The sequence below is a fragment of the Micromonospora sp. NPDC002389 genome (assembly GCF_040296095.1).
In the GTDB taxonomy this organism is placed as follows: domain Bacteria; phylum Actinomycetota; class Actinomycetes; order Mycobacteriales; family Micromonosporaceae; genus Micromonospora.
In genome coordinates, this window is the sequence record NZ_JBEOWP010000022.1 from 1 (window position 1) to 57,671 (window position 57,671).

The 57,671-nt window shown below is 71.2% G+C and carries 46 protein-coding genes and 3 pseudogenes (1 of these 49 running past the window's edge); 33 read left to right on the top strand and 16 right to left on the bottom strand.

Annotation, left to right across the window (positions count from 1 at the left end; genetic code table 11):
• The coding region (locus tag ABT008_RS28000) for a Clp protease N-terminal domain-containing protein (protein WP_350699945.1) at window positions 1–704 on the bottom strand (704 nt) is incomplete at its 3' end.
• A gap of 441 nt (window positions 705–1,145) precedes the next feature.
• On the opposite strand from ABT008_RS28000, the gene ABT008_RS28005 reads away from it, so the two are divergent.
• The 16 genes from ABT008_RS28005 to ABT008_RS28080 all read left to right on the top strand — a co-directional run bounded on the left by ABT008_RS28005 (window position 1,146) and on the right by ABT008_RS28080 (window position 21,408).
• On the top strand, window positions 1,146–2,978 hold the full coding sequence (locus ABT008_RS28005) for an AfsR/SARP family transcriptional regulator (protein WP_350699947.1): 1,833 nt from the start codon (window positions 1,146–1,148) through the stop codon (window positions 2,976–2,978).
• Between the two features lie 204 nt (window positions 2,979–3,182).
• Window positions 3,183–4,385 carry a DUF6004 family protein gene (locus ABT008_RS28010; protein ID WP_350699949.1) on the top strand — a complete coding sequence of 401 codons (1,203 nt, stop codon included), beginning with the start codon at window positions 3,183–3,185 and terminating at the stop codon, window positions 4,383–4,385.
• A 128-nt stretch (window positions 4,386–4,513) separates the two neighbouring features.
• Window positions 4,514–5,410, top strand: a complete 897-nt coding sequence (locus ABT008_RS28015; RefSeq protein WP_350699950.1) for a 50S ribosomal protein L11 methyltransferase — start codon at window positions 4,514–4,516, stop codon at window positions 5,408–5,410.
• Complete coding sequence (locus tag ABT008_RS28020; protein ID WP_350699952.1) at window positions 5,410–6,051, top strand: NHL repeat-containing protein; 642 nt, start codon at window positions 5,410–5,412, stop codon at window positions 6,049–6,051. The genes ABT008_RS28015 and ABT008_RS28020 overlap by 1 nt, the downstream gene beginning before the upstream one ends.
• Before the next feature lie 5 nt (window positions 6,052–6,056).
• Complete coding sequence (locus ABT008_RS28025; protein ID WP_350699953.1) at window positions 6,057–7,343, top strand: ABC1 kinase family protein; 1,287 nt, start codon at window positions 6,057–6,059, stop codon at window positions 7,341–7,343.
• Window positions 7,344–7,446: 103 nt separating this feature from the next.
• On the top strand, window positions 7,447–8,151 hold the full coding sequence (locus ABT008_RS28030) for a winged helix-turn-helix transcriptional regulator (RefSeq protein WP_350699955.1): 705 nt from the start codon (window positions 7,447–7,449) through the stop codon (window positions 8,149–8,151).
• A 247-nt stretch (window positions 8,152–8,398) separates the two neighbouring features.
• On the top strand, window positions 8,399–9,676 hold the full coding sequence (locus ABT008_RS28035) for an aminotransferase class V-fold PLP-dependent enzyme (protein ID WP_350699957.1): 1,278 nt from the start codon (window positions 8,399–8,401) through the stop codon (window positions 9,674–9,676).
• A gap of 22 nt (window positions 9,677–9,698) precedes the next feature.
• Window positions 9,699–10,838 carry a trans-sulfuration enzyme family protein gene (locus ABT008_RS28040; protein WP_350699959.1) on the top strand — a complete coding sequence of 380 codons (1,140 nt, stop codon included), beginning with the start codon at window positions 9,699–9,701 and terminating at the stop codon, window positions 10,836–10,838.
• Window positions 10,839–10,876: 38 nt separating this feature from the next.
• On the top strand, window positions 10,877–11,779 hold the full coding sequence (locus ABT008_RS28045) for a homocysteine S-methyltransferase family protein (RefSeq protein ID WP_350699960.1): 903 nt from the start codon (window positions 10,877–10,879) through the stop codon (window positions 11,777–11,779).
• Window positions 11,780–11,842: 63 nt separating this feature from the next.
• A complete protein-coding gene (locus ABT008_RS28050; protein WP_350699961.1) occupies window positions 11,843–12,496 on the top strand; it encodes an NHL repeat-containing protein in 654 nt (217 codons plus the stop codon).
• 368 nt (window positions 12,497–12,864) lie between these two features.
• Window positions 12,865–14,202 carry an aminotransferase class V-fold PLP-dependent enzyme gene (locus ABT008_RS28055; protein WP_350699963.1) on the top strand — a complete coding sequence of 446 codons (1,338 nt, stop codon included), beginning with the start codon at window positions 12,865–12,867 and terminating at the stop codon, window positions 14,200–14,202.
• The gene (locus ABT008_RS28060) at window positions 14,199–15,911 is read left to right on the top strand and encodes an ABC transporter substrate-binding protein (protein WP_350699965.1); all 1,713 of its coding nucleotides are present in this window, start codon (window positions 14,199–14,201) and stop codon (window positions 15,909–15,911) included. Before ABT008_RS28055 ends, ABT008_RS28060 begins: the two co-directional genes overlap by 4 nt.
• Window positions 15,908–17,128, top strand: a complete 1,221-nt coding sequence (locus ABT008_RS28065; protein ID WP_350699967.1) for a DUF885 domain-containing protein — start codon at window positions 15,908–15,910, stop codon at window positions 17,126–17,128. Before ABT008_RS28060 ends, ABT008_RS28065 begins: the two co-directional genes overlap by 4 nt.
• Window positions 17,129–17,177: 49 nt before the next feature.
• Entirely contained in the window at window positions 17,178–18,890 is a 1,713-nt protein-coding gene (locus ABT008_RS28070) for an ABC transporter substrate-binding protein (protein WP_350699969.1), read from the top strand.
• Window positions 18,887–20,614, top strand: coding sequence for an ABC transporter substrate-binding protein (locus ABT008_RS28075; protein WP_350699971.1), 1,728 nt, complete (start codon window positions 18,887–18,889; stop codon window positions 20,612–20,614). The genes ABT008_RS28070 and ABT008_RS28075 overlap by 4 nt, the downstream gene beginning before the upstream one ends.
• Entirely contained in the window at window positions 20,596–21,408 is an 813-nt protein-coding gene (locus ABT008_RS28080; protein WP_350699973.1) for a hypothetical protein, read from the top strand. Before ABT008_RS28075 ends, ABT008_RS28080 begins: the two co-directional genes overlap by 19 nt.
• On the opposite strand, the gene ABT008_RS28085 is transcribed toward ABT008_RS28080, so the two are convergent.
• The 3 genes from ABT008_RS28085 to ABT008_RS28095 form a co-directional block, all read right to left on the bottom strand.
• Complete coding sequence (locus ABT008_RS28085; RefSeq protein WP_350699975.1) at window positions 21,392–22,765, bottom strand: metallopeptidase TldD-related protein; 1,374 nt, start codon at window positions 22,763–22,765, stop codon at window positions 21,392–21,394. The genes ABT008_RS28080 and ABT008_RS28085 overlap by 17 nt on opposite strands.
• On the bottom strand, window positions 22,762–24,267 hold the full coding sequence (locus ABT008_RS28090; RefSeq protein ID WP_350699977.1) for a TldD/PmbA family protein: 1,506 nt from the start codon (window positions 24,265–24,267) through the stop codon (window positions 22,762–22,764). The genes ABT008_RS28085 and ABT008_RS28090 overlap by 4 nt, the downstream gene beginning before the upstream one ends.
• Before the next feature lie 403 nt (window positions 24,268–24,670).
• Entirely contained in the window at window positions 24,671–24,862 is a 192-nt protein-coding gene (locus tag ABT008_RS28095; RefSeq protein ID WP_350699978.1) for a hypothetical protein, read from the bottom strand.
• Between the two features lie 464 nt (window positions 24,863–25,326).
• On the opposite strand from ABT008_RS28095, the gene ABT008_RS28100 reads away from it, so the two are divergent.
• From ABT008_RS28100 to ABT008_RS28125, 6 genes are all read left to right on the top strand, one after another.
• Entirely contained in the window at window positions 25,327–26,241 is a 915-nt protein-coding gene (locus tag ABT008_RS28100; RefSeq protein WP_350699980.1) for a restriction endonuclease subunit S, read from the top strand.
• Window positions 26,238–26,438 (top strand): hypothetical protein, encoded by a 201-nt coding sequence (locus tag ABT008_RS28105; protein WP_350699981.1) that lies wholly within the window; start codon window positions 26,238–26,240, stop codon window positions 26,436–26,438. Before ABT008_RS28100 ends, ABT008_RS28105 begins: the two co-directional genes overlap by 4 nt.
• A gap of 353 nt (window positions 26,439–26,791) precedes the next feature.
• Complete coding sequence (locus ABT008_RS28110) at window positions 26,792–27,037, top strand: FitA-like ribbon-helix-helix domain-containing protein (RefSeq protein WP_131053372.1); 246 nt, start codon at window positions 26,792–26,794, stop codon at window positions 27,035–27,037.
• Complete coding sequence (locus tag ABT008_RS28115) at window positions 27,034–27,462, top strand: type II toxin-antitoxin system VapC family toxin (protein WP_350699983.1); 429 nt, start codon at window positions 27,034–27,036, stop codon at window positions 27,460–27,462. Before ABT008_RS28110 ends, ABT008_RS28115 begins: the two co-directional genes overlap by 4 nt.
• A 100-nt stretch (window positions 27,463–27,562) precedes the next feature.
• The gene (locus ABT008_RS28120; RefSeq protein WP_502890513.1) at window positions 27,563–27,778 is read left to right on the top strand and encodes a hypothetical protein; all 216 of its coding nucleotides are present in this window, start codon (window positions 27,563–27,565) and stop codon (window positions 27,776–27,778) included.
• Between the two features lie 655 nt (window positions 27,779–28,433).
• The gene (locus ABT008_RS28125) at window positions 28,434–28,874 is read left to right on the top strand and encodes a DoxX family protein (protein WP_350699985.1); all 441 of its coding nucleotides are present in this window, start codon (window positions 28,434–28,436) and stop codon (window positions 28,872–28,874) included.
• A gap of 579 nt (window positions 28,875–29,453) precedes the next feature.
• Here the strand turns inward: ABT008_RS28125 and mgrA are convergent.
• From mgrA to ABT008_RS28140, 3 genes and pseudogenes are all read right to left on the bottom strand, one after another.
• Window positions 29,454–30,443, bottom strand: a complete 990-nt coding sequence (gene mgrA, locus ABT008_RS28130; RefSeq protein ID WP_350700033.1) for an L-glyceraldehyde 3-phosphate reductase — start codon at window positions 30,441–30,443, stop codon at window positions 29,454–29,456.
• Window positions 30,444–30,614: 171 nt separating this feature from the next.
• Window positions 30,615–30,866: pseudogene (locus ABT008_RS28135) on the bottom strand (class I SAM-dependent methyltransferase); the annotation flags it as partial.
• A pseudogene (locus tag ABT008_RS28140) lies at window positions 30,863–31,465 on the bottom strand (mycothiol-dependent nitroreductase Rv2466c family protein). The pseudogenes ABT008_RS28135 and ABT008_RS28140, both read right to left, overlap by 4 nt.
• A gap of 584 nt (window positions 31,466–32,049) precedes the next feature.
• Here ABT008_RS28140 and ABT008_RS28145 point away from each other — a divergent pair.
• Entirely contained in the window at window positions 32,050–34,788 is a 2,739-nt protein-coding gene (locus ABT008_RS28145; protein ID WP_350699987.1) for a tetratricopeptide repeat protein, read from the top strand.
• 180 nt (window positions 34,789–34,968) lie between these two features.
• Window positions 34,969–35,724, top strand: a complete 756-nt coding sequence (locus ABT008_RS28150) for a HEAT repeat domain-containing protein (RefSeq protein WP_350699988.1) — start codon at window positions 34,969–34,971, stop codon at window positions 35,722–35,724.
• Between the two features lie 554 nt (window positions 35,725–36,278).
• Here the strand turns inward: ABT008_RS28150 and ABT008_RS28155 are convergent.
• Both ABT008_RS28155 and ABT008_RS28160 read right to left on the bottom strand, forming a co-directional pair.
• Window positions 36,279–37,274 carry a hypothetical protein gene (locus tag ABT008_RS28155; protein ID WP_350699990.1) on the bottom strand — a complete coding sequence of 332 codons (996 nt, stop codon included), beginning with the start codon at window positions 37,272–37,274 and terminating at the stop codon, window positions 36,279–36,281.
• A complete protein-coding gene (locus tag ABT008_RS28160; protein WP_350700035.1) occupies window positions 37,271–37,636 on the bottom strand; it encodes a PadR family transcriptional regulator in 366 nt (121 codons plus the stop codon). Before ABT008_RS28160 ends, ABT008_RS28155 begins: the two co-directional genes overlap by 4 nt.
• 461 nt (window positions 37,637–38,097) lie before the next feature.
• On the opposite strand from ABT008_RS28160, the gene ABT008_RS28165 reads away from it, so the two are divergent.
• From ABT008_RS28165 to ABT008_RS28190, 6 genes are all read left to right on the top strand, one after another.
• On the top strand, window positions 38,098–38,982 hold the full coding sequence (locus ABT008_RS28165) for an ATP-binding cassette domain-containing protein (protein WP_350699992.1): 885 nt from the start codon (window positions 38,098–38,100) through the stop codon (window positions 38,980–38,982).
• Entirely contained in the window at window positions 38,979–39,518 is a 540-nt protein-coding gene (locus ABT008_RS28170) for a hypothetical protein (RefSeq protein ID WP_350699994.1), read from the top strand. The genes ABT008_RS28165 and ABT008_RS28170 overlap by 4 nt, the downstream gene beginning before the upstream one ends.
• Before the next feature lie 3 nt (window positions 39,519–39,521).
• Complete coding sequence (locus ABT008_RS28175) at window positions 39,522–40,658, top strand: sensor histidine kinase (protein WP_350699996.1); 1,137 nt, start codon at window positions 39,522–39,524, stop codon at window positions 40,656–40,658.
• On the top strand, window positions 40,651–41,301 hold the full coding sequence (locus ABT008_RS28180) for a response regulator (protein ID WP_350699998.1): 651 nt from the start codon (window positions 40,651–40,653) through the stop codon (window positions 41,299–41,301). Before ABT008_RS28175 ends, ABT008_RS28180 begins: the two co-directional genes overlap by 8 nt.
• Before the next feature lie 155 nt (window positions 41,302–41,456).
• The gene (locus ABT008_RS28185) at window positions 41,457–41,939 is read left to right on the top strand and encodes a hypothetical protein (protein ID WP_350700000.1); all 483 of its coding nucleotides are present in this window, start codon (window positions 41,457–41,459) and stop codon (window positions 41,937–41,939) included.
• Between the two features lie 78 nt (window positions 41,940–42,017).
• The gene (locus ABT008_RS28190; protein WP_350700002.1) at window positions 42,018–45,353 is read left to right on the top strand and encodes an FG-GAP-like repeat-containing protein; all 3,336 of its coding nucleotides are present in this window, start codon (window positions 42,018–42,020) and stop codon (window positions 45,351–45,353) included.
• A gap of 470 nt (window positions 45,354–45,823) precedes the next feature.
• Here the strand turns inward: ABT008_RS28190 and ABT008_RS28195 are convergent, their stop codons facing one another.
• The 5 genes and pseudogenes from ABT008_RS28195 to ABT008_RS28215 all read right to left on the bottom strand — a co-directional run bounded on the left by ABT008_RS28195 (window position 45,824) and on the right by ABT008_RS28215 (window position 53,324).
• A complete protein-coding gene (locus ABT008_RS28195; protein ID WP_350700004.1) occupies window positions 45,824–49,552 on the bottom strand; it encodes an endonuclease/exonuclease/phosphatase family protein in 3,729 nt (1,242 codons plus the stop codon).
• 1,156 nt (window positions 49,553–50,708) lie between these two features.
• Window positions 50,709–51,173, bottom strand: a pseudogene (locus ABT008_RS30545) (isocitrate/isopropylmalate family dehydrogenase); the annotation flags it as partial.
• A complete protein-coding gene (locus ABT008_RS28205) occupies window positions 51,170–51,460 on the bottom strand; it encodes an FCD domain-containing protein (protein WP_350700007.1) in 291 nt (96 codons plus the stop codon). The pseudogene ABT008_RS30545 and the gene ABT008_RS28205, both read right to left, overlap by 4 nt.
• Window positions 51,461–51,981: 521 nt before the next feature.
• Window positions 51,982–52,701, bottom strand: coding sequence for a B3/B4 domain-containing protein (locus tag ABT008_RS28210; RefSeq protein WP_350700009.1), 720 nt, complete (start codon window positions 52,699–52,701; stop codon window positions 51,982–51,984).
• A gap of 11 nt (window positions 52,702–52,712) precedes the next feature.
• Window positions 52,713–53,324 (bottom strand): LysE family translocator, encoded by a 612-nt coding sequence (locus tag ABT008_RS28215; RefSeq protein ID WP_131056307.1) that lies wholly within the window; start codon window positions 53,322–53,324, stop codon window positions 52,713–52,715.
• Between the two features lie 58 nt (window positions 53,325–53,382).
• Between ABT008_RS28215 and pdxR the strand changes: the two genes are divergently transcribed.
• Complete coding sequence (gene pdxR, locus ABT008_RS28220; protein ID WP_502890514.1) at window positions 53,383–54,933, top strand: MocR-like pyridoxine biosynthesis transcription factor PdxR; 1,551 nt, start codon at window positions 53,383–53,385, stop codon at window positions 54,931–54,933.
• Window positions 54,934–55,563: 630 nt separating this feature from the next.
• Here the strand turns inward: pdxR and ABT008_RS28225 are convergent.
• Entirely contained in the window at window positions 55,564–55,758 is a 195-nt protein-coding gene (locus ABT008_RS28225; protein ID WP_350700013.1) for a helix-hairpin-helix domain-containing protein, read from the bottom strand.
• Window positions 55,759–55,865: 107 nt separating this feature from the next.
• On the opposite strand from ABT008_RS28225, the gene ABT008_RS28230 reads away from it, so the two are divergent.
• Both ABT008_RS28230 and ABT008_RS28235 read left to right on the top strand, forming a co-directional pair.
• Window positions 55,866–56,213: a hypothetical protein gene (locus ABT008_RS28230; protein ID WP_350700015.1), complete on the top strand. Its 348-nt coding sequence runs from the start codon at window positions 55,866–55,868 to the stop codon at window positions 56,211–56,213.
• A 207-nt stretch (window positions 56,214–56,420) separates the two neighbouring features.
• Entirely contained in the window at window positions 56,421–56,930 is a 510-nt protein-coding gene (locus ABT008_RS28235; protein ID WP_350700017.1) for a DUF4240 domain-containing protein, read from the top strand.
• 95 nt (window positions 56,931–57,025) lie between these two features.
• Here the strand turns inward: ABT008_RS28235 and ABT008_RS28240 are convergent, their stop codons facing one another.
• A protein-coding gene (locus tag ABT008_RS28240; RefSeq protein ID WP_350700019.1) for a Vgb family protein crosses the window boundary here: on the bottom strand, window positions 57,026–57,671 show its 3' portion. Its footprint extends 359 nt past the window's final position; the window shows 646 of its 1,005 coding nt (coding positions 360–1,005); its start codon lies off the right edge, out of view — the gene reads right to left on this strand; the stop codon is at window positions 57,026–57,028.

Below are 57,671 nucleotides of genomic sequence, written 5' to 3' on the forward strand. Positions count from 1 at the left end.
ACCTCGCCCTTGATGATCTTCTGGGACAGGCCCTCCACCACGGCGGTCTTACCGACGCCGGGCTCACCGATCAGGACCGGGTTGTTCTTGGTCCGACGGGAGAGCACCTGCATCACCCGCTCGATCTCCTTCTCCCGACCGATCACCGGGTCGAGCTTGCCCTCCCGGGCCGCCTGGGTCAGGTTCCGCCCGAACTGGTCGAGCACCAGGCTGGTCGACGGCGCCGCCTCGCCCGGTGCGGTGCCGGCGGCGGCCGGCTCCTTGCCCTGGTAACCGGAGAGCAGCTGGATCACCTGCTGGCGGACCCGGTTCAGGTCAGCGCCCAGCTTCACCAGCACCTGCGCGGCCACGCCCTCGCCCTCGCGGATGAGACCGAGCAGGATGTGCTCCGTACCGATGTAGTTGTGGCCGAGCTGCAGAGCCTCGCGCAGCGACAGCTCCAACACCTTCTTGGCCCGCGGCGTGAACGGGATGTGCCCGCTCGGCGCCTGCTGACCCTGGCCGATGATCTCCTCCACCTGCTGGCGAACGCCCTCCAGCGAGATCCCCAGGCTCTCCAGAGCCTTCGCCGCGACGCCTTCACCCTCATGGATCAGGCCCAACAGGATGTGTTCCGTACCGATGTAGTTGTGGTTGAGCATCCGGGCCTCTTCCTGGGCCAGGACGACAACCCGTCGCGCTCGGTCGGTGAACCGCTCGAACATGCCCTCGTGCTCCTCACGTGAGTCATCCGGCCATAAGAATGCTAAGATTTCATATAGCATCTTGTCTATCGTGCTCGAGCGATGAGGGTGCCTCGGCGAGCGACATCCCCCTCTGGGGTGCGACTTCGTCGGCGCGGGATCGCGCAGTCCGGCGCATTCCGCAACTTCTATCAATAGCTTCGCCATATGAAAAGAACTCTTGGCTGCCGGTGCTCCGCCCGGCGACCTTTGCGCACCTCCCGGGCGGTGATCACGCTGCTAGGGCGGGTCGGCGACCTGGCCTGCCGAGTTTCCTGAGCAATGGCTCAGTGTGGCCACGCGGTAACCGGATGTGCCAGTCTCGGGCTCACGCTGAGCCTAGGGGGATAGATGATGGAGAGTCGTGCCTGTTACCGGGTCGACCTGTTGGGTCCGCTGCAAGTGAGGCGGAAGGGGCATCCGGTGGAGCCCGGCCCGGCCAAGCAGCGGGCGGTGCTCTCCCTTCTGGCGTTACGCCTCGGCGACAGCGTCCCGGTGAGCGAGGTGGAGGAGGCGGTCTGGGGCGGCGTGGTCCCGCCGAGCGCCCGGTCGCTCGTGCACACGTACGTGGCCCGGCTGCGCCAGGTCCTCGAACCGGAACATCCGCCACGGCGCCGGGTACGGGTCATCGCCTCGACCGTCTCCGGGTACTCGCTGCGCGCCGAGACCGTCGAGACGGATGTCGCCCGGTTCCGGCGCTACGTCGCCGAGGCCGAGAAGCGGATCGGTGAGGGCTGCCGCGAGGAGGCGTTCCGTCTGCTCGGGCAGGCGCTGGACCTGTGGCGCAGCCCGACCCTCGGTGAGCTGCGCTCGCTGCTGCACGACAACATCGAGGTGGAGGCCCTGGGTGCGGCCTGGGTGGCGACCTCGCACAGCTACGTGGGTCTGGGGCTGCGGCTGGGACGGGCCGCGGCGGTGCTCGACACCGCCACCCGGCTGGCCCGGCTGGAACCCCTGCACGAGGCGATCCAGGCCGACTACCTGGCCGTGCTCGGCGGCAGTGGGCACCGGACCGTGGCGCTGCACCGGTACGCCGACATCACCGAGCGGCTCCGTACCGAACTGGGCGTCGATCCGGGGGAGGAGCTGCGGGCGGTGCACCGGGCGCTGGTGCGCCCGGCCGGGCGTCCACCGGTGCCCCGGCCGGCGCCGGCGGTGCCCGCCGCGCGGCGCAGGCCCGGCTGCGGGCCGATCTCCGGGCCGCTGCACTGGCGGGCCGGGGACATCGCCGAGCTGGCGGCGCTGCTGGCGAAGTACCGCGCGGTGACTGTCACCGGCGCGCCCGGCTGCGGCAAGTCGGCGGTGACGCTGCGCGCCGCCCACCAGGCCGCCCGTGTCTTCACCGGCGGGGTCCTGACAGTGGACACGCTCGACCTCAGTGACCGGCGGCAGCTGGAGCGCCGGCTGGCCCGGATGCTCGGGGGCAACGGCGCCGAGGATCCGGTCGAACTGCTGCGCGACCAGCCGACGCTCGTGGTGCTGGACAACGCCGAGCACCTGGTCGACGCGTGCGCGGTGGTCGCCGACCGGCTGTTGCTGGCGTGCCCGAACGTGGTGGTCCTGACCGGGTCGCGCCAGCCGCTCGGGCTGCCGTACGAGCGGGTCCAGCGCCTGCATCCGCTGCCGGTGCCGCAGCCGGGCGGATGGCCCTCGGTCCTGTCCAATCCGGCGGTCGCGCTGCTCGCCGAACGGGCGGCTCAGGCCCGCCCCGGGTTCCGTCTCGACCGGCGGGACGCGGAGATCGCGGTGGAGATCTGCCGCCGGCTCGACGGCCTGCCGCTGGCCCTGGAGATGGCGGCGGCGTGCCTGTCCACCGACAGCCTGGATGGGGTGCTGCGCAAGCTGGAGGGACCGCTGGACGGACTGCGCCCGCCCACCGCCGGACCGGAGCCACGCCACACGTCGCTGCGGGCGATGCTCGACCGCAGCGTCCAGCGCCTCGACGTGGTCGAGCGTTGCCTGTTCCAGCACGTCGCGTTGCTGCCGGGGGTGTTCGACCTGGCGGCCGCCCGGCGGTTCTGGTGGCCCCATCCGTCCGGCCCGACGGACGTGCGGGTGGTGCTCGCCGCCCTGGTGGACAAGGCCCTGGTGATGCCGGTCGGGACAGCCGGCGGCCGGTACCGGATGCTCGGCCTGCTGCGCCGGCTGGCGCTGGAGTACGACACCCCGGGTGCCGTGACGAGCCCCGCCGCCGAGCTTCCCCTGCCGTTGTCCCGGCCGCTGCTGCCGGCTGGGGTGGCGGCCGTGCCGGACTGACCGGCGGTCGCGATCGACGGCCCGCTCCCCGCCGGGGAGCGGGCCGTCGTGTTCCCGGGGCTTTGACACCTGACGATGCCCAGGCATTGACAGTACGCTTTAAAAACACATAGCTTGATAGTCGGCGGGACCGGTCGGGTCCGGTCCACCAGCGGCCCTCAGACCGCCGCTGACCCCTGCCGACAGACATTGGAGGTGTCTGGCTTGAGCTCCACCAGAGAGACCTACGAGTCCCTGAACCTCGAACCCAAGCCGATCCGCCCGCACATCCTCGCCGCGGCCACCGTGGTCTTCGGCGAGGACTACTACTCGGGCCGCCGCGAGACGATCAACCTGTCCGGCTTCGTGCAGCTCAACAAGTGGCCCATGCCGGGCTTCGAGCACAAGGTCGACGAGAACGGCTACGCGCAGTTCGCCACCGAGCTGATCAGCGCGCCCGAGGTGGGCATCAAGGGGTTCAGCTACGAGTTGGACGACCGCATCCAGGTGCTGTCCAACCCGTTCCTGCCCAACAGCGGGCACGTGCGGCAGATCGTGCCGGGCAAGAACTTCCCGGCCGAGTTCTACATCCGCCGCTTCGGCATCCTGGAGTCGAGCACGCTGCGGCTCGCCCACCGCAACGTCATCGACATCTACGGCGTGGTCGACAGCGTCCCGCCGTTCAAGAAGCCGCTGACCGGCCCTTACCTGGGCAAGCCGCGCGGTGACGGTCCGTTCGACGTGATGGCCGCGCCGAACGTCGTCAAGGGCACCACGCTGCCGGAGGCGTGGTACCCGGCCAACGACGAGAACCAGCCGGTCGGGATCACGCCGAACCTGTTCTTTGCGCCCAGCGCCGGCCCGTGCATGTCCATGCTGGTCGACCCGTCCATGATCATGCAGACCTCGCTTGAGGGGCAGATCGAGGTCGAGGTCAACGGCAAGACGGTGCGGGTCGACCTGGCCGGGGACTATCGCCAGGCGGCCGGCGCCGAGGTGCTGCTCTTCGGCCCGGACAAGCACGACGAGGGCCCGGGCGTGCTCGCCCAGCTGGCCCGCGTCGCCGTCGTCGGACACAGCCCTGAGCTGGGTGGCCGGGTCATGCTGCGGGCGAGCTGGCCGCGGGTCTCCGGCGGCACGCTGGGCGAGGGCAACGAGGACAGCCTCAGCCGGCTCAAGTTCCCCGGCGATCTGCACATCGACGCCGAGTTCGAGCTGGTCACGCCGCACGAGACGCTCTACGCCGCCAACTCCGTGCACGTCAACGGCAAGATGCGCGGCATGGAGGCCACCGGTACCGAACTCAAGCTGGACGGCTCGGACACCGCGCTGGTCGCCGTGGACGAGCAGCCGAAGGCCCGCCTCACCGGCGTCAACCTGGTGATGCGGGACGCGCTGGTCGGCGAGCACGCCGCAGTGAACGCCTGACCGACGGGTCCGCTTGACGGGCCTGCCGGCCAGAGGTTCTACTAGTAAAACCAATAGCAACGTACCGTCACGATGTCCCTCCCGACTGCTACGGCGGTCGGGAGGGACGCGCGCTCAGGGGGTACCGCGTGGACCAGCGGCTGCTGCTCATGCACCAGATGATGCTCGGCGACGCGCCCCGGCTGCGGGCGTACGACAGGGCGCTGGAGGAGGCCGTCACCCCCGGCGACGTGGTAGTCGACGTGGGCGCGGGGCTGCTCGCGCTCTCGCTGCTGGCGCTGCGGCACGGCGCCGAGCACGTGTACGCGGTCGAAGCCGACCCGGCCACCGCCGCGGCGGCGGCCCGCATCATCGAGGCCAACGACCTCAAGGGACGGCTCACGCTGGTCACCGGCGACGCCCGTACGGTCCGGCTGCCCCGCAAGGCGGACGTGCTGGTCTCCGAGATGATGGGCAACCTCGGCCCGGAGGAGGAGATGGCCGAGGTGCTGCACGTGATCGCCCGCCGGCACCTGCGCTCCGGCGGCCGGGTGGTGCCCCGGCGGTTGCGGACCTGGCTGGCCGCGGCCGAGTTCGCCGACGAGGGCTGGGGGCTGTGGGGCGGCGACTTCTACGGCTACCGGCTCGACCCGGTGCAGGAGCTCGTGGCCCCCGCGGCGCAGCTGCACTTCTTTCAGCGTCCGCCGAAGCTGCTGGCCGAGCCCACAGTGGTGCTCGACCAGGCGCTCGACGGCCGGTCACCGTCCCGGCAGACGCTGCGGCAGCGTCTGCCGGTCACCGCGCCGGGACGGCTGCACGCCGTGCTCGGCTTCTTCACCGCCGACTTCACCGACGACGTGGCGCTGTCGAACTTCCCGTCGTACCCCGGCTGTAACTGGGCGGTGTGGGTGTGGCCGCTGCGACACACCGACGTGGCCGAGGGCGACGAGCTGTCCGTCGCCCTGCGCCGCCCGGCCCGGCGCGACGTCCGCACGGTGACCGGCTGGCGGCTGGAGTGCGGCCTGTCCCGGCAGAGGAGGTCCTGATGCCCTTCGCGGTGGGTACCGTCCGCGACATTCCCGTCCGTGGCGCTCTCAAGCTCTGCGGTCTGACCTGGTCTGCGGAGTGCCTCTGGTTCTCCGAGGCGGTCTCCAGCCAGATCGCCTCCCTGGATCCGATCAGCGGCAAGGTGGTCCGCCGGCTCGACTGCCCCGGCGTGCGCACCGACCTGACCACTATCGGCGGGCGATTGTTGCAGGTGGCGGGCGACGACCGCGTGCTGCGGCTGGTCGATCCCGAGGACGGCGAGCTGCTCGGCGAGTTCGGCAACCCGCGCCCCGGCAACGTGCTGTGCGGGCTGGAGGCGACCCGGCACGGGCTCTGGCTGGGCTACGAGGACCTGCGCCAGGTCGACCTACGCGACCCGGAGGGTTTCGGGCTGATCGACACGTTCCCGGTCCGGCACCCGGTCGCCGGCCTGACCGTCTCCGACAGCTACCTCGTCTACTCCGACCACGACGCGGCCACCATCAACCTGTACGAAGTGGCGGCCCGCCGGGAGGTGGCCGCCTACTCGGTCGCGGGCAACCCGACCGGCATCACCTGGGACGGCCGCCGCATCTGGTACTGCGACTTCACCACCCTGCAGCTCCGGGCGATCGAGGTGCCGGGCATCACGAAGGGTTGACGTCCATGGCGACGACGCGCGCTCTGCTGGCCCGCTCGACCTGGATCGGCGCGGTCGGCGCCGCCCACCTACTGCCGGCGCTGCCGCCTGCGCTGGTCAAGGCGGTCCGAGGTGACCGGCCGGGGGCCCGCCGGCTGCTCTACCGCCGCCTCACCACGTTGCTGATGCGGCTCGGTCCGACGTTCGTCAAGGCCGGTCAGGTGCTCGGCACCCGGCGCGACGTGCTGCCGCCCGCGCTCTGCGACGAGCTGTCTGTGCTCCAGGACCGGGTCGACCCGATGACCTCCGAGCAGACCAGCCGGGCGCTGGCCGAGGCGTACGGCAGCGAGACGCCTGCGGAGTTCGCGGAGATCGACCCGACGCCGGTGGCCAGCGGCAGCGTGGCCTGCGTCTACCGTGGGCGGATGCCCGACGGCGCCGAGGTGGCGCTCAAGCTGCGCCGTCCCGGCATCGAGTCGACGATGGCCCTCGACCTTGCGCTGATGCGGCACGGCGCCCGGGTGATGGCCCGCCTGCCGATGCTGCGCGGCGTCCCGGTGCGGGAGGTGGTCGAGAACATGTGCGGGGCGGTGTTCGCCCAGCTCGACTTCGCCCGGGAGGCGGAGAACCTGCGCCGGCTCAAGGAGAACCTCGCCGTGGTGCCCCGGGTCCGGGTGCCCGCCGTACGTGACGACGTCTGCCGGCCGCGCTGCCTGGTCATGGAGTTCGTGCCCGACCTCGACGTGGACGTGGCGCGGTCGATGTCGGCGGCCGTGCGCAAGCGGTTCGCCGCCCCCGCGATGACAGCGATCTACCACATGCTCTTCGTGGACGGATTCGTCCACTGCGACATGCACCCGGGCAACCTCTACTTCACCCGGGGCGCCCAGGTGGTGGTGCTCGACGCCGGGTTCAGCGTGCAGCTCACCGAGGAGCTGCGCCGGCTGTTCGCCGAGTTCTTCATGAACATGTCGATCGGGCGCGGCCGGTACTGCGCCGAGATCGTGGTGCGCAGCGGCACCGGTCTGCGGCCGGATGCGGACGTGGAGACGTTCCTGGTCAAGATGGCCGACCTGGTGGAGCGCAGCCACAGACTGCCGGCCCGGGAGTTCAGCCTGATCGCGTTCGCCGCGGAGATGTTCGACCTGCAACGGCGCCACGGCGTGCACGCCGCGCCGGACCTCATCTTCCCGCTGCTCTCGCTGCTGGTGATCGAGGGGACGGTCCGCGACCTCGACCCCGACCTCGACTTCCAGGAGCTGGCCAAGCCGGTGCTGATGCGCGGGCTCTTCGGCCGCCGCGCCGCCGCCTGAGCGCCACCTGTGCGTTGGCCGAACGGTCCGCCGGGCCTGGCCGGTCGCCTCGACAGCGCGGCCCCACCTGCGCAAACAACGGACTAAAATATACGATAGCGGAATGGCACAGACTGGCCTCGCCGGCAAGCGCTCCTACCACCAGTACTGCGGGCTCGCGTCCGCGCTCGACGTGCTGGGTGAACGCTGGACGCTGCTGATCATCCGGGAGCTGCTGATGGGGCCCCGGCGCTACAGCGAGCTGCTCGCGGACCTGCCCGGCATCGGCACGAACCTGCTCGCCGACCGGCTCAAGTTCCTCGTCGACTCGGGCGTGCTGCGGCAGGTCGACGTGCACGGCACCGGCGGCCGGCTCTCCTACGAGCTGACCCCGACCGGGCAGGCGCTGCGGCCGATGGTGCTCGGGCTCGCGCACTGGGGCCTGGAGTTCGTCGGTGACCTGAGCGCCGAGGACACCGTCCGCCCGCACTGGGGCTTTCTTGCCGTGGAGGCGATGTTCCAGTGGGACAAGATTTCCCCGATCGACGAGAGCTACCAGTTCCAGGTCGACGACGAGGTCTTCCGCATCGACGTCGCCGGCGGGGTGCCTCGGGTGGCGAAGGGACCGTCCGACGACCCGGCGATGGTGGCGACCACGGACGCGGCCACGTTCGTCCGCATCGGAGCCGGGCGGGTCACGCCGCTGATGGCGATGGTCGGCGGCCAGCTCAAGCTGGAGGGCGACATCGACGCCGTGTTGCGCTGCTGCGAGCTGCTCGGCCTGGACGCCGGCGCGGCGCCCGCCGTCCGGGCGACCTCCGGTCACTGACCCACGCCAGGGGGTGACGGGACAGGTTCACTATATTATTCTGAACTAGCCTCGGCGTTCGTCGGGGCCCGTCGTCGTCCGGCACGCCGCACCCGTGCGGCACCTCCCGAGCACTGTGGTCCCACGGGGACGACCGGTCCGCCCTTTCGTCGCCCGAGCGCCAGACGGCGCCGCACGCGTCGCGGGGCGACCCCGCGCGGCGCGTGCGCCGGCACCGACGACCGGCCGTCAAGCGACAGGAGCCGGCATGACGGACACGGTGCGACACGCTCCGGAGGCGCTGCCCAGGGCGGTACGGGACGACTTCCCCCTGCTGGCCCGCCGGGCCGGCGACCTCGTCGCCTACCTGGACAACGCCGCCACCACGCAGAAGCCCCGCGTCGTCCTGGACGCGGTGACCGACTACTACACCGGGGCGAACAGCAACGTCGGGCGCGGCTACCACCGGCTCGGCCTGGAGTCCACCGAGTGGTACGAGCAGGCCCGCGAGAGCGCCGCGCGGGCGATCGGCGCGGCGCAGCCGGAGGAGGTGCTCTTCACCGCCGGCACCACCGCCGCCGTCAACCTGGTCGCGGACACCGCCGGGCAGCGGGTGGCCGGGCCGGGCCGGCGCGTCGTGGTGACCGGCATGGAACACAACAGCAACCTGCTGCCCTGGCGCCGGCTCTGCGACCGTACGGGCGCCACGTTGACAGTGGTGCCGGCCGGACCCGACGGGCGGGTCGGCGCCGACCGATTCGCCGCCGCGCTCGGCCCGGACACCGCGCTGGTGGCGGTCAGCCACGTCTCGAACGTGCTCGGCACCGTCAACCCCGTACCGGAGATGACCGCCGCCGCCCGCCGGGCCGGCGCGCTCGTGCTGGTCGACGGCGCCCAGGCCGTACCGCACCGGCCGGTCGACGTGCGCGAGATCGACGCCGACTTCTACTGCTTCTCCGGGCACAAGGCGTACGGGCCGATGGGTGTCGGCGTGCTGCACGGCCGCCGGGACCTGCTCGCCGGGCTGCCGCCGTACCAGGTGGGCGGTGGCACGGTGAAGGGCGTCGCGGCCGACCAGCCGGTCCGCTACCTCGACGGGCCGGCCCGGTGGGAGGCCGGCACGCCGCACGTGGCCGGCGCGGTCGGGCTGGCCGCCGCCCTGCACTACCTGCGCGACCTCGGCTGGGACGCGATCCGCCGGCACGACCGGACGCTGGTCCGGCACGCCGTGGACGTGCTCGGCGCGATCAACCGTGTGCGGGTGGTCGGTGACCCGGCCACCGACCCCAGCGGCATCGTCTCCTTCGTGGTCGAGGGCATCCACCCGTATGACGTCGGGGCGCACCTGGACCGGCACGGCGTGGCGGTGCGCTGCGGCGTGCACTGCGCCAGCACCTTCCTCGACGAGCTGGGCCTGCTCGGCACGGTCCGGCTCTCCTTCGGCGTCTACAACACCATTGCCGAGATCGACCTCGTCGGTGAGCTGCTCGCCGGCGTACGGGCGGGTCCCTGGACCACCGATCACCCCGACGTCCGGTTCCTCTGAGCAGCGCCCGGAAGGGAGCGTCATGAGGTTCGACACCCGGCTGGTGCACGTCGGCCAGCAACCCGTGTCCGGCACCGGCGCCGTGGTGCCGCCGATCCACCTCGCCACCACCTACGACCGCACCGCCCAGGACCCGCCGCGCTACTTCTACGCCCGGGGCGAGCAGCCCAACCGGGAGGCGCTGGAGGAGTGTCTCGCCGCGCTGGAGGACGCCCGGCACGCCACCGTCTACACCAGCGGGCAGGCCGCCGCCACGACCGCGCTGTCGGTGGTGCCGCCGGGCCGGCTGCTGCTCGCCTCCGACGACATGTACGGCGGCACCCACCAGCTGCTCGCCGCCGCCGCCGAGCGCGGCGTGACGGTACGGCAGGTGGACCTCGCCGACCCGGCCGAGCGGGACCGCGCGCTCGGCGAGTGCGGGCCGGAGCTGGCCATGGTGTGGCTGGAGACGCCCACCAACCCACTGCTCAAGGTCGCCGACATCGCCGCTGTGTCCGACCTCGCGCACCGGCACGGCGCCCTGGTGGTGGTGGACAACACGCTCGCCGGGCCGGTGCTGCAACGACCGCTCGCGCACGGCGCCGACATCGCGCTCTACAGCACCACCAAGTCCGTCGCCGGTCATCTCGACGTGCTCGGCGGCGCGCTCGTCTACCAGGACGAGGAGCTGCACCGGCGGTTCCTGGCGTACCGCACGGTGGCCGGCAACGCCCCCGGCGGATTCGACTGCTATCTCACCCACCGGGGCTTGAAGACGCTGTCGCTGCGCACCGCCCGACAGGTGGAGAACACCCGCGCGGTGGTGGCGGCGCTGCTGGCCGAGCCGAGCGTCGCCCGGGTCAGATATCCGGGGCTGCCGACGCATCCGCAGCATGCGGTGGCGGCCCGGCAGATGACCGCGCCCGGCGCGCTCGCCGCCTTCGAGTACCTCGGCGACCCGGCCAAGCTGCTCGACCGGGTACGCCTGTTCACCGCTGCGGTCAGCCTCGGCGGCGTCCGTTCCCTGATCGAGTGCCCGGCGCTGATGACCCACCGCCCGGTGCCGCCCGAGGTGCGCCGGCGTCTCGGGCTGACCGACCGGCTTATCCGGATCTCACCCGGCATCGAGGACCCGGCCGACCTGGTCGAGGACCTGGTCACCGCGCTGCGTGACGGCGCCTGACCCGCTGACCGGCATATTCGCTCCGCGAAGGAGGAGACATGTCCGCATTCACGACCGGCGGCGCCACGGTGGTGCTCGACGGAGGACTCGCCACCGAGTTGCAGCGCGCCGGGCTGCCCCACCAGGCCCCGTGGTGGGGCATCGCGGCGCTGCTGGCGGACAGCCGGCGGCGCGTGTTGCGCGACGTCCACGAACGGTTCCTGACCGCCGGGGCGCAGGTGCTCACCGCGAACACGCTGCGCTGCAACCTGCGGGCGCTGCGCCGCGCCGGGCTGGAGGACGCCGGCCTCGGCTGGATGGTGCACGCGGCCGTCGGCGTCGCGCTGGCCGCCCGCAACGCGGCCGGCGCGCCCGGCACCCGGATCGCCGCGTCGATGGCCCCGGTGGAGGACTGCTACCGGCCGGACCTGGTACCGGCCGACGACGAGCTGCGCGAGGAGCACCGCTGGCTGGCGGTGGAGCTGGTCCGGGCCGGGGTGGAGCTGGTGCTGGTGGAGACCATGAACACCGCCCGCGAGGCCCGGATCGCGGTGGAGCAGGTGCGCGAGGTGGGCGCCCTGGCCTGGGCCGGCTTCGTCTGCGACGACCAGGGCCGGCTGCTGTCCGGCGACTCCCTGGTGGACGCCGCGCGGGCGGTGCGCGCCGCCGGGGCCGAGGTGGTGCTGGTCAACTGCACCGGGCCGGAGGCGACCGAGCGGTGCCTGCGGGCGCTGCGCGACGCCGACGACGGCCCGATCGGCGCGTACCCGAACCTGGAGGACCGCCGCGACGGCGCGCCCGGACCGCGACCGCTGCTCGACCCCGCGGAGTTCGGCGACCTGGTCGCCCGCTGGACGGTGGAGTACCGGCTCGCCGTGGCCGGCGGGTGCTGCGGCACGTCGCCGGAGCACATCGCCGCGCTGGCGGCCCGGCTTAACGCCCCGGTGGCGGCCGTCGACTGACGCCGCCCGCAGGTACGCCGGCCCGGCGCGGGCCGGGTCAGCCAACGAAGGGAGAACGAGACGGTGAGCGGCTCCACGATCGCACCGCCCGTCGAGGTGGTGCGCAGCCTGCCCGGCCCGGCGGGATACATGTGCGGCCTGACCTGGGACGGCACCTGGCTCTGGCACTCCGACCAGGACGCCGCGCGGATCTTCGCGATCGACCCGGCGGACGGCACGGTACGCCGGTGGTTCGCGCACCCCGACGTGCGGGCCGACCTGGGGTACGCGGACGGAAAACTGTGCCAGATCGGCGGCCGGCCGAAGCGGATCCTGCTGATCGACCCGGCCACCGGCCAGACGGTCGGGTCGAAGCCGGTACGGCCCTCCAACGGCCGGGTTACCGGTATGGAGACCGGGCCCGAGGGCGTGTGGCTCTGCCTGCGCGCGCCCGCGGTGATCCAGCTGCGGGACTTCGAGACCATGACGGTGCAGCGGGAATACCCGGTCGTGGGGTCGCCCTCGGGCCTCACGTACGCCGAGGGTCATGTGCTCTACGCCGAGTTCGAGGACGGCCTGCTGCACGCGGTCGATGCGGAGTCGGGCCAATTGGTCGCCACGGTGCGGCTGCCGGGGCATCCGACCGGGCTGGCCTGGGACGGCGAGCTGGTCTGGTACTGCGACTTCGCCGACCGGCGGTTCAAGGCGGTCCGGCTGCCGGACGTGCTCGGCGGCTGACCCGGCCCGGTGGGGGCGGCAGGTCCCGGCCGCCCCCACCCGTCCGGCGTCAGGGCACCCGGTCGCGCGCGTCGAACTGGTCCTGCCGGCGGTCGCGCTCGCCGCGGGCGTCGGCCGACGGCGGCCGGCAGCGGCCGGCGCAGCCGCACGAGCAGCCGGCCGCGGAGGCCAGCTCCGTCCGCCGAGGAGCTTCGGTGTCCGGCCAACCGCCGGTGTGGCACGCAATCATCGCTTCTCCCTGCTCTGAGGTGGGGTGCGCGCCGGAGAGCCCGGCGCGGGCGGACGGGACGGGCAGCGTGACGACTATTTACTTGAGAATCATATGGTAAATTCGCTGGCGGGTGCCAGCTCCTGATAGGAGGGACGCCATGCGCGTCAGCGTGACCGACGACCCCGCGACCACGACGGCCTCCCGCACCGGCGGGCCGCCCGCACCGGCCGACCCGCTGCGCACCGCCTCCTTCGCGGAGCTGCGGTCGCTGTTCGCGATGGAGCCCAACGCGGTCCACCTCAACACCGGCACCATCGGAGTGATGCCGTACGAGGTGCTGGACGTCAACGACCGGGTGACCCGGGCGTGGAACGGAGGACTGCGCAACGTCTACCCGCCCGGCATGTACCCCGAGCACCGCGCCGCCATCGGCCGGGCGTTCGGCGTCGACCAGGACGAGATGGTGATCTGCCACAACGCCACCGAGGGCGTGGCCCGGGTCATCAACGGGCTCGACCTGCACGAGGGCGACGAGGTCATCACCACCAGCCACGAGTGCTACTCGGTGCTGTCCAACTTCAACCTGCTGCGCAACCGGCACCGGATCACGCTCACCGTGCTGACCCCGCCGGTCGGGCCGGACGTCACCGCCGAGGAGATCGTCGACATGTTCGCCCGGGCGATCACGCCGCGGACGAAGGTGCTGGCGTTCGCCGCCGTCACGCTGTTCACCGGCACCCGGATGCCGGTGCGCCAGCTCTGCGACCTGGCCCAGCAGCACGGCCTGACCACAGTGGTCGACGGCGCGCTGCTGCCCGGCCTGTTCGACACCGACCTGCGCGCGCTCGGGCCTGACTTCGTCACCTGCTCCGGCTCGAAGTTCCAGTGCGGGCCGCTCGGCACCGGGCTGCTCTACGTCCGCAACAAGGTCCACCCCGAGCACAACCCGCTGCCGCTGCCGACGTTCTGGCCGGTCATCTCCACCTGGTACCCGATGATGGGCGCCCCGCCGCCGCGCACCACCACCCGGGTGGAGAGCTACAACATGGGCGACTACCTGCAGAGCGCCGGCAGCGCCAGCATCGCCCGGGGCGCCGCCCTGGCCAAGGCGTGCGAGCTGTGGGACCGCATCGGCCGGGACCGGATCGAGCGGCACGCGGTGGCGCTCGGCGAGCACACCCGCGCCCGGATCATCGAACGGTTCGGCGTCGAGTCGCTGTACTCACCGCTCACCGACGACCGGCTGACCGCGCCGCTGGTGGCGTTCAACCCGTTCCCCGACCGGGCCGACGGCTGGAACATCACCAAGTTCGCCCGCCTCGTCGACGAGCTGGAGAGCCGGCACCGGATCTGGACCCGGTGGACCGAGTTCGACGTGGCCGGCTCACCGCACCAGCACTACGCCGCCCGGATCTGCACCCACCTCTACAACACCGCCGAGGAGGTCGACCTCGCCGTCGACGCCATCGCCGACCTGGTGCGGGAGCTGTCATGACAGTCGCCCCGTACCGGCCGGAGCCGGCCACCTCGCGGCGGCGCGGCGGCGTGCTGCGGGTGCTCGCGCCCACCGACGCCGCACCGCTGGACCCCACCTGCGCTCCGGCGTCGGCGGCCCCGTTCGTCCGGCTGCACACCCGGCAGCTCGTCACCTGGCAGACCGCCCGTGACGTCCACGACTGGCAGGCCGTCACGCCGGTGCCCGACCTCGCCCTAGAGGTCCCCTCCACCTGGAACGCAGGTCTCGGCGCCAGCCACCGCAGCTACGTGTTCCACATGCGCCCCGGTGTCCGCTGGGACACCCCCGACCGGCGTCCGGTCACCGCGCACGACGTGATCCGCGGTTTCAAGCGGATGTGCAACCCGGTCCGGCCCTCGCCGTCGCTGGCCTACTTCGCCGGCACCGTGCGCGGCCTGGCCGAGTTCGCCGCCGCGTGGTCGGCGGAGGCCACCCACCGGGCCGCGGACGCGGCGACGCTGGCCGTGTACCAGAACGCGCACGAGATCCCCGGCGTCTTCGCGCTCGACGACGAGACGCTCGTCATCGAGCTGGCCCGGCCGGCGCTGGACTTCGTGCAGATGCTCGCGCTGCCCGCGGCGTCGGCGGTGCCCGCGGAGCACGAAGCGTTCGTCCCGGGCAGCCCCGAGGCCGCCGCCCACCTGCGCGCCAACGGCCCGTACCGGGTGCGGCTACAGCGGCCCGGCGAATGGGTCGAGCTGGTCCGCAACCCGGCGTGGGAGCCGGCCGCCGACCCGTACCGGCGGGCCGAGGCCGACCGGGTGGAGCTGCGCCTGAGCGACGGCGCCGGCCGCGCCGACGCGGAGCCCGCCGACGCGCCGGCCGAGGTTCCGGTCGCGCCCGCCGTCGGCGGGCTGCCGGCCGCCGAGCCGGTCGACGGCGACTGCGCGCTTGGCTGGGTGCTCGACCCCTATCTCCTGCTCAATCTGCGCGACCCGGTCTGGGCCGACCTCCGGGTACGGCAGGCGGTGGCGCTCGCCGTGGACAAGGCGGCGGTGGCCGGCCTGTACCGGCGTCACCGCCCCGGCGTGCCGGTACGGATGGCGGGCTCGCTGATCCCGCCGGGCAACGCCGGACACGGCACGGCCGACCCGTACCCCACCCCGGGTCACGCCGGCGATTCGGCGCGGGCCCGCGACCTGCTGGCCTCGGCGGGCCACGCCGACGGCCCGCCGCTGGTCCTGATCCACCCGCAGTCCGGCTGCGGGCCCGAGGTGGCGCACGCCTGCGCGGCCGACCTGACCCGGGCGGGCCTGCCGACCCGGGCGGTCGGGCTCGCCGACGCCGCGTACGCGCAGGCACTGCGCGCGCCCGCCACGGCCGGCGGCTGGCAGCTCGCCGTGGCGGCGCGCGTGCCCGACTGGCTGGAGCACAACGGGCGGGTCTTCGCGCAGGCGATGCTGCAGGCGAACCCGGTGCCCGGCGGCGCCAACCACGGCGGCTATGCCGCACCTGAGGTGGACGCGCTGATCGAGCGGGCGCTCGACGCGCCGGAGCCGTGGCGGGCCGACGCCGCCTGGCGGGCCGCCGCGGAGCGCGCGGTCGCCGACGTGGCGGTGGTGCCGATCCTGCACCGCGCGCCGGTGGTAGCGCCGAGGCGACCGGACCGGGTCGACGGGATCCGGCTGCTGCCCCCGCAGGGGTACGCGGCGGACCTGACCGCGGCACGCCCGGAGGCGGGCGAGTGAACCCGCTGGTACGCGACTACCTGCTGCTCGGCCTGCGCCTCGGCCGGCTGGTCGACGGGCTCGTCGACTGCTACTACGGTGACTCGGCGCTGCGCGACCAGGTCGCCGCCGAACCGCCGCCCGACCCCCGCGAGCTGTCCCGTCAGGCCGGCCGGACGCTCGCTGCGGTCGGCGACAGCGACCTCGAACCGGCCCGCCGCCGGTACCTCACCGCCCAGCTCGCCGCGCTGCGCGCGGTCGCCGACCGGCTCGCCGGCACGCCGATGTCCTTCCGGGATGAGGTGCGCGCCTACTTCGACGTCGACGTGACCCGCACCCCGCCGGAGCGCTACGCGGCGGTGCACGACGAGATCGACGCGCTGCTGCCCGGGCCGGGGCCGCTCGCGGACCGGGTGGAGGAGTTCTACCGGCGCAACACCGTCCCGCCGGAGCGGCTGCACCGCTGCGTGCAGGCGGTCTCCGACGCGCTGCGCGAGCGGACCCGGGACCGGTTCGGCGTGCCGGGGAGCGAGCGCGTCGAGTACACCGTGGTCCGGGACGCGCCGTGGAACGCGTACAACCGCTACCTGGGCGGCTTCCGCTCGGCCGTGGCGCTGAACGCGGCCAGCGGCCGGTCGGTGGCCGCGCTGCCGATCATCGTTGCGCACGAGTCGTACCCCGGCCACCACACCGAGCACTGCCTGAAGGAGGCCGGCCTGGTCCGGGACGGCGGCCAGGGCGAGCACACCATCTCCCTGGTCCACACGCCCCGCTGCCTGGTCACCGAGGGCCTGGCCGAGGCGGCGGTGGACGCGGTGCTCGGCCCCGGCTGGGGGGAGTGGACCGCCGGCATCCTGGCCGGGGAGGGCGTCCACGTCGAGGGCGAGCGGGTCGAGCGGATGCGCGGCCTGATCGTGCGCCTGCTGCCGGCCCGGATCGACGCCGCCCTGCTCATGCACGACGAGGGCGGCGACCGGGCGGAGGCGCTCGCCCACCTGCGGCGGTGGATGCTGCTGCCGCCCGACCGGGCCGAGCAGATGGTCACGTTCGCCGCCGACCCGCTGTGGCGCGCGTACTTAGTCACCTACTCCGAGGGCGGCCGACTGGTCGACGCCTGGCTGGCCGCCCGCGAGCCGGGCACCAGCCTCAGCGACCGCTTCGACACGCTGCTGCGGGAGCCGCTGCTGCCGGCGCAGCTGCGGGCCGACGTGGCGGGGACCGCGCTCGCACCCATCTGAGTACCCGGCACCGGCAGCAGCGAACAGAGACGACGAAAGGTGCGTGTCGATGAACGGCGGCCAGCCCCGGTACGGGGGAATCCTGCGGCTCTACGGACCCGGCAGCATGGACCATCTCGACCCGGCCTGCGCCTACTACATGCTCGGCGGGCAGATCATCCGGCTCATCGCCCGCCAGCTCTTCACCTACCGGCCGGTCGTCGACCTGCGCGACCCGTCGGCCGTCACGCCCCTGCCCGACGTGGCCGAGGCGGTGCCCACAGTGGACAACAGCGGCATCAGCGCCGACCACACCCGCTACACGATCCGCCTTCGCCCCGGCGTGTGCTGGGACACCGACCCGCCCCGCGAGGTGACCGCCGGGGACTTCGTACGCGGCTTCAAGCGGATGGCAAACCCGGTGCTGCAGGCCGGCGGGATCGGCTACTTCACCAGCACCATCAGGGGGATGGCCGAGTACTGCGACGCGTACGCCGCCGCGATCACCTCGACCGAGCCGGCCGCCGCCGAGCTGGCCGCCTTCCAGAACAGCCACGAGATCGCCGGCGTCCGCGCGGTCGACGACCGGACGATCGTCTTCGACCTGATCCGCCCGGCGGTGGACTTCCTGCACATCCTGGCGCTGCAGTGCGCCTCCGCCGCCCCGGTCGAGTACGACGAGGTGCTGCCGGACAGCGCGGAGTTCCGGCGGCGGGTGCGCTCCAACGGGCCGTACCGGATCACCCACTACGCCCACGGCGAGTCGGTGCGGCTGGACCGCAACCCGGTGTGGCGCAGCGCGTCCGACCCGGTGCGCCAGCAGTACCTCGACGGGGTCGAGGTGACCATGGAGATCGCCAGCCCGCAGCAGGTGGGGGAGGCGATCGACAGTGGCCGCGCCGACCTGTCCTGGGCGTCACCGATCACCGAGCCGTACGACGTGGCGCCCACCGACCCCGGCAACGACCTCGGCTACGCGCTCAACCCGTACCTGGTGTTCAACCTGCTCAGCCCGAACGCCGACCGGGCGATGAGCAAGCTCAAGGTGCGCCAGGCCATCGCGTACGCGATAAACAAGGCGGCGATCGCCGAGATCTACCACGGCCTGGAGGCCGGGACGGTGATGTCGTGCGGGCACACGGCGATCCCGCCCGGCAACGACGGGCACGTCGAGTTCAACCTGTACCCGACACCGGGGGACCGGGGCGACCCGGAGCGCTGCCGGGAGTTGCTGGCCGAGGCGGGCTACCCGGACGGGCTCACCCTCACCGCCGTGCACCGGGACGTGGACGCCAACCCGGAGGTGGCCGGCTCCTACGCCGCCGATCTGGAGAAGGGCGGCATCAACGTCCGCCTGGTGGCGCTCGGCCACGCCGAGTACTACCAGTTCCTGCGCGACCCGGCCAACGCCCGCGCCGGCGCCTGGGACATCTCCGCCCCGTCGTGGACGCCCGACTGGTTCGGCCCGAACGGGCGCACCTTCGTCCAGCCGATGTTCCAGACCAACACGTCCCGCGGCAGCAGCAACTACGGCGGATACAGCAACCCGGAGGTCGACCGGCTGATCGAGGAGGCGCTCGGCGCCACCGACCGGGCCCGCGCCACCGAACTGTGGCACCAAGTCGACCTGTGTGTCATGCGGGACGCCGCGATCGTGCCGATCCTCGTGCACGCCCCGACCATCCCGCACCGCAAGGGCCGGCGGGTCCGCAACGCCATTGCCATGCCCACTGTCGACCGCTGGTTCGACCTGTCCAACCTCTGGCTGGAGGAGTCCGCATGACCACGGCAGACGTACCGACGGACCTCAGTCGGACCCACGGCGCGGACGGCCCGCGCCGCGGCGGCACGCTCACCCTGGTCGGCGCGGGCGACGTCGACCACCTCGACCCGGCGCTGGCGTACCACACGGTGACCCGGGGGATCGTCCGCGCCTACACCCGGCAGCTTGTCACCTACCCGTCGACCCGTGACCACCGGCGGGCCGGGGACCTGGTGCCGGACCTGGCGGTGGCGGCGGACGGGCCGTACGACGCCGAGGGCCGCCGCTACCGATTCACGCTGCGCGACGGGCTGCGCTGGGACCTGCCCAACGGGCCCCGGCCGTTGACCGCCGCCGACGTGGTACGTGGCATCAAGCGGCTGGCCCATCCGATGGCGCCCAGCCCCGGCCTGCCCTACTACCTGAGCACGGTCGACGGGCTCGCCGAGTTCCGCGACGACCTGTTCACCCTGCCCCGCGACCTCAACGTGGTGGCGCCCTACCTGGAGGCCGCCGAGGTGCCCGGGCTGCGGGTGCTCGACGACCGGACGCTGGAGCTGACCACCCGCCGCCCCACCTCCGAGTTCCTCAACCTCCTGGCGTTGCCGTTCGCCTCCCCGACGCCGGAGGAGTACCTCTGGTTCGTGCCCGGCAGCCCCGAGCTGGACCAGCGACTCGGCTCCATCGGGCCGTACCGGATCACCGGCTACGAGCCGGACCGGCGCATCACGCTGGAGCGCAGCCGCACCTGGGACCCGGCCACCGATCCGGTCCGGGCCGCCCATGTGGACCGCATCGAGGTGCGGCAGGGCCTGGACGAGAAGACCTGCCACGACATGGTGATCGACGGCGACGCCGACATGATGTGGGACATCCAGCCGCTGACCGAGCGGCTGCCGGAGATGTTCGCGGCCGGGGACCCCCGGCTGGAGGTCTGCCCGGCCGGTCTGTTCAGCCCGTACCTTGTGATCAACGTGCTCAGCCCGAACGAGGGCGAGGCGCTGGCCCGCCGGGAGGTCCGGGAGGCGTTGCAGTACGCGATCGACAAGACCGCTGTGGCCGAGGTCTGGGGCGGGCCGCGCCTCAACGACATCGCCGAGCAGATCCTGCCGCCGCTGTGCCGCGCGCACCGGCCATTTGCCCCGTACGCGGCGAACGACGGCGCCGGCGACCCGGAGCAGGCCCGTCGGCTGCTCGCCGACGCCGGCTACCCCGACGGGATCACGTTGAAACTGGTCTACCGGGACCGGGACATCCACCCGGAGACCGCGCGGGTGGTCCGGGCCGCCGCCGCCCGGGCCGGCATCACCCTCGACCTCGTCCCGGCCGGCATCACCGAGCTGTTCGGCACGTACCTGGGCCGGGCCGACGGCGCGCGTGAGGGCCGCTGGGACGTGGCGCTGTCTGGCTGGGAACCGGACTGGCACGGCAACAACGCCCGCGTCTACCTCCAGGCACTCTTCGACAGCTCCGGCGTCTCCGACAACGACGACTGGGGGTCGAACTTCGGCCACTACCACAACCCGGTCGTCAACGAGCACATCGACGCGGCGCTGAGCTGCGTCGACGAGAGGGCCGCGAACGAGCACTGGCGGGCCGTCGAGCGGGAGGTGCTGCGCGACTGCGCGGTGGTGCCGATCCTCTTCGCCCACCAGTACTGGCTGCGCGGGCACCGGGTGCGCAACTGGCTGCCGTACCCGGTGCTCAACGGTGACCTGACCAACCTGTGGCTGGGGGAGGACTGACGACCGGGCCGACGAGCGGCGACGACCACCGGCTCACCGTACGTCTCGGCGAGCTGGCCCAGGCCCACGCGGACCGGGCGGCGGCGCGCGCGGGCGTGCCCGCCGTCCGGCTGGACCGGCTGGCCGCCGAGCCGCTGCGCCTGGACGAGGACTTCTGCCGGGAGGTGGCCGACCGCTACGACGCCGCGCCGATGGTCACCGCCGGCACGGACCGCGGGTACACCCGGCTGGCCGCGGAGAACCTGCGGCAGTTCCGGCTGATCGGCGAGGCGGGCATCCGGGTGCTGCCCTGGGCCGGGCCGGGACAGCCGTACCGGGACTCGCGGGAGCTGGTCGCGCGGGTCCGCTCGACCGGCCTGCTGCACGTCTTCCTCACCCGCCACGGGCACGGGCCGGCCGGCGCGGACGGCGACCATCCGCTGCGCGCCCCCGTCGGCGTCCGGGCCGGCGGGGAGGAGCTGCTGCACAACGACATCTTCCGGGCGGTCCACGACGTCTTCGGGCACGTCCTGTTCGGCAACACGTTCGGACCGCGCGGCGAGTTCCGGGCCACCCGCTGCCACCTCGCGATGTACCCGCCCGACCTGCACCCGCTGGTCTTCGCCGAACTGGTCGGCCAGCTCTGCTGGTTCTTCCACGGTCCGCACCTGCGCCGCCCGGACGGGACGCTGCCCCGGCGCGGCGAGCCCGGGTACGTGCCGCCGCCACGGCGTCCGTACCCGCCGCAGAAACGGCTCGTGTACGACCGGCGCACCCTGGACCGGTTCGCCGCGCTGTTCACGTCGCCGTGCTGACCGCCGACATCAGGAAGTCGGGCACCCGCAGCGGCGGCATCACCATCCGGGTGAAGTAGTCGCCCCACTCCCGGGGCAGCGCCGGCGCCGGCCGCCCGGCCTCGGTGGCCCGGGCCAGCAGCGACAGAGGGCTCTCGTTGAACCGGAAGTTGTGCACCGTGCCGACGATCTCGCCGTCCTCGACCAGGCGTACGCCGTCGCGGGTGAGGCCGGTCAGCAGCAGCGACGCCGGATCGACGTCGCGCAGATACCACAGCGAGGTGAGCAGCAGGCCGCGCCGGGTGGAGCGCACCATCTCGGGCAGCGTCGGCGCGTCCGGTCCGCCCTCCAGCACCAGGTTGTCCACCATCGGGGTGAGCGGCGTGCCGGTCCGCGCGGCGGTGTGCCGGGTCTGCACGAGCGCGGTCAGCACGCCCTCGTCGATCCAGCGGGTCGGCCGCAGCGGCAGCCCGTTGTCGACCACTGCGGTCAGGTCGTCGGTGCCCCGGCTGATCGTGAACGGGGCGCAGGGCAGCAGCGGATGGTCCGGGTCGCTGCGCAGCGTCAGCGGCAGCGCGGTGAGGCGCTCGCCGAGCGGCAACCGGCCGTCCGGGCGGCTGAACGCGGTACGCCCGTCCAGCGCGCCGCGCGCCCCGGCGGCCAGGTAGAGGTGAAGCATCAGGTCGGCCACGCAGTTCGGGGTGAGCAGCACCTCGTAGCGTCCCGGCGGCAGCTCGATCCGGCGGCCGGGCCGCGCCAGCGTGGCGGACAGCTCGGCGGCGAGCGCCGGCACATCCAGTCCGGTCAGGTCGGGCGCTGTCACACCGGCCCACGTCGAGTCGTCGCCGTCGCGCACGCTCAGGTCGAACAGGCCGGTGGACTGCGGGTGCCGCAGGCGGGCGCCGGTCGACGCGGCGAGGTAGGTGGTGACCACCCGGTGCTCGGTGTAGCCGTAGAGCCGCCGATGCCCGGCCGCCGCGAACGCGTCGGCCAGGCCGGGCAGCACGTCCCGGAACGCGTCGACCGAGGTGCCGCCGGGCGGTTCCGCCCACGACGGCGTCCGCCACGGCTCGGGCAGCCGCGCCGCGTCGGCGGCGGGCGGCGCGTCGCGGGCGGCCCGCTCGGCCGTGCGGACCAGGCCGGGCAGCGCGTCGCCGAGCGCGCCGCCGTGGCCGACCAGCCCCACGTGTACGCCGACCGCGCCGTCCCGTAGCGCCAGCGCCGTCACCCGGCGGGACCGGACGCTGCCGTTCGTGGTCAGCGCGTTGCCCGCCCAGCGCAGGTACGCGGCGGCCGTCTCGTCGGCGATCAGCAGCAGCTCGTTGGCCTCGCGCCGGTGCCGCAGCGCCGCTTCCAAGGCGTCCTGGATCCCGCTCACCCGTCCCGCCCTCCGGTGTCGACGACGTCGATGCCGCGGAACACCGCGGCCGGGCAGCCGTGGCTGGCTGCGGCTGCCTGCACCGGCTGACCCTTGCCGCACATGTCGGCGCCGGAGAGCAGCCACGTGCCCTCGCCGCCCAGCCCGCACAGCGCGGACCAGAACGCTGTGGTCTCCGCCTGGTACGCGGCGCCGGAGACCTGCCCGGCCAGCCGCCCGTTGCGGATGCGGTGCCAGCGCTGGGCGGTGAACTGGAACTGCCGTCGCCGCATGTCGATCGACCAGCTGTCCGAGCCGGCCAGGTAGAAGCCGTCCGTCACGCCCGCGATCAGGGCTGCGGTGTCCGGCCCGTCCACCGCCGGGCGCAGCGACACGTTCGGCATCCGGGCCATCGGCGTGTGCCGGTACGACTCGGCGTACGCGCAGCCGGCGGAGCGCGGCAGCCCGGCCCGCGCGGCCGAGGCGCGGTCGTGCTGGAACCCGACGAGCACACCCGCCTCGATCAGCGGCCAGGACTGCGCGGCCACGCCCTCGTCGTCGAACCCGACGGTGGCCAGTCCGTGCGCGGCCGACCGGTCGGCGTCCACGCTCATCAGCGCCGAGCCGTACCGCAGCTGCCCGGCGGCGTCGGGCGTGGCGAAGGTGCCGCCCGCGTACGACATCTCGTGGCCCAGCGCCCGGTCGTACTCGGTGGCGTGCCCGATCGACTCGTGGATGGTAAGCCAGAGCTGCGACGGGTCGATCACCAGGTCGTACCGGCCCGGCCGCACCGGGGGCGCCTGCGTCTTCTCGGCCAGCAGCGCCGGCAGTTCGGCCAGCTCGCCGGCCCAGTCCCAGCCCTCGCCGTGCAGGTACTCCCAGCCGCGGGCCACCGGCGGGCCGACGGTGCGGAGCGTCTGGACGCCGCCGTCGCGCGGGTGCCGGCCCACCGCCAGCACCTGCGGGTGTACCCGGACGCGCTGCTGGGCGACGCGGGTGCCGTCCAGGTCGGCGTAGTACGTGTTCTCCTGGGCGGCGGTGGCGCGGGCCAGCACGTGCGCCACCGATTCGTGCGCCAGCAGCCCGGCGCACCAGTGGCTCAGTAGCTCCACCCGTTCGCTCTCCGGCACCTCGAACGGGTTGATCCGGTACGGCGAGCGCCAGGTCGCCGCCGGGTACGCGGGCTCGGGCGCGAGCGCGACCGGCCCGCCGCCGACATCGGCGCAGGCCCGGGCCAGCGCCAGCGCGTCGTCGCAGGCGCGTACCGCCGCCTCCGGCGTGAGCTCCGGCGTGGCGGCGAAGCCCCACGCGCCCCGGTGCAGCACCCGTACCGCCAGGCCGGTCTCGGTCTCCTCCTCGCTCGCCCGCAGCGCACCGTCGTGCACGACGGTGCGCCCGGAGCGGACCCGCTGCACCCGCAGCGCGGCGTACCGCGCGCCCCGCTGCCGGGCCCGCGACAGGGCGGCGTCGGCGAGGCGGGCCAGTGGGAGAGCGAGGAACGAGTCGTCGATCTCGTCGGGCACACGCGCCTCCGGTCGCAGGGGTGCCGCCGTCCGCGCCGTGGCACGGCGGCCTGGGGGTTGCGGTGAGGAGACTAGTGCGGCGTCCCGGCGGCGCACAGGGCCCACGTGGCGGCCGGGCGGCCGACCAGCGCCGTCGCCGCGCAACAGAGCAAGCAGGAAGAAGGCCGCTGCTGAACCGCCCCGCACTGGCTGCCATGACCGGCCAACCACACCCATTGGCTGCCGCTGTTGGCCGTGCATCCGGGTCATGACCGCCGGCGACGACCAAGAGGGCTGAAGACGCAGCACGCTCCGGTGAGATACGCCGCCGACGTTGGGGGCCGCTCAACCACCAACGTAATCGGGGCTGGACCGCCAGATCGGCACCTGGGTGCTCTCTGATGGGCGGACGCGAACGAGACCGTCACGTGAGCTGCTGAAACGGCGGATCGGCGGCGAGGCCGTCGAGGAGAGCATCCAACTCGGCGGCGCCCATCTGGGCAGTCGTGCCCGCGTCGACAGCGACCCGGGGAGCCGAGGCAGCTCTGCCACCGCCACCTCCGGCCGTCGCCTCGAAGGCAGAACTGCGCAGCACCGCCCGCAAGGGCGAAGGCACGACCTTCCTTCTGCGCAACGTCGGCACCAGCCCGGCTGCCGGCGTTCGGGGCGTTGTGCCTCCCGCCTACGACGGGCTCGTGCGGCCAGAGCTGGGAAACGGCGAGGTGCCTTATAAACGGTTCGTTCCAGGTCTCGATGTGGATCGTGCCTCCGTCGACCCAGTGTCCGGACAGGCCGTTTTGCATTACTTGGCGTGAGTGACCCGGATCGCCGCCGCCAGTCACGCATCCGAACTTGATCTACCTCCCGGGGCGGTTATCCAGCGACCGTCCCGGCTGTCCGGGATCCTGTCCGAGCGATGTCTTGACCAGTACGGACATCAGGGCCCCGACAAAGTCGTGACGGTGTCTGATTTGTGAGGCTTGGAGTAGAAGCGCCGTTGGTGGTGGCAGCAAGACGGGCATGACCGGCTCAGAAGATCATCAAGGTTCTCTACGCCATGCTGATCGCCCGAAGTGAGTCATGCCCGCGCTGCCATCATCGCTGATCTCGTCCCTGTCCCGCCAGGCCGACATCCTGAGAGCATGGCGATCGTTCCTTGACGACCGTGCGGCCGGTCGGCCACACCCGGGCATCGAGGGTCTGAGTGCCGCCGTCACCAAGGCCGTCATCCGGCCGGAGTCCTACTCGCTCAACACGGCGGAGTACCTACCAGGCCCGATGGGGCTCCGTGCCCCCGACGCCGAAGCCGCCCGCGCTGGCCTGGGCGCGACTTACTCACGGGCCGTCTACTGCCGCAGGGCGGCCGAGGATGCAGCGGTCGTTGCTTCCCAGCCGCTCGGCGCGCAGATCGTCCGTCTTGGCGACGTCTGCGACGTCAAAGCGGGCTATTCATACTCGCGGCTGCGAGCTGAAGAGCGATCCGACGAGCAGGGAGTCCCCATCGTCCTGCCGCGGCACCTGCGTGACGGGAGAATCGTGGCGGACAAACCGCCGCGAGCCCCGCGAGCAACCGCTAAGGCATTGAAGGACTACTGGCTACGCACCGACGATGTGCTCTGCGTGCGGACCGGGGCACTTACGGCACCCGCCATCGTGCGACCGACCGAGACGGATTGGCTCCTGAGCACAAACCTGCTGCGTCTGCGAGTCTCAGACCCGGATGTCCTCAACCCCTACTATCTGTACGCATATCTGCGCTCCGCAGCGGGCACGGATAGGATGAAGGCGTTCGTACGGGCTACCGTAACCGCATACGTAACCGCAGCGGACGTCGCGGCGATGGAGATCCCGTTGCCGCCGCAGGCTCGGCAGCAGTCGCTGGTCGCAGCGCTACGCGCACTTGACGAAGAGGTCGTGGCGGCGCGCGACCTGGCCGCCCGGGTCGCCGAGACCCGCGATGTGGTAGTCCGCCGGCTGTTCGGCGGTGCCCGATGACGAGACGCAAGCTCTCCCGCGAGCACCGATCCGTCGCGGCCGCCGTAGTGATCTCCGGCGGTGTCGGGGTCGTCGCAGCCGTGCTGTTCCACCACGGCGGAGCTGACCCTTCCACGGCGGTGATCGCGGGCGGCGCAGCCTTCGGCGCGGCCATGACACTCGTCCTGGAAGTCCTCAAATACCTTCGCGGCCTATGAGTTCGGCGACCGCCGAGATCAGTTGCCTACGAATCCGTACACATCCCAGGAGTTGTGCACGGCGAAAGCGATCCTTAGGTCAGTAACGCCCTGCTTCTCCGCCGGCCGGCTTCGCCTCGGTACGGCGGGGCGGCGCTGGTGACGCTGTCCAGCCGTCGCCTGCGCGATTTGCGTTACACGCTCAGGCCACGGCATCCAGTTGTCCCACGGGTCAGGCCCCAGTCCCGGACAACGCTCGCCAAGTCTCACAGTTGTCCCAGATCAGCACTAACCGGCGTACGCCCTGAGCGGACCGCGGCGGCAGTTCGTGTCTGTGCTAGCATTGCTCTCATCGGCTGAGGTTAGGAGGAGTGATGGCAGCGCTCAGCATCAGGGATCTCGACGATGCGGTGCGGGAGAAGTTGCGCCGCCGCGCTGCGCAGCATGGCCGATCCATGGAGGCCGAGATCCGCGACATCCTCACCAGAGCCGTCGCTGAGGATGCGCCGGTGAATGACCTATTCGGCGCACTCACTGATCGATTCGCCAGACTCGGCGGCGTCGAACTGGAGCTGCCGTCTCGTTCGACGTCACCCCGCGCAGCGAGCCTGCCCGAATGATGATCGTCCTGGACACCAACGTCGTTTCCGAACTCATGCGGGCCGAGCCCGCACAGGTGGTACTCGCGTGGATCCAGCAGAACTCGCGTGCCGGCCTGTACACCACGGCGATCACTGTGGCTGAGATCCGCTACGGCATCGCGCGGCTGCCGGCAGGGCAGCGCCGGGAGTCACTGCACCAGGCCGCCAACGAGATCTTCGCCGCCTTTCCCCGCCAAGTGCTGCCCTTCGACCTCGCCGCAGCCAGCGCCTACGCCGACGTCGTCGCCGGGCGGGACAGACTCGGCCACCCGATCGACGGGTTCGACGCCCAGATCGCCGCCATCTGCCGCGCCCAAGCTGCCACCCTCGCCACCCGTAACACCAAGGACTTCACCGACACGGGGATCGGCGTCGTCGATCCCTGGCAGGACGCGACCACCTGAAACCACCACTTCGCCCGCCGCCGTCAGCGGTCCGCGTTCAATCCTGAGTGACGTCTCGTGTCTCTCTCATGCGTCCATGGCGGATCATGTCCAGGTGTAGGTGATCTCGGCGGGCCGCCGGGAGTGGATCTTTCCGTTCACCGGGCTGCAGCCCGCCCAGTTCCGGCACCACCGCACCGTCCGAGCCCAGGTCGAACACGTCCTGGCCTGCATGAAGTGCTTCAAGATTCCGCGCGACTACCGTCGCGCCGCCCACACATTGACCGACGCCGCATCCGGTATCGCTCACCTCCGCAACATCATCCACGCCAGATGACATCAACACCGTTGACCAGCAACGCCTTCGGCGCTGGTGAAGTGTTCGAAGGCGCGCAGGACGAACCCGCCGGTGAAGTCATCGGCGCGTAGTTCAAGGAAACGGGCGGCGATCTGCCAGGCGGTGGTGGGGTCGCAGGTCGGGGATGAAGGCCGCCTCGTGCCAATGGTGTTTCATCGATTTGGTGTAGTCGCGCAGTACGGCGGCGCCGGTGCCGAGTTGTGTCCGGGCGTGGTCGAAGGCAGTTCGCTGCGCGCTGGTGGTGCCAACCGGGAAGTTCGTGGGCGCGGCGGTACTGGTCGCCGTTGGTGCGCAGGGTCACGCCGCGGGTGGTGAGGGCATCGGCGAAGGCGGCGTACTGGTCGCTGTGGAGCATCCAGCCGCAGTAGACCGCGACGCCGCCGACGGGCACGGCTGCGACGGCGCGGTGCGGCTCGTCGCGGGTCAGTGCGTCGGGTCGACCACGGCGACGTCGATCCCGGCTTCGCGGGCGGCGTGGGCCTCGGGCGCGAACGGGGACTCCCCACAGCTCAGTCGACAGACGAGGCGGTACGGGACCTGGAGCCGGACCGCCTCTTCTGTCCGTAGGGTGGTGGGAGTCGCCCCCGCAGCGGGCCGGCCGTCCGTTCCTCGTTCACGCCGCGGGAGAGACACCATGACATCCACGTCTGTCCGACGGTTGACGGGCGCGGTCGGCCAGGTCGTGTTGGGCGTGATGCTGCTCGTTGCCGGCGCTGCCCACCTGACCGTCGCGCGCCAGGAGTTCCGGGCGCAGGTGCCCTCCTGGCTCCCGCTCGATGCCGACCTCGTCGTCGTCGCCTCAGGAGTGGTCGAGATCTGTCTGGGGCTGGCCCTGCTCGCCGCTTGGAGACAGCCCGTACGCGGCCTCACCGGAGCGGTCGTAGCCGCCTTCTTCGTCGCGGTCTTCCCGGGCAACATCGCTCAGTTCACTGAAGGGCGTGACGGATTCGGCCTGGACACCGACGCGGCACGGGCGGTCCGCCTGCTCTTCCAGCCGTTGCTCGTGCTCTGGGCGCTCGCCGCCACCGATGCGGTTCCCGCGCTGCGCTCACTGCGCCGTCGCCCTGAATCCTGACGTCCCGACCAGGTCGAGGGCTGACCCGAACCTCGGGTCAGCCCTCGACGGTGTAGCGGCCGAGTCCAGTAGGGTGATCGTCAGCCGATCGGGATGGCGCCGATAATGCGCAACCCGAGGTGGGCATCGGTTCGTGTCAATCCTCGGACACTCCCGCGTAGCAGCTATGCGACGCACGACGTACCGGTGGTCGAGCATCCTCGACCACCGCTGGTCTTTCTCCGGCAGCGAGCCCCGCACCGCTCTGCGCAGCGGCAGGCTGGAGCGTGAGCTGTGACCTCCCGTACCGGCTCGTCCGTGATCCCCGCCGTCGTCCCGCCGCCGCTGCGTCCGGTGCTCCCGGCCGTTTTGCGGTGGCCCTGAACCGTGGTTGGCGGCGTCCGCGAGCGGCTGCGGGCCGCTGGTGCGGTCGACCTCATCCCCGGGGTACGCCTCGCCGCCACCTTCGCGCCTACCACCGCGACCGCCCTCGCCTGCATCTGGACCACAGCCGAGACCATCGCTGGTCAGGTGCCCTGTGACCAAGGGCCAGCGTAGCGAGGGCAACGCCGCCGCGGTCCCGAACGAAACGGCCCCCGGTCAGTCGAGGTGGGTCTCGATCTCGGCCAGTTCCTCGGAGGTGAAGTCCGGGTTTTCCAGGGCAGCGACGTTCGCCTCCAACTGGGCGACGCTGCTCGCGCCGATGATCAGGCTGGTCATGCGCGGGTCGCGCAGCGCCCAGGCGAGCGCGAGCTGGGCCAGGGACTGCCCGCGCCGCGCGGCCACCCCGCCGAGCGCCCGGATCCTGGCCATCTTCTGCTCGTCGAGGCTGCTCTCGTTGAGGAAAACGCTGGTGCGTACCCGGGAGTCGTCGGGGATGCCGTCCAGGTAGCGGTCGGTGAGCAGCCCCTGGGCGAGCGGGCTGAACGCGATGCAGCCGGCACCCACCCGCTCCAGCGTGTCCAGTAGGCCGTCGCGCTCGGTCCAGCGGTCGAGCATCGAGTACGCCGGCTGGTTGATCAGCAGTGGCGTGCCGAGGTCGCGCAGGATCGCAGCAGCCCGCTCGGTCTGCGCCGAGTCGTAGTTGGAGATGCCGACGTACAGGGCTTTGCCGGAGCGGGCGATCGCGTCCAGCGCCCCCATCGTCTCCTCGAGCGGGGTGTCGGGGTCGAACCGGTGGGAGTAGAAGATGTCGACGTAGTCCAGCTCCATCCGGCGCAGCGACTGGTCCAGCGAGGCGATCAGGTACTTTCGGGAGCCGCCCTCGCCGTACGGGCCGGGCCACATGTCGTACCCGGCCTTACTGGAGATCACCAGTTCGTCACGGTAGTGCTTGAGGTCCGTGGCGAGCATCCGGCCGAAGTTCTCCTCCGCCGCCCCGGGCGGCGGGCCGTAGTTGTTCGCCAGATCGAAGTGGGTGACGCCGAGGTCGAAGGCGCGCCGGACGATGTCCCGCTGCCGCGCGAACGGTCGGTCCGGCCCAAAGTTGTGCCACAGCCCGAGCGATACGGCCGGCAGCCGCAGCCCGCTGCGCCCGCTGCGGCGGTAGGGCATCGTTCGGTAGCGCTCGTCCGAGGCAGGATGGGTCACGGTACCGACCCTATCCAGCGCGCCTGACCGGGTGGCGGTGGTGCGAAGGTTGTCTGTTCCAGACGTGCCGGCGTGGCCGAGCCCGCCGACGGGCGGTAGTGCAGCGGCTACCGAAGAGCTCGGATTGTCGCCCGCCTCGTGGTGGGGCTCACCGTACTCACCGACGTGCAGGATCCTGGCGACCTCGTGAGCCCATGCGTCCAGGTCGTGCATCCAGATCAGCGCACCCTTTCCGGTGTAGACCAGGTCGGCGCTGGAGTCCGGGAGCGGTACGTGCGGCACGGTGGCGACGATGTACCGGCACGCGACGCCGAGCTCGTCGGCACGTCGATGCGCCGCCGTCACGGCTACCTCGCTGTAGTCGACGTCGACGAGGATCTGGCCCGGCGTGGACGCAAACCGAGGGATCAGGACGCGAGTCACCAGACGGGCGGGGCGTGGGGGCGACCCTTCAGCTCGTGGAATCCATCGGCCTCAGCGACCAAGAGCGTGCCGTCCCACAGCCGGCCCGCCGCCTCACCGCGCGGCACACGCGACATCACCGGCCCGAACCAGGCGATCAGCCGCCCGTCCTCGGGTGCCACCACGGTGATGGGGGTCCCGACGTGGGTGCCGATCTGGCGGATCCCGGCTGTGTGTGAGGCCCGCAGCACCGCGTCGTGCTCAGGCGAGTTCCAGGCGGTCGCCAGGTCCGCAGGTAGCCCAGCGGCGGTCAGCACCTCGTCGAGCGGGGTCCAGTCGCCACTCACGGCCATCGCGCCGTACCGGTCATAGAGGCGGCCCACCGCCTCGGCACCGTACCTGTCTTGGACAGCGGCGAACAGACGAGCGGGCCCCCACAGGAATCCGTCCGGATCGTTCTCCGGATCGTCGTCGCGGCCCTCGTTCAGCACGGACAGGCTCATGATCTGTCACACGACACGTACCGGACGGACCTTCTCCACCTCATGCAACCAGCGGGAGACGAGCCAGGTGTACGGACAGCTCGGATCGAACCAGAACGTCGCGGTCAGCGGAGCCATGGCGCCAACGTACCGCGATCATCACGCCCGGCCAGATGCCGCAGCGAGTGGTCGATCTTGCTTGCGGGCCCGTGTCGATCCGGAAACTGGCAGTTCAGGCACCTGACAGGAGCAGCGCGAAGGGCTCGTCTGGGGCCTCGTATCGCGGACACCCCCGAACGAGCCCCCGATGCCTTACCCAGCCGCGCCTCCAAAAGACCGCCGCTGTATACCACCACCGGCGCCGGACTCAAGGTGAGCCTCAACCGACGCATACCCGGCGAGGACCGGTGCCCGATCCAACCTTGCGAATCATCTGGAGGCCTCTCCTGGCAGTGACATCGGCATCCAGATTCGCCGGATGGGGTGCACCCGACTCCGGATCGTCAGCGAGTCCATGGCGGATTCCCGGCTGCGCAGTCCCGAGGAGCTGGATGCGGCGGTAGCGACGCTGACATTGATAGCCGATCATCCGGTGTCCACGGTCGGGGCGGGATCACCACGATGGAACGACCGACGGCGGAGGGGGCGATGCGCAGGTGATCGACCGACCGCCGGGACAGCCTGATCCGGGCAGGGCTCGTCGGGCCGCGGGGTGGGGCGGGGTGGCGCTGCTGATGGCGGCAGGGGCGTTCGCGGCTGTCGCCAACTTCGTACCGTGGTCTGTGGCGGCCGGGTTGGGTGCGCTGTCCGGTGCCACCGGCGTGGTGGGTGGGGTGCGGTGGCAGCGGCGCGTTGACCGCCGGTCGCGGGAAGCCGCGTGGGCTGCGGCCGTCAGCCACGGCCCGGCTGTTACGCACGCCGCCGGCGTCGACGAGGAGAGCGTGCTCCAGCTGCTTCTGCCCGAGCACCAGCTCGTCACGTACAGCGTTCGCCACCAATCACTCCTGCGCGAGCTGCTGCGGTGGGCCGACAACCGGGCAGAGATCAGTGATCAGGTGCTGTACGTGGACGGCCATCCAGGGTCCGGCAAGACCCGACTTTTGGTCGAGTTCACCGCGCGGGTGTCGGCACGGTGCGGCTGGGTCCCTGCCGGTGGTGGCGAAGCGGCGGTGGTGGCCGCATCGGCACTGACGGAACCGGTGGTGTTGATCGTCGACGACGCCGATACCCGAGACGATGTGCCCGCACTGCTGGCAGCCCTCACGAGAACCAGTCGGGGCGTGGTGCGGGTGGTGTTGGCCGCGCGCACGCCGCAGTGGTGGCCCACGGTGCGAGCCGCTCTGCCCCCACACGCGTTAACTGACCTGCCCTACCGGGCACAGCTCACCGTTACACCAATCGTTGGCGATGCCCACAATCAGCGGCAGGTCTTCGACCAGGCACTGCGGTCCTTCACCCCGGAAGGAACCACTCCGCCATCGGCGACGCTGACGCCGCAGAACCCGTCCCCACCGATCATCCTGGTGCACGCCGCCGCAGCGTTCGCACACCAGCAACAACAGCACGGCGCGATAGACCTCGACACCGTGGCCGCTGACGTGTTCGCGCACGAGCAGACGCGGTGGCAGCCGAGCATCCACCAGGCGGGCCTGACTCACCTGCCGGGCGCGACCCTGCACGAGGCTCTGCTACTGGCGGCGCTAGTGGGTGCCGTGGACGAGGCGGCGGCAGTGCGGCTATTCGACTGCCTGCCCACGCTGGCCGGCCCGGTCACCGTGGACACCCGCCGCCGGGTCGCGGACTGGCTGCGGGGCTCGTACCCGCAACGGAACCCGGACTGGCTGGCCCCGCACCTGCCCGCCGTCCTGATGGAACGACACGCGGCATACACGGTGGCGAACAATCGTGCCCTGGCGTCCACCCTGGCGGCGGCGACGTCCGGCGATGAGGACCGCGCCCGCCGCCTGTTCACCACGATCGGCCGCGCGCGGACCCACAGCCCGCACGCCGATGACGCGTTGGCCGCGATCATCGACTCCGACCCATACCCGATGGCTGCCGCGGCAGTCACCGCCGCCGCAGCCGCCGCTCTCGCCCTGGACCATGTCCTGGCCGCGAGCCTGACCAAGACCGGTACGACTCTGACCGCCGACCAGCTCCAAGACCTGTACCGCCTCATACCCACACGAGCACGGCGACATCTGCTGGCGGCCACCGCCGTCACCCTGCTTCGTACCTACCTGAACCACCACACCGTCGACCTCAACCACCCGGACACCCTGTCCGTCCGGCACGACCTGGCCGACGTGTTGTTAGTTCAGGGTCGGTACGAGGAGGCGGCTGACGAGTTCCGGGCGGTGCTGGCGGCCCGGACCGAGGTGCTCGGTCCCGACCACCCCGACACCCTGTCCGTCCGGCACGACCTGGCCGACGCGTTGTCAGATCAGGGTCGGTACGACGAGGCGGCCGCCGAGTTCCGGGCGGTGTTGGCGGCCCGGACCGGGGTGCTCGGTCCCGACCACCCCGACACCCTGCGGTCCCGCTACGGCCTGGCGGTGGTGTTGGCGGACCAGGGTCGGTACGACGAGGCGGCTGACGAATGCTGGGCGGTGTTGGCCATCCGTGCCGAGGTGCTCGGTCCCGACCACCCGGACACCCTGGGTACCCGCCACGGCCTGGCCGGACTGTTGGCGGAGCAGGGTCGGTACGACCAGGCGGCTGACGAATGCCGGGCGGTGTTGGCCACTCGTACCGAGACCCTCGGTCCCGACCACCCCGACACTCTGGTCACCCGCCACAACCTGGCTGGCATGCTGGCCCTGCAGGGCCGTTACGACGAGGCAGCCGACGAATACCGGTGGGTGTCGGCCACCCGTGCCGAGGTTCTCGGCCCCGATCACCCGAATACTCTGCACTCCCGCCACAACTTGGCCAGCGTGTTGGCGGACCAGGGCCGCTACGACGAGGCGGCCGCCGAATTCCAGGCGGTGCTGGCCACTCAGATCGAGGCCCTCGGCCCCGATCACCCGAACACTCTGCACTCCCGCCACAACCTGGCCAGCGTGTTGGCGGATCAGAGCCGGTTCGACGAGGCGGCCACCGAATTCCAGGCGGTGCTGGCCACTCAGACCGAGGTCCTCGGCCCCGACCACCCCGACACCCTAGGCACCCGCCACGGCCTGGCCGGATTGTTGGCAGCGCAAAGCCGTTACGACGAGGCAGCCGACGAATACCGATTGGTGTCGGCCACCCGTGCCGAGGTTCTCGGCGCCGATCACCCGAACACTCTGCAATCCCGTCACAACCTGGCCAGGATGCTGGAGGAGCAGGGTCGGTACGACGAGGCAGCCACCGAGTTCCGGGCGGTGTTGGCCACCCAGACCAAGGTCCTCGGTCCCGACCACCCGGACACCACCCAGACACGCAAATCCATGAACCTGCTCGCCAAGCACCAGAAGTAACGACCCACCATCGATGGATGATCAACAGTCCGGCGAAGCGAGCCCTGCTGAACCCCGTCCCGCTTGGCTGCCGCCGACGTTCTGCTTCGCCCAGACGACAGCGAGGTCAATCCTGGATCCCGTGCCGTGCCCGAAAACTAGTGATCATTACCGTCCGCCGCCCAGTTACCATCCCTGGTGATGGCGGAGTTCGTGCACGTGACCGGGGCGCGTTCGGCGCGCGGCATTCAGCGTTCGGGGATCGCGGCGCGTAGCCGTGGGTGGGCTGGCGGGCGTGGCGTGTACTGCATGCCGGTGCTGTCGTCGTTCACGCTGACCTATCAGTGGGTCCGTGAGTTGCGGCGCTGGCACTCGGGCGTGTTGGTCGCGGTGCAGTTTCGGCTGTCTGATGATCAGCCGGTGACTGTTGGGCGTTTCGGTGCCCCGCCGCGTGAGGCCACCGCTTCGCAGGCTGTTGCGGCGGTGCGTGAGCTCGATGATCCGCGTGGTTTCGAGGTGTTCGTGCCGCGCGTGATCGGCGTCGGTGAGGTACGTCGGGTCCGTGACGTGCCGCAGGGGGTGGGGTGGCGGTACGTGCCGGCTGCTCATGGTCGGCGGCCCTGCCCGTGCCCGGCTTGTCTGCCGCGGGGGGCGTACAAGGTGGCCACGGTGCGCCGGCGGTTCTCTGACGAGGAGCCTGTGCGGCCGAAGAGCGAGTTGATGACGCGGCTGCGCGCGGCGGTCACCGCTGACGAGATCATCGACGTGTTGGGTGAGCTTGGTCGAGGTCGACGCGGCGGTGCGGAGGAACTGGCGTACCTTGCCGATCATCCCGAACCGGACGTCCGCGACACCCTCGCAGGTGTCCTGCGGTCCTACCGCGGCTGCGAAGCGCGGCGGCTCCGCGAGCAGCTACATCTCAGCGCTTCATCAGCGTCACACCCGGACAGCTGCTGATCGACGCCGGAGCGGCTGCGCACAGCCCGTGAGTCGAACACGCTGTCGCTGAACCCCACCGACTGAGTCACGAACTACCACCACAAAGTCCTGGCAGTGCCACGAGTCCGCACGCCGACAAGGCCCGGGCACGACGAGCGGCCACCGGGACAATCACCGCCCGACGTGAAGCCGCACAGCGCCGGCCGCCCTGTGGGCGAACCTCGCCGGCGTGGCTGGCCCATGGTCCGTCGCGCGGCAGGACGGACCGCCCGATGCCTGGCTGCTCGGAGGCTGCTCGGACGTCGAACAACTGACACGGACGCGCCAGGACCGCTCCGGAATGAAGCCCCATACAGGCGCCGTCCGGTTAGGGATTCCCTTCGGGCAAACAAGATCATGAGGGGTCTGAACTGAGGGAACGCGGTTGGGCTCTTCTTGCTGTCCGGTCTGTGTGGACGGGGAGCGTCATGTGGGTGTCAGCCCTGTAGGCGAGTTCTTCTCGCGCCCTGCGGTCCTGACGTTTGGCTTCGGCTTGGTGGCAGCAATGGAACCGCCTGCCACGATTCGGAACGCTATCTGCCGCAGTTTGGGCAGCGGCTGTCACCGCTCGCTGCCGGGATGCTGGCCGTCGCAGTGGTGCGTGCCCGAATCGCGAGTGCGGCAGCCGGGGGTATCGCGCCCATGAGGACAACGCCGATGGCGGTCCCAGTCATGACCCGGAAGTCAGAGTGTCCAGCACCCACGGCGGGGGCGATGTTCTCGGTCAGGGGATACAGGGCGAGTAGTCCGATTGGTGTGAGCAGGACGAGAAGGGCCCACACGCCTCGGGCGTCACCGCGCAGCGAGAGCACGGTGGCGGCGAGCATGGCGGTCAGCAGGAGCACTGCGCCGGCTTCGGGAAGGATGGCGGCTCCGTTGCTGTACCGGTAGAACCATCCGCTGCCGCCGGACAGTGCCCCGACTGCGAGGAGGGCTGCCGCCGGCTTCACCGCGAGGGGTATGAGGCGGAGGCGTCGTGTCGTGTGGGCGGGGACTGCCAGTGCCAGTAGGCCGAGGGCCGTCTGGGGTAGCAGCACGATCAGGTACGGGCGGGGCAGGTCGAACAGGGCGGCGACGGGCGCCACGAGGGCGGTGAGTGCCAGCGCCAGGCCGGTAGCGATACGCGCCCACGTGGCCGGGCCGAAGGCATGCACGACGGCGGTGAGTAGCCAGCCGCTCCACACGATGATGCCGGTGGTGGCGAACGGTCCGAAGGCTGGTGAGCCCCACAGGCCCGAAACGGTGACCACCTCGGCGGCGGCCCAGAAGGCAGCCACAGCGGTCGCGGTGATGAAGCTGAGAATGGCGGCGAGGTGCAGGCCGGGTATGGCGTCGGCGGCACCGGCGGCGCGTAGGCGTTCCCGGGCCCCGCCGGCCAGCACGTCCGCCGCGTCGAGGAGGGAGGGCCAGCGTCGCGCGGATCCGGCCAGGTCGAGATACGTGCCGACGATCTCGGCGTTGCGCGCCCGGCGGTAGCCGGCGGGGTATGCCCGCAACAGCCGTCGGTATCGGCGCTCCAGATCCCTCATGCCAGTCCTCCCAGGACAGGCGGGGTGAGGGGCCGGGCGGCGGGTGTCGAGCGGCCCAGCCGGAGGGTCGCGGCCTTCACGTTGCGCCGCAGGCGTTCGGTCTCGGCCGCAAGGGTGGCGTTACCGGCGACGGACAGGCGGTAGTAGCGGCGCAGGCGCCCGTCGACGATCTCCGCTCGGTCGACCTCGATCAGGCTTGCGTCCACCAGCCGGTCGAGCGCGCCGTACAAGGTTCCGGGCCGCAGGGACAGCCGCCCCTCGGAAAGGACGGCTACCTCACCGATGATGGCGTAGCCGTGCAGCGGCGGACCGGCGAGAGCGGTGAGGATCCAGAACGTCGGTTCCTGTAACGGTGTGCTCACTCCGGCAATGTATCGGCCGCGAAGGTATTGCGGGGGTGAATTGCCACGAACGTGCACGCCGGAGGGGACGCCGAGGCTGAGGGGGCACGCCCTACTGGCGACGAGGTCGACCTGGTACTCCAGCCGCACCTGATGCAGTCGGTGTCTTCGCTGGTAGTGGGCTGTCCTAGCGCGGCATTGGTGTCGTCGTTGCCATCGTGACCATCGATGGATGTGGTCGAAGGGGCGGGTGGTGGTGATCAGGTGTGCCAGGAGACGGCGGACCTCGCCGAGGGCAAGAGGGATAAGGTCGTCATCGGATTTGGTGCCCCTCTTTCGCGTGGGCGGCGGTGACGGCGAGGTAGGGGTGGGCGCACACACCGAGTGAGCGCCGACATCCCCCGGCGTGGTACGGCGGTACCACGCCGGATGGGCACCGTGGTCGGATGGCGGGCGGCCCGGCCGTCCGTAACGTCGGCCCGGTGATCGAAGTTCACGACCTGACCAGGAGATACGGCGGCGTCTCGGCAGTGCGGCACGTGTCGTTCCGCCTGGAACCCGGTGTCCTGCACGGGATCGTCGGCCCGGCCGGCGCCGGCAAGTCCACGACGCTGCGCCTGATGGTCGGGCTGGACCGGGCCACGTCCGGCCGGTGCCTGTTCGACGGCCGGGCCTACCGTGATCTGGCGTACCCGCTGCGGGAAGTCGGCGTCCTGCTCGCCCCGCCGCCGACTCATCCCGGCCGCACCGGCCGCGACCACCTGCGGATCCTCGCCCGGACCCACGGGATCCCGGACCGCCGCACCGACGAGGTCCTGGAGATGACCGGGCTGGCCGGCGTCGCGCGGCTGCGGGCCGGCGTCTATTCCCCCGGCCTGCGGCAGCGGCTCGGCCTGGCCGGCGCGCTGCTGGGCGACGCGCCGGCCCTGCTGCTCGACGATCCGGCGGCCGGACTGGACCCGGACGGTGTCGCCTGGCTGCGCGCCCTGCTCCGCACGCTCGCCCGCGAGGGCCGGGCCGTCCTGGTCACCGGCCGCCTGACCGGGGAACTGGCCCGCGACATCGACCGGCTGATCATTCTCGGGCGGGGCCGGGTGCTCGCCGACGCTCCGACGGCCGAGGTGATCTCACGGAACACGGTCCCGGCGGTGCGGGCCCGCCCGGACCGCCCGGACGACCTGGAGAAGCTGCTGCGCGGGCACGGCGCGGCCGTCGCCCTGCGCCCGGACGGCCGCCTGGAGATCACCGGGTTGACCTCGGCCGACATCGCCGGGCTGGCTGCCCGCGCCGGGATCCTGCTGATCGAGAACACTTCGGTGCACGCCTCGCTCGATGACGTCTATCTGGCTCTGGCCCGCGGCCGATGATCCGCCTCGTCGCCGCCGAGTGGCTGAAACTCCGCACCCTGACATCGTTCTGGATCTGCGCGGGAACCGCGCTGGTCCTCACCCCTGCGGCCGCGGCGCTGTCCGGGCTCCTGGCCGCTGCGGTCCTCCAGACGGTGATCATCGTGCTGGCGGCTGTCGTGCCCGGTTCGGAATACGCCAGCGGCACCATCCGGACGACCTTCCTGGCCACACCCCGCCGGATCGCCGTGGTGACCGCAAAGGCGGTGGTGGTGACCGTGGTCGCGGCGGTGCTCGGGGCCGTGTGCCTGATGCTGGCGTACGCTGTCGTGACGCCGGTCGATGTGCACTACGGCACAGTCGTAGGCCGGTCGGCCGTCGATATCGGATACTGCGTGCTCGTCGCGCTGTTCGCGCTCGCCGTCACGTTCGCCGTCAAGCACACGGCGTCCGCTGTCAGCCTCGCCCTCAGCGCCGTCCTGCTGGTCAGATTGGTGCTGATGGTGGTGAGCATGATGTTCGGGGCCGACCCGGCGACGGCTCTCTGGAACCTCTGACCCGTGGAGCCCGACACCGGGATCCGGGTCTTCTGGGCCCACCATCCCCACCTGGCCACCGTCATCGTCGTCGTGGTCAGCCTCACGGCCGGCCTCGACTTCGACATGCTGACCGGCGACATGACCTGGGCCAGCTGGTGGGCGGTGGCCGTCAACACGGTGATCTCGCTGGCGCTGATCTGGCGGCGGTCGTGGCCGTGGGCGGTGCTGGCGGTGACCGTGACCGGCGACGTCCTGTCCGGCGACACCCAGCTGATCGCGTTCGCCGTGGTGATGTATGCGCTGGTGGTACACCGCTCGTTGCAGGCCGCGACGATCGGCGCGGTGCTCTCGGTGGCCGTGCTCGGGGTGGTCACCTTCCAGCACGAGGGCCGCTACGGGCTCGGCCCCTTCATCGGCCTCTACGGCCTCGCGGTGATCATTCCGGTGCTGGTCGGCGCGACCGTCGCCACCCGCCGCCGGCACGTGCGGTCGCTGGAGGACCGGGCCGCTCGGCTGGCCCGTGAGAAGGAGCAGGAGGGCAAGCTGGCCGCCGCCCGCGAGCGCGTGCGGATCGCCCACGACATGCACGACATCGTCGCCCACAATCTGACCATCATGGTCCGCCTGGCCGACGGCGCGACCGCGGTCGCCGACACCGACCCGGAGCGTTCCCGCAAGGCCGTGCAGCGGGTCGCTGCCCTGGGCCGGGAGGCGATGACCGACATGCGCCGGCTGCTCGGCGTGCTGCGCGACGACACCCCGGACACTCCTGGTGACCTGGAGAGCCTGATCGAGACGTTCCGGATCGCCGGCCTGCCGGTGACCCTGCGCCGCCACGGGCCGGATCCGTCCTCACCGGGTCTGCAGCGGGTGGTGTTCCGGGTCGTGCAGGAGTCGCTGACCAACGCGCTGCGCTACGCCGACAGGCCCACCGACGTCCTGGTCGACCTGGACTACGGCGACGACCCGATCCGGATCATGGTCGCCGACGACGGCCGGGGCACCACGCCGGCCCCGTCGGTCGGCAGCGAGCAGGGTCTGAACGCGATGCGCGAACGAGTCGCCATGTACGGCGGCACCGTCGAAGCCGGCCGTCAGGTGGTCGGGTGGACCGTACGAGTAGACCTGCCCCATCCCGCAGAAGGCGCCGATGTCTGAGATAACCCTGCTGCTCGTGGACGATCAGGAACTGCTGCGCGAGGGCATGGCCATGGTCCTCGGCGCGGCACCCGGCCTGCGTGTCGTCGGTGAGGCCGGCGACGGCCGGGCCGGTGCCCTGCTGGCCCGGGAACGCCGCCCCGACGTGGTGCTGATGGACGTCCGGATGCCGATCAGGGACGGGATCGAGGCGACGCGGGACATCGTCGCCAACTGTCCCGGCACCCGGGTCCTCATCCTGACCACCTTCGACCTGGACGAGTACGCGTTCACCGGCCTGCGCGCCGGGGCCAGCGGCTTCCTGCTCAAGGACGCGCCCTCGGCCGACCTGATCGACGCGGTCCGCACCGTCGCAGCCGGCGCGGCGGTGGTCTCGCCCCGGATCACCCGCGCCCTGCTCGACCACTACCAGGGCGGGCGGGCCCCCGACCCGGCGGGTACGAGCCTGCTGGAGGAGCTGACCGCCCGGGAGCGCGAGGTGCTGGTCGCGATCGGCCGTGGACTGTCCAACCCTGAGATCGCCGGGGAGTTGTTCCTGTCCGAGTCGACGGTGAAGACCCATGTCGGCCGGGTGCTGGCCAAACTCGGGGCCCGCGACCGGGTGCACGCGGTGATCTGGGCGCACACGAACGGGCTCGTCTGAGTCGTGTGGTACCGCGGTACCACACAGGATGAGGACCGTGGTCGGATGGCTGTCCGGCGGGGCGTCCGTAGTGTCATTCCCATCGACGAGGTCGATGAGAACGGCCTCTGACCAGGAGAAACCTACCCCGCGTCTCGCCGGAAGAGGAATGTGTCATGACCACCAGAACCCGCGTCAACCCCCTCGTGATCTGGGCGCCGGTCTCGGTCGCCTTGCTCGTCGCCGCGTTCGTGGCCTGGATCGGCTGGCCGGTCGGGCCCGCCCAGCTGTCGGAAGGCGCCTCGACCGTCGACGTCTATCTGATCAGTGACGAGCTGAGCACGCCGGCCGAGCGCGGCCAGACCGACGGCTGGTTCGGCGGTTTCGGCCTGCCGTGCGGCACCGACGCGTGGTACGTCGAGGCGAACAACACCGCGATGTGCGCGGCGCTGGACGGCCCGAAGGGCACCGTCGTCGTGGACACCAGGGACAATCAGATCTCGCTGCCCGACGCGTCGCAGACCGCGCTGAAGGTCTGGGCCACCGAGGCCGACGCCGGCACCGAACAGCACACCACCCGCGTCCTGCTGGTGCAGGACAGCACCGCGGTCGCGGTCGTCGCGCTGGCCAGTCCGGCCACCGCTGCCCCGGTCGACTAGCCCCACACCCGAGTCGCTTGACGGGCGCCACCGACGTCCGCGGCCCAGTCGCGCCCCTTTCCACAGACAGGAAGTCCGATGAAAACCAAAATCCCCCTATTTGTCCGCAGCGTGTTGAGTGCGCTTCTCGCCGTGGTGCTGGCCCCGGTCGCCGTCGTGGTTCCGGCGCGTGCCGCCGCTGACTTCACCTGGCGATTCGACGTCCGCTACCCGGCCGAGCAGGAACACTTTGTCGAGCGGGCGCTCGCGAGCGCCTACCCCGCCCGCTACTACGACCTCGATGCCGACGACATGCCGCTCGACCCGGACGAGCTGGTCAAGCGGGACCTGACATGTGATGTCGGCAGTATCGCCGACAAGACCGCCGATGAGCTCATCTTGTGCGGCCTGAGGAAGAAGTACAACGCGAACCCGGACGGCAAGCTGCCGAAGAAGGTGGAGATCGAGCTCCATCAGGGCACGGACACGACCACGATCGAGATCAGGGACACCACGCCACCGGACGCGAACGGAGGAGAGTGGGCGTCGGCCGGAATGTCGATCGTCGGTACTGTCCTGCGGGTCTTCCTGGAGGCAGCCTGCCTCGACTACCGCGTCAACCGGGGGCACCTCGCTTCTGACCCGGTCGTGGTGGCCACCTGTGCCGCCTTCGGCGAGGCACTGTCCAACTTCATCAGTCGTACTGCGGAGAACGCGAGGACCGGCCTGATCAACGACCTGCACGCCTGGGGCGCTGATGTCCTTGCCGTGCTCGTCGCCGCCGGGGTTGCCGGCCTGTGGGAGTGGAGGCTTGTCGGCCAGGTGGTGAACGATGAGGGGGAGTTCTTCCGACAGGTCGTGGTCGTCATCGACCGGATGGCGAGTGGTGTCGGCCGGGTCTGCCCGTTGTGCAGGACGTACCTCGGCTCCGTCTACAAAGCGCTGTATGACAAGTTCATCAGGTCCGCTCCGCCGGTCCCGGCGGTCCCGCGGGGGCTGGCCGCGTTGCGGGTGATGCCGCTCGGTGACTCGATCACCTACGGCGTCGGTGTCGACAACCCGGACGGTACGGGATATCGCGCACGCCTCTTCGACGGGCTGAAGGACGACGCGGTGCTCGACCTCGTCGGCTCGCAGAGTTCGGGGACCCTGCCGGACAAGAACCACGAGGGCCATCCGGGCTGGCGGATCGACCAGATCGATCGGCTGGTGGAGTGTGCGATCCCGCGCTACCGGCCGAACGTGGTGCTGCTGCACATCGGCACCAACGACATGTCGCGCAACTTCGAGGTGGCCGGCGCTCCGGCTCGGCTGGACGCCCTGATCGGCAAGATCGTCAGGTTGGCCCCGGAGACCACGCTGCTGGTGGCGCAGCTCGTGCCGGCGTACAACGCGGGCACCAATAGCCAGGTGCAGGCGTACAACCGGGCGATTCCCGGCATCGTCGCCAAGCACGCAGCCGCCGGCAAGCGGGTCCGAGTGGTCGACATGAGCGCCGTGACGCGGGACGACCTGACCGACTCGGTCCACCCGAACGCCGACGGCTACCGCAAGATGGCTGACGCGTTCCTCGGCGCCGTCCGGGCCGCCCGCGCCGCCGGCACCATCGTCGACCCGGTCGGTGGGAGAGCCGACGCGTGCGCGGGTGAGGTCGGCAAGGCGCCCGACTCGATCTCGGACGGCAGCACTGCGTCCGGTACCGGGTGGCGCTGGGAGGGCATCGTCGCCCCGGGCGTCGGCGCGCCCCGCAACCGGGTGCAGTTCGCGGACGTCGACGGGGACGGCCTGGACGACTACCTGGTGCTCGACGATCAGGCCAGGGTCAAGGCGTGGACCAACGCGCACACCCTCGGTGGCGGGTACGGCTGGAAGTATCGCGGGACGGTTGCGACCGGGGTGGGGGCGGTTCCGGAGAACGTCAGGTTCGCCGACGTCGACGGGGACGCACTCGACGACTACCTCGTGGTGGACGGCACCGGCCGGGTGTCGGCGTGGATCAACCAGTTCACCCCGGCGGGCGGGTTCGGCTGGTCGTACGCCGGGGTGATCGCCACCGGCGTCGGCGCCACCCGCGACCAGGTGCGGTTCGCCGACATGACCGGCGACGGCAAGGACGACTACCTGGTCGTCGACGATCAGGGCCGGGTCACCGCGTACGCCAACGCGTACTCGACCGCCGGTGCGTACGGGTGGTCTTCGATGGGGCAGGTGGCCAGCGGCGTGAACGCGACCCGGGACCGGGTCCGGTTCGCCGACGTCAACGGCGACGCCCGCGACGATTACCTGGTCGTGCACGACGAGGGGCACGTCAACGTCTGGTTGAACACGCTTCCCGCCCTGACCGTCCAGGCACCGGGAACCCGGCCCCCGAGCATCGTGTGGCAGAACCACGGCCGTACCCTGACCGCCGCCGGCGCGAACCGCGACCAGGTCAGGTTCGCCGACATCAACGGCGACGGCAAGGACGACTACCTGTTGGTCGACTCCGCCGGCCGGGCCGCCGCCGCGCTCAACGACAGGTACGGCCGCCCGGACGTGTGGGACTGGCAGGGCGTGATCGGCCGCAACCCGGATCCCACGACCCGCAGCGGCATGGTCGACCTGACCGGCGACGGCCGAGCGGACTGGGTGGCGATCCGCGCGGACGGCAGCGTCGCCGCCTGGGTCAACCGGGTAGGCCAGGGCGGCGGTTACGGCTGGGACTACGCGGGAGCGATCACCACCGGCACCACTCCGGGCCGGGACCGGGTCCGGTTTGCCGACGTGGACGGCGACGGCAAGGACGACTACCTCGTCCTCGACGACAACGGCGCGACCCGGGCATGGCTCAACAGGTACACCCCGGACAGCGGCTTCGGATGGAACTACGTCGGTGTCATCGCCCCGGGTGTCCAGGCACCGAAGGAACAGGTGCGGTTCGCCGACATGGACGGTGATCGCAAGGACGACTACCTCGTCCTCGGCGACGACGGCGGAGTGAGGGCCTGGCTCAACAGGCGTACCGCATCCGGGTGGGGCTGGGACTACGCCGGGTCGATCGCGCCGGGCCCGCACCCGGTGCGCGACGAGATCCACCTGACGGACCTCAACGGTGACCTCCGGGCCGACTACCTACTGGTCGACGCCGCCGGACGGGCCTGGGCCTGGCTCAACGCGTACGGCAACAACCGCTTCACCTGGCGTTTCGACGGACTGGTCGCCTCCGGGGTCGGGGCGAGCGGCCCGCAGGTCCGGTTCGCCGACCTGAACGGCGACCGTCGGGCCGACTACCTGGTGGAGAGCCCGGACGGCCGGATCAAGGCGTGGACCTTCCACGGGTACGTGGTGAACGAGCCGGCGTCGCAGACGCCGATGCCAGGCGCGCCGACCGCCCCGGACGTCGACATCACCTTCGATCCGTGTCTGCTGGAGGTGGCCAACCGACTGCCCTGCTGATTCTCCTGGCGGTCGCGCCACGAACTGCGCTGACTCCAAGCGGAGACGGTCCGAGGGGGAGGTCGTAATGGGTACCGACGGCAGCCAAGACGACGTGCTCGCCGTCGGCAGGTCGTCCTCCGACGGGTCACCTGGCTCACGCGCGTGCCGCTGCTCGAGAGGACGATCCGCGCGTACGTCGATCCTGCCTCGCGACACGAGTCTGCTGCACCGGTAGATGACAGTTTCAGTCACGCGGTGAATGTCCAGGCCCTCGGCCAGTTCCTCATCCGTCGTGGTCAGGGGCGGCATCAGCTTCACCACCTCGTCGGCGGCTGTCTGGGGGACTGGCGGTGGATCGGCGGAGCCCGGCAGTTCGTCGCCGCGCTGTGCGTCAACGTCGGCGGGTTACCTGTCGGACGGGGACGGTCGCCGGGCGGACGAGCCCACCCCGGCCGGGTCCCCGTCGTGGAGGCCCGGCCGGGAGGGGATCAGCTGGTGGCCGCCTCCCAGACCCAGGTCTGGATCGGTCCCGGGCCGGAGGGGTCGACGGTGAGCTGCTGGCCGTACCCGTGCTCGGTGAGGTACAGGTCGGTCGGCACCCCGTTGACCTCGGTCCGGTTGGCCAGGGTGAAGGAGGCCCCCTGCTGCCGCACGCACCACAGGTACTCGTCGGTGTCCGGGCGGAAGTCCTCCAGGGTCACCCCCGCCCCGAAGGTGGCGTTCCCGGTCGCCGAGGAACTGAGGTACCGGCCGCCGTTGACAAGGTAGTAACAGGGGGTGTCCCCGGTGGACCCGGCGGGGATCCGGGTGAACCGCTGGTTGGGGCCGTCGGTCTCCTGGTACAGGATGATCGGGGTGCCGACGCTGGTGCTCTCCCCGGAGACGTCGGCGACTAGGTCGTGGGTGCCCTCCACCGGGTAGTGGGTGATCTCCTGTAGGTCGGTCATCTCGGCCTCGGACTGGAGGAAGAAGCGTTGCCGGGCCGACCCGTCGGGGTCCCGGCCAGCGAGCAGCCCCAGCTCCGGTACGACGGTCAGCAGTTGGTCGGTGACCCGGTTACGCAGGGTCCAGGTGCCGTCCTCCTGCGGATCGGGCCACCACAGTTGGTCCAGGGCCTCCTGGTGCCACTGGACCACCCAGCCGTCCCGGGCCCCCTCCGCCTGCCCCATCAGGCTGCCGGTCAGCACGTTCATGATCTGGTAGTACCCGGGGTGCTCCCCGCTGCGGATGAGGGACCAACTCTGCTGGAAGCCGCTGTGGTACGGGGCGTCCACCAGGAAGTTGCTGGTGCCGTTGCGGGCGATGTCGATGACGTTGGTGGTGTCCGCGCTGCGCAGCAGGATCCCCTGCCCGGAGGGGGGCTCGGCCACCGGGGGCGGGGGCTCGGCGGCGGCCTGGAGCACCAGGTCGAACCGCACCGGCAGGTGGTCGGAGGTGCGGATCTCGGTCACTACCGTGCTGCCCGTGACCCGGGGCGCCCCCACCCCTCGGGGTACCACCGCGTAGTCCAGCAGTGCGGTCGGGTTCGTGCTGGGGTGGGTCGCAGCCGCGGGGGTGTGGACCGCGAAGTGGGCCGCGTCCAGCACGGCGGCGAGGGTGTCTGGGTGTCGGTTGAAGTCCCCCATCGCCACCCAGTCCCGGGGGGTGTTGTTCGGCCCGGCGGTCAGCATCCGGACCCGGATGGCTTCCAGCAGCCCCGGCACGTCGTTGCCGCCGCCGGAGAATCCGTGCAGGCTGAAGAAGACCGTCCCGCCGATGGTGACCCCCAGGGCGGGGCGTCCCCCCAGCGGGCTGGCCACCACGACGATCCCCGCCGGGTCGACCTGGTGCCGGGTGGCGATCGCCATGTTCACCCGGCCCTCGTTGACCTGGCTGGTGTCGGTGTGCAGCCAGTAGAGGTACCCCCCGGGGCGGGTGACCGTGCCGCCGTATCTGTACTCCATGACGTCGGGGGCGACGAGGCCCTGCGGGCTCTGGCGCACGAAGTCGTTCTGCGGGTGGTCGGCGAGGTGGGTCGCTCCCCCCGGCGGGGTGCCGGCCTCCTGCAACGCCACCACCTCAGCGTCGCGCAGCAGGGGCAGCAGGCCGCTGGTGTACTTGTTGTCGTACGAGCCGCCGGCGTTCGACCCGGCGCCCTGCATGTTCCAGGTGGCCGCCCGGTGGGCCTCGTCCTGGCGGGGGTCGAGCTGCCCGGCGTCGCGCAGGAACAGGGAGGGGCGGCGGGCGTCCGCCAGCCGGACCACCCCCTGGCCCCCGGAGTAGTCCAGGGTCTCCCGGCCGGACCAGTCGGGGATGACCGCGCCGGACTGGCTCAGGTGCCGGAACCGGGCGGGGTGCGCCGAGTCCGAGCCGAACTGGTGCACCGCGTCGGCGGGCACCCCGGGGCTCTGCGCCGAGTAGGGGGTGTAGGGCGCGAAGGGCCCCCCGGGGGTGGCCTGCTTGGTCAGGGTGTTGCCGTGGAAGACGTTCTGCGGCCCGGTGGAGCCCGACCACTTGATCGCCTTCGGCCCGGCCCCCCACCAGATCGGGTACCAGGTGCCGTCGTCGAGTTCACCCCCCTCCCCGCCGCAGTTGGCGGTGCAGCTGCCGGAGCGGTGCTCGTAGGGCACCCGCACGGTGTTGCCCTCGAAGAGGTTGTACCGTTCCCAGCCGCCGTGCAGGTTGAGGTCGGAGTCCAGGTCGTTGCGGAAGGCGACGTTCCGGCTGGCCGACCACTGGAAGGTGAAGTGCCGCAGGTTGCGGCTGGTGTTGTACGCGTACAGGGAGTCCCAGACCCGGCTGCCGCGCAGGTACCCGTTGCCGCCCTTGCCCTTGTTCCAGGCCCCGTCGAAGGTGTTCCCCTCGATGTGTAGGTTCCGGGCGACCTCGGTGACCAGGGGGTGGGAGCCGGTCATGGTGCCGTTGAGGCCCCGGGCCCAACTGTTGGCCGCCCACTTGAACAGGACGCCGTGCATGGCGTACTCGGGCGCCAGGTTGCCGTAGTTGTGCACCGCGTCGGCGGGGGAGAGGGCGTAGCTGCCGCCGCCGACCTTGGGCAGCCCGGTCATGTCCTGGGTGAAGGCGAAGTCCTCGAACCCGACCCCCTCGACCACCTTCAGGGGGGTTACCTTGCTCTGGAAGGGGGTCTCGGTCAGTAGCGGGGCGGAGCCGTCGGAGACCGAGTCCACCGGTAGGTCGAACTCCAGGGGCCGGTCCAGGGTGATGGTCTTCGCGCTGCCGGAGACGCCGACCACCCGGAACATCTGCTGGCGCATGTGCAGGTTCTCGAACATGCTGCCGTGCTCGGCGTAGCTGAGCCCCTGCTCCTCGTAGAACTTGATGCTGTTGGCCGCTCCCACCCAGACGTGCCCGCCCAGGCTGAACTTGCCCATGTCGGCGTTGCTCACCAGCTGGATCACGCTCTGCCCGGCCCGGGCGGAGAACCCGGGGTCGGTGGAGCGGGCGGCGACCCGGACCCCGGAGACCCAGTGCTGGTTGACCGAGCCCTCGAAGAGGTCCTTGCGGTTGGCCGGGGCGGACTGCCACTCGTCGGCGTACCGGGTGGCCACCTCCCGGTTCTGCACCTTGAACAGGGCCCGGCCCGGCCAGATCCAGCCGCCCCGACCGGTGTCGTTGCCGCTGCCCCAGGTCATGGTGGTCGGTTCCCAGCGGCTGCCGTCGGAGCTGAGGGTGTCGTACCGGGTGTTGGTGTCGGGGCGGAACACCACTCGGGTGCCTTCGGTGCCGGAGCCCTGCCCCTTGAGCAGCAGGAAGCTCGCGTCGACGGAGATCTGCCGGGAGACGTCGAGCCGCCCGGCGGGTAGCTCGATCAGGGAGAGCCGGTAGTGGCTGGCGGTGGGGGAGCAGTCCGAGCGGATCGTGTCGATGGCCTGTTGCAGGCCGGCGCTGTCGTCCACCCCGTCGTCGGGGACCACCCCGAACTGGCTGGCTAGTCGGGCCGGTTCGATGCGGCAGGGGGCCGCCCCGGTGACGTACCCGGCGGACGGGACCTGACCGCCCAGGTATCCGGCTCGGGACCAGTCGGGCAGCCCTTCCCCGGCGACGAACCGGTTGGCCACTCCCAGGTCCGGCTGGCCGGGTGGGGCGGCCGTCGCGGCCGGGGGTAACGTCCGGGTCGGGGGGCGGGCCCCGGCGGCGGAGGCCGGGGTCGCCACCCACGGCGGTACGAGCATCGCGACGGCCAGGGCCGCGGCGAGCGTGGTGCGATCGATCGTCACGCATGAAGGATCGGGGAGTCGGGGCCGGTTGTGAAGGTTCGACGACTATGGGTGATCCCACAGCCGGATCGGCGGGCTCCCGGGCGAGAAGCGCCTGTCGAAGTAGCCGGATCGGTCGTCCGGCCTGGTCCGCGGAGTTCGTCGACTCGACCATCGGCGACACCGTCGCCGACGCCCTGCTCGGGCGCGGTACTCGCGATCTATGCCGGGCACCACCAGCGGGGTGTTGCGGGGCCAGGTCGGCGGGTCAACGTGCCTGACGGGCACGGGCTGATGACGGGTGCAGACAGAGCGGTGCGAATTCATGTTCCTCGGGATCGGGTGGGTTCGTTCTCGCGGCACGGGTGGCCGACACCCACCCGGGTTGATGAACAGAAACCGGCGACCGAAGCCGGCAGGCTCAGGGGACTCTCTACACTGCGGCAACGGGGGGTGGACGCAGGCGAGCTGGCCGGCGAATCGACCGATGCCCGGTTGCTGACCGCTGCGGTCCTTCCCACCCGCTCGGGTCGACGTGGCACGAGCACTTCGAAGGAGGACGGGCGATGATTCCAGGGCTTCGCCAGCAAGTCCGCCGAACCGACCCACATCACCTCGGTCGTCGCCGCCCTGCACGCGGGGCGGACGGTGGATCGACCCGGACGTCTGCGTGTTGGCCGGTTGACTCTTGAGGTGATGCCTGCGAGTTGCGAGGCTTACTCGCTATGAGTGCTAAGGGGCGAGGGCGTCCGCGTCAGCCGAGCGATGAGGTCGCGGCACGACGCGAGCGACGCGACGTGCGGATTCGCGCGGAACGGATCGAACTCGCGATGGCAGAGATCGACGACAGACCGCCGAGCGACGACATCGAGTTCGGGCCTGGCCGCGATACGCGCGTTCGGCGCGGAGGGTTGCCTGGCCTGGGTCGAGGTCGGTGACCCGTCCGTCGAGCCACTCTGGGTAAGCGCTGCCGGGTGTCGGCTCCGCCTGAAAACTGACCCCGTGGTTCCGGTTGAATTTTGACCCCTTCCGGAAGCATCGGGAGGTGCTGAGCGTGGAGGACTGGGCGGAGATCCGTCGGTTGCACCGGGCGGAGCGGATGGCGATCAAGGCCATCTGTCAGGTTCGCGGCGAAGCGGGCGACCCGTTGCACTCCGGTCCGGGTGAAGACCGCCTGTTGGACGGCGGCCTCGCGTTCGTCGCCGGGATAGATCCGGCCGCCGACGGTGCTGTACTCGCCTTCGACGTTTTCCCGCACGATTATCAGGTCGATTCCGTCGCCGTCGACCACTGCAGTGGGAACACTGGACAGGGACCGCACCGGCTGCAGGTTGACGTACTGGTCGAAGTGCCGTCGGATCGGGATGAGCAGCCCCCACAGCGTCTCGGTGTCGGGAATCTGTGGGTCGCCGACCGCGCCGAGGAAGATGGCGTCGTGGCTGCGGAGTTGGTCGATGCCGTCGGTCGGCATCATGCGACCGTGCTGGCGATAGTATTCGGAGCCCCACGGCAGGTCCGACCAGCCGAAGGAGCAGCCGTGGCGTGCGGCGACGGCGTCGAGGCAGGTGATCGCGGCAGGCACGACCTCCTGACCGATGCCGTCACCGGCGATGACCGCGATCGAGTAGCGGCGGGATGTCATGTGGCCACGTCCTCCTTTGTCGGCTGAGGGCTGTGCTCCTGGAAGAAGGCCACCAACTCCGCCGAGGCACCGAGCTTGTGCCGTAGTGCCGTCTCGCTGGCAGCGGCAGCGTCGCGGGCCCGCAGGTGGCGGAGGATCTCTTTGTGTTCCCGCAGTGAGATGTCGAAGCGGTGGGGTCGCAGCCGGAAGAGGGTCTGGAAGCCAACCTGCCTGCCCTCCAGGTCGGCGAGGGTGGAACAGAGCGTCTTGTTGCCGCTTGCCGCGTTGATCAGCAAGGTGTCGGGCATCGCTTCATTGCTACGGTGACCCTCGTGCACGACGTGACCGAAGCGAAGCTCGACGACTGGCACGAGCGGCTCGAGTCGATGCTTGCGGGACTCCAGGATTTCGTCGTCGGACCCGACGAGTCCCTCGATGATTCCGTCGAATCCCTACGCGACCTCGAACACATCCTGCTTCCCGATCTCCGGACTCATCGGCGATCCGTTGTGCGGTGTGCCACCAGCGACGGGCGGCGATCGTCTGCCCGGATGCGAACAGTCCGAGCGCGACGATGATCGACAGTTGGCCACCAGCCCACAGTAGGCGCGGCCGGCGCTCTCCCGGCTCTACGGCAATCTGATGTTGGCTCTTCGGGCAGCGGCATTCGCAGGTCAGGATCGACGCGGCGACACCCCGACGGTCCATGCATCGTGCAGCGCTTGCGGCACCTGGTCGGCTACTGTGGGCGAGACCGCCTGGTCGGCCCGATTACGCCCGCCCGCTGCTTCACGTCATGCGCCGGACTCGGGCCGCAACCACTGCGGACTCAGCCGCCATCCGAAGGGGCCGGACGGTCGAGGCGGAAATCCGGGGCGGTCGGGGTCAGCAGGGCCGTCCTCGAGGGCACCTCCCACGCCCGGTCCAGTTCGGCGGCGAGTGTGCCCAGCAGGCGCGGTACGTCCGTGGCGGCCGAAACGTGCATCGCCTCGACGACCACCAGCACGGCGGAGGTCTCCTCGCGCACCGCCGACCAGCCGCTCTGCCTGTTGGTCCAGCGTCTGGCGTGGGCCCGCCCGTGCGGGTCGGCGAAGATCACCTCGCCGGGGTCGGGCCGCTCCTCGGCACCGCTCAAGGTCAGGTAGCGCTCGTCGCCCCGGGCGTGCCGTACCTCGATGCCACCGCCGACGCGATCCACGTCGAGGATTCCGACCGGGATCGCGTACGCGGCCGAGACGGCGTTGCCGAGGTCGACGAGCGGGTGCACCCGGGGCAGGTCACCGGTGGTACGCAGCCGCCGCAGCAGGGACTCCGACGCGCAGCGGTACCTGGTCGGAGCCAGCCCCATCCGGGCGAATGCCCGACGCCACGCCTGGATCTCCGCAAGACCCGCTTCGCTGCCGGCGGCGAGCCGCTGCCGGGCCTGCGCCAGCAGGTCGGCCAGCGGCAGTTCGGCTCGCGGCTCACCGGCGACGCCCTCGGCGTACAGCACACCGGCGACCAGTGGCGGATGCTCGGCCCGGACCTCGGGAGAGTGCTGGAAGTACACGCCTCGACTCCTCACGCCTCGGCGCGGGCCAGCAGCAGGCCCAGCGCCAGGAACGACCCGGCGAAGCACCGGCGCAACCAGTCGGCCACCCGGGGGCGGTCGAGCACTCGTCGGCGTACGGCGGCGGCGCCCAGGCCGTAGCCGACGAAGACCACCAGCGTGGTGGCGGTGAACACCGCGCCGAGCCCGAGCATCCGGCCGAGGGCGCCCGGCGTCTCCGGGTGGACGAACTGCGGCAGGAACGCCACAAAGAAGATCGTCAACTTCGGATTGAGCAGGTTCATCAGCACCGCCGAGACGATGACCTTGCCCGCCGGACGGGTGGGGGAGGTGTCGTCCACGGTGATCGCACCCCGGTCCCGCAGCGTGGCGAAGGCCAGCCAGAGCAGGTAGCCCACGCCCAGGTACTTGACCAGGTCGAAGGCGAGCGCACTGGAGTGCAGCAGCGCGGCGAGCCCGGTCACGGCCGCCACCAGGTGCGGCACCGTGCCCAGCGTGCCGCCCAGCGCGGCGACCAGGGCGGCCCGGCGCCCGCCGGTCAGCCCGGCGGAGAGCGTGAACAGCACCCCGGCGCCCGGGGTGACGACCACGACGAGCGTGGTCAACAGGAACGCGATGGTCACGAGGTTGCTCCCTGGTCCGGTGATGGCACACCGGCAACCCTGCCGCCAGAATGGTCCGATGGACAGTGCCAAAACAGCCCCACCCGACGGGTCCATAACCGAAAGGAAGGTCACGCCTCCGGTCGTGGCGGGGCCCCCGGTCAACGCCGGGTCGGACTTCCTGCACCTCGACATCGGGCAGGCTCCGGCGGGTGGGCGGGCGGCCTGGCTTGCCCACCGGCTACGCCGGGCGATCGGCGACGGGGTGGTACCGGTCGGCGCCAGGCTGCCCGCCACCCGGGTACTCGCCGCCGACCTCGGGGTGTCGCGGGGGGTGGTGGTCGAGGCGTACCAGCGCCTGGTGGAGGACGGGCACCTCGCCGGCCGGGGCCGTGCCGGGACCGTGGTGGTCGCCACCCCCGTCGCGGCGCCGCCGGGCGCCGGGACGGGGCGCGGTGGGCGGACCTCGGGGACACCCGGTGTCCGATCGTCGAACGACACCGTCCTGTTCCCGCAGGTACCCGGCCCGGACGCCTTCGACGCGGTACGTACCGCCCCGGCGCGGATCGACCTGACACCCGGCGTACCCGATCTGGCGGCGTTTCCCCGCGCGGCCTGGCTGCGGGCCGAGAAGGTGGTGCTGGGGCGGCTGGCCGCATCGGACCTCGGCTACGGCGACCCGTGCGGGACGCCGACGCTGCGCCGCGCCGTCGCCGGGTGGCTGGCCCTCAACCGGGGGATCAGCGTCGACCCGGCCGAGGTGATCGTCACCACCGGGGTGTCGCAGGCGCTCGGCCTGCTCGCCCAGGTGCTGCCGGACGACGGCATCACCACGGTCGGCGTGGAAGATCCCGGCTCCCTCGGCGTCCGGCAACACCTCGACAACTGGCGGCTCGACACGGTGCCGATCCCGGTCGACGCCGCCGGACTGCGGGTGGACGAACTGGCCGCCAGCGGGGCACCCGCGGTGATGCTCACCCCCGCGCACCAGTTCCCGACCGGTGTGGTGCTCGACGGCGAGCGGCGCCGCCGGCTCGCCGACTGGGCCCGCAGCGGCGGTCTGGTCATCGAGGACGACTACGACGCCGAGCACCGCTACGACCGCCCGCCGGTGCCCGCGCTCCGGGCCACCCTGCCGGAGCGGGTCTGCTACGCCGGCAGCGTGTCGAAGCTGCTCGCCCCGGCGCTGCGGATCGGCTGGCTGCTGGTGCCCCGCCGGTACCGGAACCCCGTGGTGGCCGCCAAACGCAACGCCGACCTGGGCAACGCGATTCTGCCGCAACTGGTCCTCGCCGAGCTGATCACCTCAGGGGCGCTGGAACGGCAACTGCGGCTGCTGCGCCGCCGGCACGTACGCCGCCGGGACGCGATGATCGCCGCCCTGGCACGTCACCTGCCCAGGGCGACCGTGCACGGGGCAGCGGCCGGGCTGCACCTGACGGTCACTTTGGACGGCAACGTGGTGGACACCGAGTTGGCGGCGGCGACTCTCGCCCGTGGGGTGAAGGTGCAGCCGTTGTCCTGGCACTGCCGCCGGCCGTACCCACCCGGCCTGGTCCTCGGCTACGCGGCCAACTCCGCCTCGGCCATCGAGGAGGGCATCGCCACCGTGGCCGCCGCGCTGCGCTGAATCATTACGAACGAGGCTCGGGGAAGCTCGCCGCTCAACGGCGCGACCCGTCTCGACTGGTGGCCCGGTAGCGGCTGCCGGACCTGGGAGATCGAGTGGCAGGGCGGCCCTTTTCCGGCCGAGGTCGCCGGGCGGGCTGCTGGGAGCACCGGAGCCCGGTGGCGACGACAGTCAGGGCGAGCACGCGGTACGGGACCTGATCTCGCCCGGGCCGGGGCGAGAACGAGGGCGCGCACCTGGTCGTGCTCGACGTGCCGGTGAACCCGCGCACGATCGACCCGATCGGCACCAGCCGGGTCTGGGCAACCCTCACGCTCAGACAGAGGTAGGGGGAGTCCGGATCGCGACGCTCTAACCCTGGTCGATGTGGTCCGGGATTGCTGCGCCTGTTGCGGCAGTGATCCCGGGCTTCCCGCCATGGCGGGCGCTTATCTCTCTGCGTGCGGGCGTGTGTTCGGTATTGCTAGGCGTGCGCCCGGGGCCGTAGGCCTTGAGCGTGTGCGCGCGGCCCGGCTTCGGCTGGGCCGCCTTCTTGACTACGTGAAGCAGTCTCGAACAATCCTCACGTCCCTGCGGTAACGCCCAACCTCATTCAGTTAGGAGTTGTTAGCACGTCGCGTCAGGCCGTCGTCAGCTCAGCCCAAGATTGTGCTGTTCGAGGGCGGCCTCGATGATGTCCAGTGCTTTCGGCCCCATGCCGTGCAACCCGGCAAGCTCGGCGCGCGGCACACCCGCGAGCTGGCGTAGCGCGGTGTAGCCGGCGGCGTCCAGCGCCCGCGTCGCGGGTGTGCCGATCTTCGGCAAGGTGTCAAGGGACGAATTCACCGCTCGATGCTAGACCGCCGATCCCACGCCCGATGCACTTGTCGCGGCAGAAGCGGATGCGGACAAGATCCCGACCGGGCCGTTCACGTGCGGCATGATGAGCGCTCATGGACACCATCTATCCGTACGTGACCATCGAGGAACCGACCTTCGTGGCACGGTTCTTTCTCGATCCCCACACGGACACAGAGGAGTCTGTAGCCAATGTGGATGCCTTCGTCGATCTTCCTGATGGCCGCACTTGGGCGTTGAGCATCTTCACCGTCGAGGAGGTCCGCCGCCTGCTGGGGAGATGGAAGGAGACCGGTGAAGTAGCGAGCGGCAGCTACTTCTGGGCCGTTGACCAGTTGATCGTGCCGGAACCGGGCGTGCCAGCCATGACCGCAGCGATCCGAGAGCTCGTTCGTCGCGGGGAGATCGCAAGCGTCGGCGTCCTATGCGAGGATCCGGACTAACGCCGCCTGGGATGCCCGCGAGGGATGGTGGCTCAGGTTGGGTGACGCGCACGGGTGGCGGCAGATGTGCGCACCTGACCACGTCGAGGGATGGGCGTCGCCCGTGGCCCAATGCGACGAGCCGTAGCCGCGACGGGACCTCAGTTGACCTGCTCTTTCTACCGAGCCTGGAAGAAGTATGTGACCCGCTTCTGAGAGGATCTCGCGATGGAGCGGGAAGAGTTCTGGCGTCTGGTCGAATCCATGGGGCCGCAGCCGGACGACGATGGCTTCGACAGGCTGACCGCCGAGTTGGCAACGCTGTCGGTGCCGGACATCCAGGCATTCGAGGATCACCTGGCCGCCCTGCTGCACGGCCTGGACACACACGCTCACGCCCGTGCCGCCCGAGCCAGGGGCGACTGGTTCCTCTACGTCCGCTGTGCCGTAGTCGTCTCCGGACGAGCGGCCTACGAAGAAGTGCTCGCCGATCCGCACAAGCTTCGGCGTTTCGCACGGCGCGAGGCAGAACCACTTCTCTTCGTCGCGTCCCATGCGTACGAGCGCAGCACCGGCTTGCCATGGCGTCATGAGTCACCGGTCAGCTACGAGTCCGGAAGCAACCTCACCGGCTGGAGTGGCGACGACACTTCCGGCCGGCTCCCACTCTGGCTAAGGATGATCATTGCCATCACCCGCCCATTGCGCCGCAGCACTCAGCCGCCTGGCCACGACTGACTACGGCAACGAGGAAGCGCGCACGTCACGCGGCAGATGCGTACGGACGATCATGGGATTTGCAGCCCGAGCGGTCAATTGGGACGCAGCCGCCATTAGCGACCAGGGGTGGTGATGCGGGCCAGGGTGCCGTTCTCCAGCGCTGCCCAGAGGGCGCCGTCGGGTCCGAGGGTGATGCCGTGCGGCTCGGAGCGGGGGGTGGGCAGATCATGGACTTCGATCTTCCCGTTCCTGGTGATGGAGCCGACCCGGTTGCCTTCCCATTCGGTGAACCATAGGTCGCCGTTGTTGCTGGTGGCGATGGCGTGGGGGCGGCTGGCGCGGTCGGGCAGCGAAAACTCGTGGATCGTGCCGTCGGGGGTGATCCGCCCGATCTGGCCGGCAGCGATCTCGACGAACCAGACGGCGTCGTCGGGGCCGGCGGTGATCCCTACGGGGGCGGCGGCTTCCGTCGGCAATGGGTGCGTCGTGATGGCGCCGTCCGTGTCGATCCGGCCGATCGCGTTCGCCTGGTTCATCGTGAACCACATTCCGCCGTCGGTGCCGGCGGTGATGGCCGACGGGTAGGCGCCGGTGACCGGCAGTGGGAAATCGGTGGTCTCGCCGTCGGTGGTGATCCGGCCGATGCGGTCGGCGTTCATCTCGGTGAACCACAAGGCGCCGTCGGGCCCGGGGGCGATGCCGTACGGTCCGCCGTTGCGGCTGGGGACGGGGAATCGGGTGGTCTCGCCGTCGGTGGTG

Bases quoted from the DNA above. Each gene is read 5' to 3' on its own strand.
- ABT008_RS28190 (WP_350700002.1), top strand. From the start codon at position 42,018: ATGAAAACCAAAATCCCCCTATTTGTCCGCAGCGTGTTGAGTGCGCTT.
- ABT008_RS28170 (WP_350699994.1), top strand. From the start codon at position 38,979: ATGATCCGCCTCGTCGCCGCCGAGTGGCTGAAACTCCGCACCCTGACA.
- ABT008_RS28025 (WP_350699953.1), top strand. From the start codon at position 6,057: ATGGCGACGACGCGCGCTCTGCTGGCCCGCTCGACCTGGATCGGCGCG.
- ABT008_RS28110 (WP_131053372.1), top strand. From the start codon at position 26,792: ATGGCAGCGCTCAGCATCAGGGATCTCGACGATGCGGTGCGGGAGAAG.
- ABT008_RS28100 (WP_350699980.1), top strand. From the start codon at position 25,327: ATGCCCGCGCTGCCATCATCGCTGATCTCGTCCCTGTCCCGCCAGGCC.
- ABT008_RS28125 (WP_350699985.1), top strand. From the start codon at position 28,434: ATGACATCCACGTCTGTCCGACGGTTGACGGGCGCGGTCGGCCAGGTC.
- ABT008_RS28105 (WP_350699981.1), top strand. From the start codon at position 26,238: ATGACGAGACGCAAGCTCTCCCGCGAGCACCGATCCGTCGCGGCCGCC.
- pdxR (WP_502890514.1), top strand. From the start codon at position 53,383: ATGGACAGTGCCAAAACAGCCCCACCCGACGGGTCCATAACCGAAAGG.
- ABT008_RS28150 (WP_350699988.1), top strand. From the start codon at position 34,969: ATGGCGGAGTTCGTGCACGTGACCGGGGCGCGTTCGGCGCGCGGCATT.
- ABT008_RS28235 (WP_350700017.1), top strand. From the start codon at position 56,421: ATGGAGCGGGAAGAGTTCTGGCGTCTGGTCGAATCCATGGGGCCGCAG.
- ABT008_RS28075 (WP_350699971.1), top strand. From the start codon at position 18,887: ATGACCACGGCAGACGTACCGACGGACCTCAGTCGGACCCACGGCGCG.
- ABT008_RS28205 (WP_350700007.1), bottom strand. From the start codon at position 51,460: ATGCCCGACACCTTGCTGATCAACGCGGCAAGCGGCAACAAGACGCTC.
- ABT008_RS28020 (WP_350699952.1), top strand. From the start codon at position 5,410: ATGCCCTTCGCGGTGGGTACCGTCCGCGACATTCCCGTCCGTGGCGCT.
- ABT008_RS28070 (WP_350699969.1), top strand. From the start codon at position 17,178: ATGAACGGCGGCCAGCCCCGGTACGGGGGAATCCTGCGGCTCTACGGA.
- ABT008_RS28180 (WP_350699998.1), top strand. From the start codon at position 40,651: ATGTCTGAGATAACCCTGCTGCTCGTGGACGATCAGGAACTGCTGCGC.
- ABT008_RS28045 (WP_350699960.1), top strand. From the start codon at position 10,877: ATGTCCGCATTCACGACCGGCGGCGCCACGGTGGTGCTCGACGGAGGA.
- ABT008_RS28040 (WP_350699959.1), top strand. From the start codon at position 9,699: ATGAGGTTCGACACCCGGCTGGTGCACGTCGGCCAGCAACCCGTGTCC.
- ABT008_RS28055 (WP_350699963.1), top strand. From the start codon at position 12,865: ATGCGCGTCAGCGTGACCGACGACCCCGCGACCACGACGGCCTCCCGC.
- ABT008_RS28030 (WP_350699955.1), top strand. From the start codon at position 7,447: ATGGCACAGACTGGCCTCGCCGGCAAGCGCTCCTACCACCAGTACTGC.
- ABT008_RS28230 (WP_350700015.1), top strand. From the start codon at position 55,866: ATGGACACCATCTATCCGTACGTGACCATCGAGGAACCGACCTTCGTG.
- ABT008_RS28185 (WP_350700000.1), top strand. From the start codon at position 41,457: ATGACCACCAGAACCCGCGTCAACCCCCTCGTGATCTGGGCGCCGGTC.
- ABT008_RS28035 (WP_350699957.1), top strand. From the start codon at position 8,399: ATGACGGACACGGTGCGACACGCTCCGGAGGCGCTGCCCAGGGCGGTA.
- ABT008_RS28060 (WP_350699965.1), top strand. From the start codon at position 14,199: ATGACAGTCGCCCCGTACCGGCCGGAGCCGGCCACCTCGCGGCGGCGC.
- ABT008_RS28155 (WP_350699990.1), bottom strand. From the start codon at position 37,274: ATGAGGGATCTGGAGCGCCGATACCGACGGCTGTTGCGGGCATACCCC.
- ABT008_RS28115 (WP_350699983.1), top strand. From the start codon at position 27,034: ATGATGATCGTCCTGGACACCAACGTCGTTTCCGAACTCATGCGGGCC.